Below are 56,253 nucleotides of genomic sequence, written 5' to 3' on the forward strand. Positions count from 1 at the left end.
GCGGCCTACGAGGCGGAGCGGCGGCCGGTGGTGGAGTCCACCCAGCGGGCCGCGCAGGCGAGCCTGGAGTGGTTCGAGACGATCGGCCGGCGCACCGGCCAGGGCCCGGACCAGTTCGCGTTCAACCTGCTCACCCGCAGCCGACGGGTCACCTACGGAAGTCTGCGCGAGCGCGATCCGGGGTTCGTCGCCGCGGTGGAGGAGGCGGTCGCGGGGACGCCGGACGCCCGCGGCACGCCGCCGATGTTCCGGCCGCTGAAGCTCGGCGCGCTGGAGCTGCGCAACCGGGTGGTGGTGCCGCCGCTGGCCACCTTCACGGCCGTCGACGCGCTGCCGAGCGCCTTCGACCGCGCCCAGCTGACCGCGCACGCCCTCGGCGGCGCCGGGCTGGTGATCGCCGGGATGACCGCCGTCACCCCGGAGGGCCGGGCCACCGACCGCTGCCCCGGCCTGTGGAACGACCACCAGGAGCAGGCCTGGCGCGAACTCCTCGACGCGGTACGGGCGGTGAGCGACACCCCGGTGGGAATCCAGCTGACCCACGCCGGGCGCCGGGCCGCCCGGGCGGTGCCCGGCCCGGACGGCTCCGGCCCCCCGCTCACCGAGGGCGGCTGGCCGGTGATCGCCGCCTCGCCGCTGCCGTGGGACGCCGGAGGTCCGCTTCCGCACGAGGCGAACGCCGTCCAGCTCGCCGCCGTCACCGCCGACTTCGCGGCCTCGGCGGAGCGCGCGGCACGGGCCGGGTTCGACGTGCTGGAGCTGCAGTTCGGCCACGGCCATCTGCTCTCCGGCTTCCTGTCACCGCTCACCAACCGCCGCACCGACCGCTACGGCGGCCCGCTCGCCCAGCGGCTGCGGCTGCCGCTGGAGGTGCTGGCGGCGGTCCGCGCCGTCTGGCCGGCCGGGCGGCCGCTGCTGGTGCGGATCTCGGCGAGCGACTGGGCGCCGGGCGGCACCGGGGAGGCGGAGGCCGTCGCGATCTGCCGCGCGCTGGCGGAGGGCGGCGCGGACGCGGTGGACGTCTCCACCGGCGAGGTGGTGGCGCACCAGCGGCCGCCGTACGGGCGCGGCTACCAGACGCCGTTCGCCGAACTGGTGCGCGCCGCCACCGGCCTGCCGACCGTCGCGGTGGGGGCGATCTCCCACCACGACGACGTCAACTCGGTGCTGCTGGCGGGCCGGGCGGACCTGGTGGCGGTCGGCCGGGCCCAGCTGTACGACCCGCTGTGGACCCTGCACGCCGCCGCCGAGCAGGGCTACGCGGGCCCCGGCGCGCGCTGGCCCGCGCCGTGGGCCGCGGGCAGCCGCCGGCCGCCCGGTCCCGGGTCCGACCGGGCGGCGCCGCGGCTGCGGCTGGTGCGCGAGCCGGCCGCACCCGTGCACCGCCGCTGGCGGCCCGCCCCCACCGAGCGCCCCGAGGAGGAACGATGACCGAGCCCGTGTCGGCCGCGCTGCGGCTGCCCCGCTTCACCGCCGCCGCCGTCCAGGCCGCGCCCGTCTACCTGGACGCCGCCGCCACCGTCGACAAGGCGGTCGCGCTGATCCACGAGGCGGCCGGGAACGGCGCCTCCCTCGTCGTCTTCCCCGAGGTGTTCGTCCCCGGCTACCCCTACTGGAACTGGACGATGAACCCGGTCCAGGGCTCGCCCTGGTACGAGCGCCTCTACCGCGCCTCGGTGGACGTCCCGGGACCGCACGTCGACACGCTGCGCGCCGCCGCCCGCCGGGCCGGGGTGGTGCTGGTGATCGGCGTCAACGAGCGCGGACCGCACAGCCTCGGCGTGCTGTACAACACCCTGCTGACCATCGACGCCGACGGCGAACTCACCGGCGTGCACCGCAAGCTGGTGCCGACCTGGGCCGAGAAGCTGACCTGGACGCCGGGCGACGGCAGCACCCTGCGGGTCCACCGCACGGCCGTCGGCCCGCTCGGCGCGCTCGCCTGCGGCGAGAACACCAACCCGCTCGCCCGGTTCACCCTGCTGGCGCAGGGCGAACTCGTGCACGCCGCCGCCTACATCGCCCTGCCGGTCGCCCCCGAGGACTACGACATGGCGGAGGCGATCGCGCTGCGCGCCGCCGCGCACTGCTTCGAGGGCAAGGTGTTCACGGTGGTCTCCTGCTCCACGATCTCTCCGGAGATCACCACCGCGATCGCCGGCGAGGACCACGAGCTGCGCAAGCAACTCGCCCGCCCGCGCAGCGCGCTGTCCGGGATCTTCGGCCCCGACGGGCGGGCGGTGACCGAGCCGCTGGTGGACGAGGAGGGCATCGTCTACGCCGGGATCGACCTCGGCCGCTGCGTGCAGCCCAAGCAGATGCACGACATCGTCGGCCACTACAACCGCTTCGACGTCTTCCGGCTGCACGTGGACGACCGTCCGCTGCGGCCGCTCACGCTCGCCCAGCAACCCCCGAAGGAGGAGGAATGACCGCCGGAAGCGACTACGACGACGACCGGATCGGCCGGGCACGGGTCGGTGACAACCCGGAACTGGCCGCCTATTACGAAGAGTTGGCCAAGGTCGACGCGGGCGCGCTGTGGACCGTGGCGAACGAGATCGAACCCTGGTACCCCCAGCCGAAGTCGGTGCCGGTGCTCTGGCGCTACGCGGACCTGCGCCCGCTGGTCCGCAAGGCCCTCCCGCTGGTCAGGGCCGACGACGCCGGACGCCGGGTGGTCATGCTGGTCAACCCCGGCCGCCGCGAACTCAGCGCCGCCGTCGGCCTGCTGTACACCGGCCTGCAGATCATGGGCCCCGGCGAGGCGATGACCGCGCACCGCCACCAGGCCTCCGCGCTGCGCTTCGTCCACGAGGGCACCGGCGCCTGGACGATCGTCGACGGCCAGAAGCTCAAGGTCGGCCCGCGCGACTTCGCCATCACGCCCAACAGCACCTGGCACGAGCACGGCAACGAGTCCGGCGACGGCCCGGTGATCTGGCAGGACGGCCTGGACATCCCGCTGGTCAACATGCTGGACGCGAACTTCTACGAGGTGCACCCGGAGCTGTACCAGCGGCCCGGTACGGTGGTCAACTCCTCGCTGCTGACGTACGGCGGCAACCTGCTGCCGTACGGCGTCGAGAAGTGGACCCGCCCCTACTCCCCGCTGCTCGGCTGGCCCTGGGAGCCCAGCTACCACGCGCTCACCCAACTCGCCCGCGCCACCGAGGGATCGCCCTACGACGGAGTGGTCATGGAGTACTCCAACCCGGTCACCGGCGGCCCGGTGATGCCCACCATGGGCGCCCACCTCCAGCTGCTGCGGCCCGGCCAGGCCACCCGCGCCCACCGGCACACCGGCTCGGTGGTCTACACGGCGGCCAAGGGGCGCGGCGTCTCGGTGATCGCCGGGCGGCGGTTCGCCTGGGAGCAGGGCGACATCTTCGTCGTGCCGTCCTGGGCCTGGCACGAGCACGCGAACCTCGACCCCGGCGAGGACGCCTGCCTGTTCTCCTTCAACGACTTCCCGGTGATGCACTCGCTCGGCCTGTACCGCGAGGAGGCCTACCCGGAGCACGACGGGCACCAGCCCACCACCACCCCGTGACCAGGAGCCCGCACCCATGAGGCTGTTGACCTACCGCGCCCCCCTCACCGACGCCCCGCGCCTCGGCGCCCTGCTCGACGGCGACCGCGTCGCCGACCTGACCGCGCTCGCCGCGGCCGCCGGCGCCGAGCTGCCCGGCGACCTGCTGGGACTGATCCGCGCCGGTGAACCCGCCCTGGCCACCGCCCGCGCCCTGGCCACCGACGCGGCGCGGAACCCGGCCGCGCTGCCCCGGCTCACCGACGTCGCCCTGGACGCGCCGCTGCGCCCCGGCAAGATCGTCGGGGTCGGCCTCAACTACGTCGAGCACGTCGCCGAGTCGCACCGCACCCTGGACACCGACCGCGAACTGCCCGACCGGCCCGTGCTGTTCAGCAAGCCCTCCACCGCCGTCACCGGCCCCGGCGGGGCGATCCGGCACAACGCCGACCTCACCAAGCAGCTCGACTGGGAGTGCGAACTCGCCGTGGTGATCGGCGCCCCCGCCGTCCGGGTGGCCGAGGCCGACGCCTGGCGGCACGTCTTCGGCTACAGCATCGTCAACGACATCAGCGCCCGCGACCAGCGCCGCTCCGGCCAGTGGTTCTTCTCCAAGGGCCAGGACAGCTTCGCGCCGTTCGGCCCGCTGGTGGTGACCGCCGACGAGATCCCCGACCCGCAGCGGCTCGACCTCTCGCTGCGCGTCAACGGCGAACTGCGGCAGAACTCCAACACCCGCCACATGCTGTTCGGCATCGCCCGGCTGATCGCCGACATCTCCTCCGGGGTCACCCTGGAGCCCGGGGACGTCATCGCCACCGGCTCGCCGTCCGGCGTCGGCGCCGGGATGGTGCCCCCGCAGTTCCTCCAGCCCGGCGACCTCGTCGAGGCGACCATCGAGCGCATCGGCACCCTCGCCAACCCGGTGGTCGACGCCCGCTGAGACGCCCGCCGAGGCGCCCGCCCAACGGCCGATGCCCGATGCCCGATGCCCGATGCCCGATGCCCGCTGACCCGACCACGGAAGGACCGTCCCCGCCATGGCCACCACCTACCGGATCGGCCAGATCGTCCCGAGCTCCAACGTCACCATGGAAACCGAGGTGCCGGCCCTGCTGCGGGCCCGCGAACGGGTCGCGCCCGAGCGGTTCACCTTCCACTCCAGCCGGATGCGGATGACCAGGGTCACCCCCGAGCAGCTGCGCCGCATGGACGCCGAATCCGACCGGTGCGCCGCCGAGCTCGCCGACGCCCGGGTCGACGTGCTCGGCTACGCCTGCCTGGTGGCCGTGATGAGCGCCGGCACCGGCTACCACCGGGAGGCCGAACAGCGGCTGCACCGGCGCACCGTGGAGGCCGGCGCGCCCGCGCCGGTCGTCACCAGCGCCGGCGCCCTGGTGGCCGGGCTGCACCTGCTCGGCGCGCGCCGGGTCGCCGTGGTCACCCCCTATCCGCGGCCGCTGGCCCGCACGGTGGTCGACTACCTGGGCCACGAGGGCATCGAGGTGGTCGACCACACGGCCCTGGAGATCGCCGACAACCTCGACGTCGCCGCCCACGACCCGGCGAAGCTCCCGGCGATCGCCGCCGGGCTCGCCCACCGGGAGGCCGACGCGGTGGTGCTGTCGGCGTGCGTCCAGCTGCCCTCGCTGTCGGCGATCGAGGAGGCCGAGCAGCGGCTCGGCAAGCCGGTCGTCTCCGCCGCCGTCTGCACCACCCACCAACTGCTGCGCGCCCTCGGCCTGCCGGCCCACGCCCCCGGCGCGGGGCACCTGCTCTCCGGCGCCTTCGCCGAGGCCTGACCCGACGGCGCGGACGCCGGGCGGCCCCGCCGCTATGATCACCAGCAGCTGCCGGGGAGGAGGCCCAGCATGACGGAGAGCACGCCCCGGCCCAGCTCACTGATCCACACCGTCTACGGCGAATTCGTCCGCCGCCTCGGCGGCTGGATATCGATCGCCGACCTGATCGCCCTGATGGCCGAGCTGGACGTCGACGCCCCCGCCGTCCGCTCGGCCATCTCGCGTCTCAAGAAGGCCGGCACCCTGCTCCAGGAGCGCCGCGAGGGCACCGGCTACCGGCTCTCCCCCGCGATGGAGCCGGTGTTCGAGGAGGGCGACCGCCGGATCTTCCACAGCCTGGAGCCCGCCGCGCTGGCCGACGGCTGGGTGGTGGCGGTCTTCTCGGTGCCCGAGTCCGAACGCGCCCACCGCCACACCCTGCGCTCCCGGCTCAGCTGGCTCGGCTTCGCCAACGCCGCCCCCGGCGTCTGGCTGGCCCCCGCCCGGCTGCTGCCGGACGCCCGGCGGCTGCTGGCCCGGCTCGGCCTGGACGCCTATGTACACTTCTTCCTGTCCGCCGAGTACGCGGGCTTCACCGACCTGCGCACGGCCGTCGCCGGCTGGTGGGACTTCCCCGCCATCGAGGCCCAGTACGCGGCCTTCACCGACACCTGGCGGCCGGCCGCCACCGACCTGCGCGAGCGCCCCGCCGGGCCGGAGCCGGCCGAGGCGTTCCGCGCCTACGTCCCGATGCTCACCCAGTGGCGCCGCCTGCCCTACCTCGACCCGGGCCTGCCCGAGGAGTTGCTGCCCGCCGACTGGAACGCCGTCGCGGCGCGGGCCGTCTTCACCGAACTGCACGCCCGGCTCGCCGGGCCCAGCCTGGGACACGTCGAGAAGGTCACCGGCCGGCCGGCCGCCGCCCACCCCCGCCAGGAGCCGTGATGACGCCGACCCGCCCGCCCGCCGACCTCCTGGTGCGGGCCGCCGCCGTGCACACCCTCGTCCCCGGCGAGCCGCCGCGGCGGGCGCTCGCCGTCACCGGCAGCCGGATCACCGCCCTCTCCCCCGACCCGCACGGCCTGGACGCGCTCCTCGGACCGGACACCGAGATCGTCGACGCACCGCACGCCACCGTGCTGCCGGCCTTCGACGACACCCACACCCATCTCGTCCTCGCCGGCCACAGCGTGCACGGCGTCCCCGTCCACCGGGCCGCCGACCTGTCCGGCTTCCTCGCCCTGATCCGCGAGCGCGCCGCCCGCACCCCCGCCGGCGCGTGGATCCGCACCACGGTCAACTGGCAGGAGATCAACCTGGCCGAGCAGCGGATGCCCACCACCGGGGAGCTGGACGGCGCCACCGCCGACCACCCGGTGCTGGTGCGCCGCGGCGCCTACAACATGGTGCTCAACTCGGCGGCGCTGCGGCTCGCCGGGATCACCGCCGCCACACCCGACCCGCCCGGCGGAGTGATCGAGCGCGACGCCGACGGCCGGCTCACCGGGCGGCTGATCAACAAGGCGACCGAACTCGTCGAACGCGTCCTGCCGCAACCCGGGCTCGCCGAGCGGATCGACGGCCTGCGCGCCGCCTCCGCCGACTACGCGGCCACCGGCATCGGCACCGTCCGCGACTGCCTGGTCCCGGTCGAGGACCTCGACGTGCTGCGCGCCGCCCGCGACCGGGGCGCGCTCGCCGTCCGGGTCCGGGCCCTGGTCTCCGGCTTCGCCGTGCGCACCCCGGAGGAGGTGGAGGCGCTGCTGGACCGCGTCGGCGCCTGGCGCGCGGCCGGCCACGAGGACGCCCGGCTGTCCGTCTGGGGCGTCAAGTTCGGCATCGACGGCGGCTTCGAGGCGGGCGCGCTGGAGGAGCCGTACCAGGGGCAGCCCTGCTACCACGGACGGCTGCTCTGGGAGCCGAAGGAGCTGGTCGAGGCCGTCGAGCGGGTGGTCGCCCACGGCCTGCGGGTCGGGGTGCACGCCTGGGGCGACCGCGGGCTGCGCACCCTGCTGGACGTCTACCAGGAGGTGCTCGCCCGCCGGCCCGGACTGCCCGCCGGCACGCTGGTGGTCGAGCACGGAGGCCTCGCCCGGCGCGAGCAGCGGGCCCGGGCCGTCGCCCTCGGCGTGCCGGTGACCGTCCAGCACCCGCTGCTGCACGACGGCGCGCTCACCCAGCAGCGGGCCTGGGGAGCGGAGCGCACCGGCGCGCTGTTCCCGCTGCGCGAATGGCTGGACGAGGGCGCGCTGCTCGCCGCCGGCTCGGACTTCCCGGTCGGCCCGTACGGCGCGATGCTCTCGGTGTGGGGCATGACCACCCGCCGGACGGTGGCCGGGGTGCTGGGCGCCGAGCACGCGATCGACCGGGCCGAGGCGATCGCCCTGCACACCGTGAACGCCGCCCGGCTGACGGACGAGAGCGCCGAGCGCGGCTCGCTGCGCCCGGGCGCGCTCGCCGATCTGACGCTGTGGCCCGCCGACCCGCTGGGCTGCCCGGTCGACGGGCTGCGCGACCTGCTGCCGGAGCGCACCGTCGTCGACGGGCGGACGGTGCACCTGCGCTAGTCCGCTTGGGCGGGGCGAACCTCCTGGAGCAGCCCCCAGGTGAAGTCCGCCGTGAGGGTGTGCGGGCGGCCCTCGGCGTCCGGGGCCGTGAAGTCCAGCCGGAACCTGGTCGGCGCGCTGCCCTCGCGCGGTACGGCGGGCGGGAAGGCGGCCCCGACGTCGGCCACCACGCAGCTCCACGGCGTCAGGTCGGCGAGCGTGCGCAGCACCGGCGGCGCGGTGTCCGCCGCCCGCACCAGCCACGCGTTCAGCTCCGCCCCGCCCGGGCCCGCCAGGACCTCGAAGCGCAGCCCGGGCCAGAGCGGCAGCGCCCACTGCCGCGCGGTGCAGGCGAGGTCGCCGATCCGCCGCGCCACCACCGCCTCCGGCGCGCCGAGCACGGCGGTGTACCGCCGTACGCCGGAGGGGAAGCCCGGCGCGCGCACCATCGCCTGCCAGCGCTTGTTGGCCTCCCGCAGCTCCGCCCGGCCGGCCCCCAGCCGGCGCACCGCGTCCTCGACCAGCTCCGGCCGGAAGTCCGCCATCCGGCGCAGCAGCACCAGCTGGAACTCCGTCACCCCGAATCCGTGGACCATCCGGGCAGGCTACCGGCCCGGGCCGCGCCGGGCGCCCGTTCCGCCTGACGGGCGCCGCCACCGGGCGGGCACGGCGTCACGGCCGCGCCCGCCCGGTGGCTCCGCTGCCGGGCGTCAGCCGGCGAGTTCCTCCCGCAGGCGGCGGGCGGCGGTGACCAGGCTGTCCAGGGAGGCGCGGGTCTCGGTCCAGCCGCGGGTCTTCAGACCGCAGTCGGGGTTGACCCACAGGCGCCCGGCCGGGATGGCGGCGAGGCCGGCCCGCAGCAGGGCGAGCACCTCCTCGGTGCCGGGCACCCGCGGGGAGTGGATGTCCCAGACGCCGGGGCCGACCTCGCGCGGATAGCCGGCGGCGGCCAGTTCGCCGGCGACCTCCATGTGGGAGCGGGTGGCCTCCAGGGAGATGACGTCGGCGTCGAGTTCCTCGATCGCGCTCATGATCGCGCCGAACTCGGCGTAGCACATGTGGGTGTGGATCTGGGTGTCGGCGCGCACCCCGGAGGTGGCGAGGCGGAAGGCAGCGGTCGCCCAGTCCAGGTAGGCGGGGCGGTCGGCGGCGCGCAGCGGCAGGGTCTCGCGCAGGGCGGGTTCGTCGACCTGGACGACGGCGGCGCCGGCGGCCTCCAGGTCGGCGACCTCGTCGCGCAGGGCGAGGGCGACCTGGCGGGCGGTGTCGGCGAGCGGCTGGTCGTCGCGGACGAAGGACCAGGCGAGCATGGTGACCGGGCCGGTGAGCATGCCCTTGACCGGGCGGTCCGTCAGGCTCCGGGCGTAGCGGAACCAGTCGACGGTCATCGCCCGCGGGCGGGAGATGTCGCCGGCGAGGACCGGGGGCCGCACGTAGCGGGTGCCGTAGGACTGCACCCAGCCGTGCCGGGTGGCCAGGTAGCCGGTGAGCCGTTCGGCGAAGTACTGGACCATGTCGTTGCGTTCGGGCTCGCCGTGGACGAGCACGTCGAGTCCGGCCTTCTCCTGGTAGGCGATCACCTCGCGCACCTCGGCCTCGATGCGCTCGCGGTAGGCGGCGGCGTCGATCCGCCCGGCGCCGAGGTCGGCGCGGGCGAGGCGCAGCTCGGCGGTCTGCGGGAAGGAGCCGATCGTGGTGGTGGGCAGCAGCGGCAGGCCGAGGCGGGCGCGCTGGGCCTCGGCCCGCTCGGGGTAGGCCTGGGCGCGGCGGGTGTCCCCGGCGGTGACGGCGGCGGCGCGGGCGCGTACGGCGGGGTCGCGGGTGATCGGGGAGCGGGCGCGGGAGGCCAGGTCGGCGCGGTTGGCGGCGAGTTCGGCGGTGATCGCGCCGGTGCCCTCGCGCAGGCCGCGGGCGAGCAGGACGGTCTCCTCGGCCTTCTGCCGGGCGAAGGCGAGCCAGCGGGCGAGCTGCGGGTCGAGGTCGCGTTCGGCGGTGGCGTCGAGCGGGACGTGCAGCAGGGAGCAGGACGGTGCCACGTCCACGTGTCCGGCCAGGCCGAGCAGGGTGGCCAGGGTGGCCAGCGACTTCTCCAGGTCGTTGATCCAGACGTTGCGGCCGTCGACGACGCCGGCGACCAGGCGCTTGCCGGGCAGTCCGCCGGCGGCGGCGAGGTCGGCCAGGTTGGCGGCGGCCGGTCCGGTGAAGTCCAGGGCCAGGCCCTCGACGGGGGCCTTGGCGAGGACGGGCAGGGCCTCGCCGAGGCGGTCGAAGTAGCTCGCCACCAGCAGCTTCGGCCGGTCGGTGAGGGCGCCGAGGTCGCGGTAGGCGCGGGCGGCGGCGTTCAGTTCGGCCGGGGTGCGGTCCTGGACGAGCGCGGGCTCGTCGAGCTGCACCCAGGCGGCCCCGGCGGCGCGCAGGTCGGCGAGGAGTTCGGCGTAGACCGGGAGCAGCCGGTCGAGCAGGGTGAGCGGGCGGAAGTCCTCGGCCACGCCGGGGGCGGGCTTGGCCAGCAGCAGGTAGGTGATCGGGCCGAGCAGCACCGGCCGGGCCCGGTGGCCGGCCGCGAGGGCCTCGGCCAGTTCGCCGACGGGCTTGGCGGAGTCGGCGGTGAAGGCGGTGCCGGGGCCGAGTTCGGGCACCAGGTAGTGGTAGTTGGTGTCGAACCACTTGGTCATCTCCAGGGGCGCGGCGTCCTGGGTGCCGCGCGCCATGGCGAAGTAGCCGTCGAGCGGGTCGGCCTCGACGGCGGCCCGGTGGCGGGCGGGGATCGCGCCGACGGCGACGGTGGTGTCGAGCACGTGGTCGTAGAGCGAGAAGTCGCCGGTGGGGACCTCGCCGATGCCGGCCCCGGTGAGCCGGCGCCAGGTCTCCCGGCGCAGTTCGGCGGCGGCGGTGTGGAGGGCGTCGGCGGTGACGGTGCCCTTCCAGTAGCCCTCGATCGCCTTCTTGAGTTCCCGGTTCCGGCCCTGGCGGGGGTAGCCGTGGACGGTGGCCAGGGTCGCCGCGGCTGCGGACGTCGCTGTCAAGGGACTCTCCTTCGCGAGTCTTGCTCCTCGGGTGCCCGGTGACGGGGAGGAGGGCGCGAAGGGGTGACGAACCGGGCGGACGCCGTCACGGCTCCGCCGGGTGTGCACGCCGACCCGCCCACGAGGTCACCGGAGAACCGCGCGCGATCGGTCGCGCGCGGGCAACGGGCAGGTCTTCGGACTCGCGGGCACGTCCGCCCGTGAAGGGCGGTCACCTACTGGCCGTCGCTTCCCAGACCCGGCCGGGCCCAGTGCGTATGACGGCGGTCGTTCCCGCTCACCGCTGCGGGGCAGTCCCGGACTGGCCTGTTCAAAGGCGTCACCGGGTTCCCTCTTGCGACGCGCCTGCCTGGCGGGCAGGGCGAACCAGCTGCACCGGCCAGCCTAGACCCACAACCGCTCCCCGTCACCATGGTTTCGCCGACGCCCCCTGTCCTACGACAAGGGTGTTGACGTAGCCTGCCCGGATGAGCGAACGCGTAGTGCCCGAGCCCCAGCGGCGGCGCCGGCGGCCCACCAAGCAGGGGGTCGTGCTCTCCCACGAGCTGATCGTCGACACGGCCCTGCGGCTGATCGGGCAGCACGGCGCGGAGGCCCTCACCGTCCGGAGGCTCGGCGCCGCGCTCGGCGCGGACCCCAGTGCCGTCTACCGCTACTTCCACAGCTCCGACGACCTGCTGCTCGCCATCGCCGACGAGCTGGTCGGCCGCGCCCAGCAGGGCTGGCGGGCCACCGGGGAATGGCGGGCCGACCTGCGGTCCATCGGCCTGCGCATCCACGCCAGCTACCAGGCCCATCCGCAGGCCGCGCTGCTCGCCGCCCACCGCACCACCGGGCGCACCCACGAGATCGCCGCCGTCGAGGCGATCCTCGGCGTGCTGCGCGGCGCGGGCTTCCCCGATCCCGAGGCGGTGCGGATCTACCACGCGTTCGTGGACCAGAGCCTCGGCTTCGCCGCGCTGGACGCCGCCGCGCTCGCCCTGCCCGCCTCCGCGCAGTCGGCGGACCTGCGGGTCTGGCACGCCTCGTACGCCCGGCTGGACGCCGCGACCAACCCGCACATCGCCGCCACCGCGCACCTGCTCACCGCCGACATGCGGCGCAGCGGCTACCCGTACGCGCTGGACCTGTTGCTGGACGCCGCCGAGGCCCGGCTGGCGAAGTCGCGCTGAGCACGGCGACCGCCGGGCGGAGGGTGATCCTGCGGCCCGGCGGCCACCGTGAGCGGCCACCGTGAGCGGGCGCGGTCAGCCGGCCTCGTGGACCAGCTCACCGCCCACGTACGTCCGCAGCACCCGGGCCTCGGCGATCTCCTCGGCCGGGCCGCTGAGGATGTCGCGGTCCAGGACGACCAGGTCGGCCCACCGGCCCGGGGCGAGCACGCCGGCGTCGTCGTGGCCGTTCACGTGCGCGGCGCCGGCCGTGTAGGCGGCGATCGCGGAGGCGAGGTCGAGCCGCTGCTCGGGCAGGAAGACCCGCTCGTCCTCGCTGTCCGGCTCCCTCCGGTTGACGGCCACGTGCAGGCCGGCCAGCGGGTCCGGGCTGCTCACCGGCCAGTCGCTGCCCGCCGCGAGGGTGGCGCCCGCCCGCTGGAGCGCGCCGAACGGGTACTGCCAGGCGGCGCGCTCCGGGCCGAGGAACGGGATGGTCAGCTCGTCCATCTGCGGTTCGTGGGCCGCCCACAGCGGCTGGATGTTGGCGACGGCGCCGAGCCGGGCGAAGCGCGGCAGGTCGTCCGGGTGGACCACCTGGAGGTGGGCGAGGTGGTGGCGGGTGTCGCGCCACCCGTTGGCGGCGCGGGCGGCCTCGACCGCGTCCAGGGCCTCGCGCACCGCCCGGTCGCCGAGCGCGTGGAAGTGCACCTGGAAGCCCAGCGCGTCGAGGTCGGTGACGTGCCCGCGCAGGGCGAGCGGATCGACGAAGCTGAGGCCGGAGTTGGCGGTGGCGCAGCCGCAGCCGTCCAGGTAGGGGCTGGTCATCGCGGCGGTGAAGTTCTCCGCGATGCCGTCCTGCATGATCTTCACCGAGCCGGCCCGGAACCGGCCGTGCGCCAGCGCGGCGCGCCGCTCGACGAGTTCGGGGATCTGCTCGGCGCCCCGGTCGCGCTCCCACCAGAGCGCGCCGGTCACCCGGGCGGTCAGCGCGCCGGAGCGCGCGGCGGCCAGGTAGGCGTCGGACGGGTCCGGCTGGCCGTTGAACTCGCCGAGCAGGGCGTCCTGCCAGCCGGTGATGCCGAGCGAGTGCAGCAGCCGCTGCGCGCGCAGCAGTCCGTCCAGCCGGTCGGCGGCGGTGGCTGGCGGCAGCAGTCGGGCGACCAGGGCGGTGGCGCCCTCCTGGAGCGTGCCGCCGGGGGTGCCGTCGGGCTCGCGCTCGATCCGCCCGTCGGCCGGGTCGGGGGTGTCGCGGTCGAGGCCGGCCAGCTCCAGGGCCCGGGTGTTGGCCCAGGCGCCGTGGTGGTCGCGGTTGGTGAGGTAGACCGGGCGGTCCGCGACGACCGAGTCGAGCAGCTGACGGGTCGGCAGGCCGCCGTCGAAGCTCTCCATCGACCAGCCGCTGCCGGTGATCCACTCCTGCTCGGGGTGGGCCTCGGCGTACGCGCGGATCCTCTCCAGGTAGTCGGCGACGCCGACCGTGCCGGTGAGGTCGCAGGCGGCCAGTTCGGTGCCGCCGTAGACCGCGTGGATGTGCGCGTCCTGGAAGCCCGGCAGCAGCAACTTGCCCGTGAGGTCGACGACTTCGGTGCCGGGACCGATCAGCTCGCGGACCTCGTCGTGGCCGACGGCGGTGATCCGCCCGCCGGTCACGGCCAGGCTGCTCGCCCGGGTGCGGGCGGCGTCGCCGGTGTGCACGGGGCCGCGGGTGAAGACCAGATCGGCCTTGGTCATGGGTGGTGCTCCGTTCTCGGGTCGTGCGGGGTGGTGCGGGTGGCCTTCGGGTGGGGTGCGGGTCAGCGGGCCTCACCGAGGAAGTAGGGCGAGCGCCGCCGCCACCGGGCCCAGGCCGCCGCGGGCAGTCCGGTGACGATCATCAGCACCACCACGGTGAGCTCGAACCAGCCGTTGTCGGCGGAGAGTTCGAAGTGGTCGGTGGAATCGTAGAAGGTCCAGGCCAGATAGCCGCCGACGAGCAGCAGTGTCGCCGCGCCGAGCAGCGGGCCGACCACCGCGCGCAGGCCCTCCAGCAGACTGGTGCGCAGCAGGTGGCGGAAGCGGACGGCGGCCGCGACGGCGGTCAGCGCGTAGTAGAGCGCGACGACGATGCCGATCGCGTTGACGGCGGCCGAGATCAGGTCGTTGACGGTCGGGACGACGACCGAGCAGAGCGCCAGCAGCACCGCGACCCCGGTGATCAGCAGGGTGCCGGCGGCGGGCGTCGAATGCCGGGGGTGCAGCCGGGTCCACACCGGGCCGAGCACGCCGTCGCGGCCCATCGCGTACAGGCCTCGGGCGGTGGGGATCACCGAGGACTGCAGGGAGGCGACCGCGGAGAGCATCAGCGCGATCAGCGGCAGCGCGGCCAGCGGCTGGTCGGCCAGCCGGGCGCCGAAGTAGGTCAGCCCGTGCGCGCCGTTGTCCGCCAACTCGTCGAGCGGGAGCACCCGTTGGAAGGCGGTGCCGGCGAGCAGGAACAGCAGCAGCATCACCACCAGGGCGAGCGTGCCGCCCCGGGAGGCGTCGCGCGGGTCGCGGACCTCCTCGCCGATGCTGAAGACCGACTCGAAGCCCCAGTAGCAGAACACCGCGAGCACCATGCCCTGGGCCAGCGCCTCGAAGGACGGGATCGCGAAGGGGTTGTACCACTGGAGCGAGAACGGCTGGTCGCCGGCGAACAGCCCGTAGCCGCAGAAGCCGAGCAGCACCGCGTACTCGAAGACCAGCAGTGCCTTCTGCAGCCGCGCGGCGAGGTCGAGCCCGCGCACCGCGACCAGCGCGGCACCGACCAGGACGACCAGGCCGATCAGGGTGCACTGCACGGTCGAGTCCGCGTCGAGCCGCAGGCCGGCGATGCTGCGCAGGTGGGCCTGGTCGAGCAGCTGGACGATCGACGAGCCGGTGACGGTGGTGGTGTAGGCCATGAACACCACGGTGCCGACGGTGTTCACCCAGCCGGTGAGGAAGCCGAGCCAGGGGTTGAGGGTGCGGCCCACCCAGCGGTAGCTGCTGCCGGCGTCCGGCTCGGCGGCGTTCAGCCGGCCGTAGCCGCCGGCGATGGCGATCACCGGGAGGAACGCCAGCAGCATGATCGCCGGCAGGTGCAGTCCGACCACGCCGGCCATCAGGCCGAGGCCGATGCCGATACTGCTGGTCGCGGCGGTACTGGAGGCGGCGATCGCCGCCCCGTCGAGCAGGCCGAGGGAGCGGCGCATGGAGACGTGGGAGCTGCCGGGGTCCGTTCGCGGACCGCTGCCCGTGGCCTTCGCCGTCGATGCCAAGGGATCACCGCCTAGAGGGTGTGGGGGTGGGGGGTGAGGGTGGGGGTGCGGAGAAGTGCGAGCCATGAAACCGGGGGTGCCGGGACACGTCAATGCTGTTGTCATAAGAAGTGCGGCCGCTCCGGGCGGGGCGCGCGCGAGGGGGCGCCGCCCCCCGGCGCGCGGCGCACCGGCGGACGCCCTTCCGCCACCGCCCGGCCGGCCGTACGGTCGCAACCGGCCGACCGTTTCCGACCGCCGCTCCCCCCTCCAGGAGGGCCCATGGAACCCCGCTGCCCCTTCACCCACGTCCTCGACACCCTCGGCACCGACCTGCACGCCGAGGCCGCCCATCTGCGCACCCACGGCCCGGCCGTCCGGGTCGAACTCCCCGGCCGCGTCCTGGCCTGGTCGGTGACCCGCGCCGACGTCGCCAAACAGCTGCTCACCGACCCCCGGCTGGCCAAGAACGCCCGCCACCACTGGCCCGACTGGATCGAGGGCCGGGTCGGGCCCGACTGGCCACTGGCCAGCTGGGTCGCGGTGGAGTCGATGTTCACCAGCGACGGCGCGGACCACCACCGCCTGCGCACCCTGACCGCGCCCTCGTTCGGCCCCCGCCGGGTGGAGGCGCTGCGGCCCCGGGTGCGGGCGATCACCGCCGCCCTGGTCGACGCGCTGCGCGCGGCCGCGCCCGGCGAGACCGTCGACCTGCACACCCGCCTGTCCTACCCGCTGCCCACCACGCTGATCTGCGACCTGTTCGGCGTCCCCGAGGAGCAGCGGCCGGAGGTGCGGCGGGTGGTGGACGGCGTCCTGGCGACCGACGCCACCCCCGAGCACGCCAAGGCGATGCTCGACGACCTGTTCGCCGCGATGGCCCGGCTGGCCGCCACCAAGCGGGCGGCGCCGGGCGACGACATGACCAGCGAGCTGATCGCCACCCGCGACGCCCAGGGCTCCCGGCTCGGCGAGCAGGAGCTGGTCTCCACCCTGATCCTGATGATCGGCGCCGGGTCGGAGACCGCCGTCAACCTCATCGACCACGCGGTGGCGCTGCTGCTGACCCACCCCGGGCAGCTGGCGCTGATCCGCTCCGGCGAGGCGACCTGGCGCGACGCCATCGAGGAGGCGCTGCGCCTGGAGGCACCGGTGATGCACCTGCCGATGTACTTCGCCGCCGAGGACATCGACCTCGGCGAGGGCGTGCTGATCCGGGCCGGCGAGCCGGTCCTCTTCGCCTTCGGCGCGGCCGGGCGCGACCCGGGGCTGCACCCCGACCGGCCGGAGGAGTTCGACCTCACCCGGCCCGACAAGTCCCACCTGGCCTTCGGGCACGGGCGCCACTACTGCCTGGGCGCGGTGCTCGGCACGATGGAGGCCGAGGAGGCGCTGACCGCCCTGTTCGACGCCTTCCCGGACGTCGAACTCGCCGTGACGCCGGAGGAGTTGCTCCCCCAGGAGTCGTTCATCGTGAACGCCCTGCGGTCCCTGCCGGTCCGGCTCGCCCCGGCCGGCGGACAGCCCTGATGTCGGTGGCACCGGCTACGGTGCGCCCATGGACGACCGCACCCCCGCCGTACGCCTGGAGCCCTGGTCCGAGCGGGACGCCGCGCTGCTGCGCGCCCTCAACGCGCCGGAGCTGATGGAGCACCTCGGCGGCCCGGAGACCGAGGAGCAGCTGGTCCGCCGCCACCGCCGCTACGTCGAGCTCAGCGCCCGGCCGGTGTCCGCGGGGCGGATGTACCGGATCGTGCTGCTGCCGGAGGGCGTGGCGGCGGGCAGCATCGGCTTCTGGGAGCGCGACCGGGAGAGCGAGGGCGAGGCCGTGTACGAGACGGGCTGGACGGTGCTGCCGGCCTTCCAGGGCCGGGGGGTGGCGACGGCCGCCACCCTCGCGGTGCTGGCCGAGGCCCGGGCCGCCGGGCTCCACCGCCACCTGCACGCCTTCCCCTCGGTGGACAACGCCGCGTCCAACGCGGTGTGCCGCCGTGCCGGTTTCGAGCTGCTGGGCGCCAGGGACTTCGAGTACCCGCCGGGCCGTGCGATGCGCTGCAACGACTGGCGGTTCGACCTCCGGCGGCCCTGACGCCGGACAGCCCGGGGCGCCCCGGGCCCGTGGGGTGGGCCCGGGGCGCGCCGGGTGGGGCGGGCGGGGCGGGGATCAGACGGTGCTGTTGCGGCGGCGCAGCAGGAAGACCCCGGCGGCGGTGGCCAGGGCCGCGGCTCCGCCGACGGCGGCGATCTGCGGGTCGATCATCGGAACGGCCTCGGCGGGCGCGGCGCCGCCGCACTCGGCGTGGCCGATGACCAGGTCCGCGGCGTTGAGGATCGGCAGCAGGCTGATCCGGACGGCGTTGACGCTGAGTATGCCGTTGGCGTCGGTGGTCTGCTCGTTGAGCAGGACGGTGCCGACACCGGGGATGTCGATCCCGGTGTTCGGCCCGGCTCCGGCCTGCAGGTTGATCGCGGGCAGGAGCGGGAGCTTGACGCTGCCCCCCGCGATGACGCCGGAGCCGGTGGCGCCGGTCGGGGTGGCGGTGCAGGTCGAGTTGACGCCGGTGAGCGAGACGGTGGCGACGCCCAGGTCGACGCCGAGCGAGTCGATCGTGGCGGAGGCGCCCGAGGTGCCGGCCTGCGGGTCGCCCGAGGTGGTGGCGGTGAGCAGCGCGTTGCTGGCGAAGGGCCCGACGGTGATGCCGGCCAGGGTGCTGGTGCCGCCCGAGGGGTAGGCGGAGGCGGGCGTCGGGGCGACGGCCACCATGCCGGCGACGGCGTCGGCGGAGACGACGTAGGCCTTGGCCTCGGGTGCGGCGAGGGCGGCCCAGGCCGGGCTCGCGGTGCCGACCAGCGCGGCGGTGACGGCGGTGACGGCGGCGCCGGCGAGGAGGCGGGTCCGGTTGCGACGAGAGGTCATGGTGGTGGTGCCTTTCGTGGGACGGGCAGGGTGGTGAGGGTGGGGACGGGGGAACTCGCGGGCCCGGCGGGCCCCGGACCGCCGGACGGGCGCTCATCCGGCCGGCTCGCCGACGACGGCGGCAGCGGGCGCGACCGGGGCGGGGGCGGGGACGACGGCCACCCGGGCGGTCTTGTGCCAGGAGTTGCGCCGGCACAGCAGCCGCCAGGCAGCCCGGACGGCGACCAGGTAGGTCGTGGCCGCGTACAGGGCGAGCGCGAGCCCGTACCCGAGCGCGGCGCGCCGCCCGACGCCCGGCTCGCAGCGCCGCCGGTACAGCGGCCCCCAGACGGCGAACTCGCCGACGCCCAGCAGCAGGTAGAGCAGCAGGAGCAGCGCGCCGCCCTGCCGCAGGAAGGCGAGCACGAACTCCGGGTAGAGCACCAGGTTGTAGCCGAAGGCCGCGATCGGCACGGTGTACACCACCAGGCCGACGAGCTGCAGCCACGGCTGGCTCATGAAGTACAGCACCTCCAGGAAGCCGGCCGTGCCGAACGCCCGCGAGCCCCAGATCTCCCGCAGGTAGCGGGTGCACTGCATCGAGCCCTGCGCCCAGCGCACCCGCTGGGTGATCAGCTGGCGCATGCTCCACAGCGCCTCCTGGTCGACCCAGGCGTCGGTGGTGTAGCCGTTGCGCCAGCCGGCCAGCATCAGGCGCAGGCCCAGCTCGTAGTCCTCCAGCAGCGCCTTGCCCCACGGCTGTCCGTCCCCGCGGTCCACCGCGCGCAGCGCGGAGAGCCGGGTGAACTGGCCGTTGCCGCCGACGTTGACGGTGCCGGTGCGGCGCCGGGTGATCTGCATGGCGGAGATCGGCCCGCGGAACTCGATGTCCTGGAGGCGGGCGAGCAGCCGGGCCCGCCGGTTGGCGAACGCGCCGCGTCCGGGCAGCGGGCGGGGCACGTCGCGGTTGGACATCCGCACCTCGACCTGGACGGCCCCGATCACCGGGTCCCCGAAGAGCGCCGGTCCGGCGCAGACGGCGAGCGCGCCGGGCGAGGGGCGGCCGTCGGCGTCGAGCACGCAGACCACCACCCGCTGCGGGTCGGTGCCGGCGGGCAGCGCGGCCTCCAGCGCCCGGTAGCCGGCGTTCAGCGCGTCGCCCTTGCCGGTCCGCGCCTCGGGCAGCCGCCGGGGCACCAGGTGGACGGTGAGGCGGTCGCTGGTGGCGGGCCAGGTGCGGACGAGTTCGGCCGTGCGGTCCGCGGAGGCGTCGTCGACGACCCAGACGGTGGCGCCGGCGAAGTGCTCGGCGAGGTAGTCCAGGGTGGTGGCGATCACGGCCTCCTCGTCCCGGCAGGGGATCAGGAAGTGCCAGCCGAAGCCGTCCGGATCGCCGGGCGGCGCGGGCCGCTCCCGCAGGTAGCCGCGGACGATGACCACGACGTAGGCGAGGAAGCCGACGCCGAGGACGAAGGAGAGCGAGACGGAGGTGTCCAGCAGGGTCACGGGCGTTCCTCCCCGCCCGGGCGGCCGGGCCCGGCCGTGACGGTCGCGGCGGTTCCGGTGGTCGCGGCGGTTCCGGTGGTCGCGGCGGTTCCGGTGGTCGCGGCGGTTCCGGTGGTGCCGGTGGTGCCGCCGCGGGGCAGCAGCCAGAGGTAGAGCAGGGCGGCGAGGAGCGCCGCGGCCATCATCAGCACCGAGCCGAACAGGACGTGCGTCCAGCCGAATCCCTCCGCCCCGTACCGGTGCTGCATCACCAGGACGAGGGTGAGCCGGGCGAGGTTGGTGGCCAGCACCAGCCCGGCGGCGACCGCGAAGGCCAGCAGCACCCGGCCGGGCCTGCGGTTGCCGAAGAGCAGCAGCAGGGCGGTCACCAGGGCGAGCGGGGCGATCAGCAGCGCGCTGCTGCAGCCCGTGCTCAGCGCGACACCCCGGTCCAGGCCGGTGTGGTCACCCGCGTACAGGACGGGGGCGCTCGGCCCTTCGAGCAGCAGGGTGCGCATCCCCAGGAGGTGTTCGACGAGCCACGCCGTGCCGCGGCTCTCCAGGGTGCGGTAGGCGCGTTCGCCGGCCACCAGCGAGCCGCACACCCCGAGCAGCACGGCGCCGCACAGCATCCCGACCGGGGAGCGCCCGGCCCGGGCCGCGGCGCGCGGGCGGGGCGCGAGCGGGTGCGACAGGGATTCCGTCATGGCGCGACTCAGTCCTCGTTCCGGCGCAGCCTGCTGCGGCGGAGCAGGCCGAGGCCCAGCAGCACGAGGGCCACCGCGGCCGTCGCCGTGACGCCTATGCCCACCGATCCGGTCGCGGCCAGGGCGCCGCCACCGGCTGCCGGCGGCAGTCCGCCGGCCACAGGTCCGTACATGGGGGAATTCCTCTCGTCGGAGAACGGGGGTTTCGAGGGGTCTCGGTACAAGGGGGGGTTGCCGCGCAGCGCGAAGGAATGGGCGGCTTCGGCACGACCCGGGAAAAGGGGGGGCAGCGCCGGGCACATCGGAACTGCCCGGGCGGGGACGAACGTTACGCGACTCCGCCACGGATCGAACTCCCGTGCTGCTGGCACATCATGGACTGAAAATCGGATCTTTGATGGTCCGTATCCACACGATGCCATTCCCGCTTGACCTGATCGGCGTGGCGTCGGCGTGGCGGTGGCGCGGCCCGCCGGCCATCCGTACCGCCATTCGGGGGACATTGATCACCACCGGTTGCCGCGGCTCACCGCCGACGGCCATGTTGTGACGCGTAGTTCGAACACTCCGACCGTTTCGATCGGACGCACCGTCAAGGGAGCCCGAATGCCCTCAGCCGACATAGCCGTGGTCCTCGGCACCCGACCGGAAATCGTCAAACTCGCCGGTGTGGTAAGGCTCCTGGAGGACGCCGCGCGCATCGTGTGGACCGGTCAGCACTGGGATCCCGGCCTCACCACCGCCTTCTTCCGCCAGTACGCGCTCCCCCGCCCGCACACCACCCTCAGCGGGGTGGCCGGCGAGGCCAGGGGCCGGCAGATCGGCCGCATGGTCAGCGCGCTCAGCGACCACTTCGCCGAGCACCCGCCCGCCGCCGTCGTCGTCCAGGGCGACACCAACTCCGCCGCCGCCGGAGCGCTCGCCGCCCACTGCGCGGGCGCGCCCGTCGTCCACGTCGAGGCCGGACTGCGCTCCTTCGACCCGGACATGCCCGAGGAGGCCAACCGCCGCCTCATCGCCCCGCTCGCCGACCTGCACTGCGCCCCGACCGCCACCGCCGCCGCCCACCTGCTGCGCGAGGGCATCGCGGCGGACCAGGTGGTGGTCACCGGTAACACCGTCGTCGAGGCGACCCTGGAGTCGCTGCCCGGACCGGCCGAGGCCCGCGCCGTGCTGGACGCGTACGGGCTGCGCCCCGACCGCTACCTGCTGGCCACCCTGCACCGGCCCGAGAACACCGACGACCCCGTCCGGCTCGGCCGGATCCTCGGCCAACTCGCCGCCCTGGACCTGCCGGTGGTGCTTCCGCTGCACCCGCGCACCCGGGCCGCGATCGAGCGGTTCGGGCTCTCCGGAGCGCTCGCCGGGCTGCGGCCGATACCCCCGGTCGACCACCGCACCTTCCTCGCCCTGGCCGCCGACTGCCGGCTGCTGGTCTCGGACTCCGGCGGGGTCCAGGAGGAGTGCACGGTGCTCAAGCGGCCGCTGATCGTGGTCCGCAACTCCACCGAACGGCCCGAGGCGGTCCGGGCCGGCTTCGCCCGGGTGGTCCGGCCCGGCGCCGAACTCGATATCGCGCTGCGGGAGTTGCTCGCCGACCCGGATGCCGTCCGGACGCTCGCCGGGCGCCCCTCGCCGTACGGCGACGGCACCGCGAGCGCCGAGATCGTGGCCGCCCTGCGCTCCCGCTACCTCGCCGAGGACCGGGCACGCCTGCTCTGCGCCGGCTGAGCCGGCCGGACCGGCGAGCGCACCGCCGGTCCGGCCGCCGGGGCGCGGGCGCACGGCGCCGCGGTCGGCCCTCCGCCGACGCGACCCCCGCCGAAGCGCGTCGGCGGCGGTCGCGTCGTGCCGCGGTCCGGGGGCGTCGGAGAACGGGGCATCGACGACCGGTCGGCGGCTCCGGCCGCTCCGGCGGCTCCGGCCACTCCGCCGCCGAGCAACTCGATCACGGCCCGCTCGACTTCCTCGCCCGTCCCCGGCAGGCCCTGTCCCTCCCCCGGCACGCGCCCGCACAGCGCGGCGGCGATCGTGACGCCCCGGTCGCAGAGCTGGAACAGCCGGGGTCCAGGTACGAGGCCCGGCGCACGGCGGGCGTGTCCCCGAACTGGTCGGCCCCCTCGCGCACGCCACGGGCCGCCACGCGCCGCCGGGCCGACGGCGGTCGGCACGGTGGCGCGCCAGGTGCGGAAGCCCTCGGCCGACGGGTCCGCGCCGCTGCGCTCGCGCAGGTACCCGGTGAGCCGTACCGCGTCCGCCTCCGCCCGGCCGCGGCCCTGCCGGAAGGCCGGCGGCCTCGGCCCCGGGGGGCGGCGCGGCGCAGCAGCGCCCGCACGGTCGGCGCGACCCGGTGGTCCTCCGGGGTGACGTCCCGCTCGCGGCCCGACTTGGCCCGGTGGGCGAACCGCGCCCGGTCGCCGTGCACCGTCACCGGCCCGTGCAGCAGCGTGGTGAGCCCGCACGAGCCGTTGGCCCGCTCGTAGGCGGGCGCCGATCCGGCGGAAGCCGAGGCCGGCAGACGCACCGCGCCGCGCGAGGTCCTCCTCGACCCGGCGCCGCGGCCCGGGCGGCGCGGAGGCGACGACGAGGACGTGATCGTGCTCGGCCCCGTCCTGTCGGGCGCGGAACTCCGGGTGGAAGAAGTCCTGTACGACGGCCGGCGGCGTCCGTGCCCATGGCCTGGAGGTGGCTGCGCGGGCGGGGACAGATCCCCACGCCGGTCCGGGCCGGCGGGACGGCCAGGGCAATCACCCGGGCGAGGCCCCGGCGTCACGCAGGGGCGAGCCGTCGACCTCCCCGCGGCCGGAGCCCCGGCCGCGGGGCACCCGGCGCACCCGGCGCACCCGGCGCAGGCCGCGGGCATGCGGATCGCTGGTGATCATCGAGGTCACGCCGGGGCTGGTTCCCGTGCACCGCTCCGTCACACCACCCGGTCGCCCGCCGGCCCGGCGCCGGCGGGTTTGGCGGCGGTGTCGCCGGACAGACGCCGGGCGACGGGACGTCCCCGACCGGAGGAGGGAACGGCCGATGCGCGGCGGAAGCGACCTGGCCGGGCGGACGGCGCTGGTGACCGGCTCCTCGCGCGGGCTCGGCCTGCTGATCGCGGGCGAGCTCGCCGACCGGGGCTGCCGGGTGATGCTCTGCGGCCGCGACGAACTCGCCCTGGAGCGCGCCGTCCGGCGGCTGCGCGACCGCCCCGGCGAGGTGGCCGCCACCGCGTGCGACCTGACCGCCGCCGACGCCCCGGCCCGGCTGCTCGGCGCGGTGCGGGAGCGCTTCGGCGCCGAGGTGGACCTGCTGGTCAACAACGCGGGCCTGATCCAGGTCGGCCCGCTCGCCACCATGCAGGAGCAGGACTTCCGGCGGGCCCACGAGCTGATGGTGATGGCGCCGCTGCGGCTGGTCCAGGCGGTGCTGCCCGTGATGCGGGCGCGCGGCGCGGGCTCGATCGTCACCATCGGCTCGATCGGCGGCAAGGTCCCGGCGCCGCACCTGCTGCCGTACGTGACGGCCAAGTTCGCGTTCACCGGCCTCTCCGAGGGGCTCGCGGCGGAGCTGGCGCCGTACGGGATCAGGGTCACCACCGTCGTGCCGGGGCTGATGCGCACCGGTTCGCAGACCGCCGCCGAGTTCGCCGGGCAGGCCGGACGCGAGTACGCCTGGTTCGCCACCGCCGCCTCGCTGCCGCTGCTGTCGACGGACGCGCGGAGAGCGGCCCGCCGGATCGTGCGGGCGGTCGAGACCGGACGCCGCGAGCTGGTGCTCACCCCGCTCGCCAAGGCCGCCGCACGCGCCCACGGGCTGGCGCCCGCCACCACCGGGCGGCTGCTCGAACTCACCGCGCGGCTGCTGCCGCCCGCCGGGTCCGCCCCCGAGCACAGGGTGTCCGGCGTCCGGGCGGCGGCCCGCCACCGGCGCGGCGGCCCGGTCGACCGGCTGACCGTCCTCGGCCGCCGGGCCGCCCGCTCCCACAACGAACCGACGGCGTCCTGAGCCGCCCCCGGACGGCCCCGGCCCCGGCCCCGGCGAGGACATCCCAGCGAGGAGCACACCATGAAAGCCGTGACCCGGCACGGACGCCGCGACATCCGCGCCGACTCCGTCCCCGACCCGGACGAGGTCACCGCCTTCGTCGAGGGAAAGTCCGCCACGCACCGCGGGCCACCGGCGGAGGCGCCGGCCGCGTACCAGCCCTGAGCGGCGCGCCATGGCCGCAGGACGCGGGCGCCCGCGGCGCCCCGGCAGGCCCGGTCCGGCCTCTCGCGCCAGGCCGGACCGGGCCGCCGGGCGGGCCGCCGGGCGGGCCGCCGGGCGGGCTGCCGGGCGGGCTGCTGGGCGGGCCGCCACCCGCGGGCCTGAGCGCGGCGGGGAGCAGGTGCCGGCCGGGCTGCGGACCGCCGCCGGGTACGCGTGGCGGCTGGTGGCGCTCGGAGTGGCCGTCTACCTGGCGGTCACCGTGCTCACCCGGCTCGAACTGCCGCTGATCGCCCTGTTCCTGGCCCTGGTCATCACCTCCGTGCTGCGCCCGGCGGTCGACCTGCTGTCCCGGGCGATGCCCCGCTCGCTCGCCGTCCTGCTCTGCCTGCTCGCTGCCGTCCTGTTGGCCGGCGGGGTGCTCGTCCTGGTCGGGACGACCGTCGCCGGCGAGTGGAGCCGGCTGAGCGACGAACTGCACGGCGGGCTCGGCCGGATCGACCGCTGGCTCACCGGCGCCCCCTTCCACCTCCCCCCGGGCTCGGTCACCGATCTGAAGTCCCGGATCGGCGAGTTCGTCGCCACCCACCGCTCGGCGCTGCTCAGCACCGCCCTCAGCGGCGCCGGGCGGGTCGTCGAACTGTTCACCGCGCTGGCGCTCGCGGTGTTCTGCTCGGTCTTCTTCCTGCACTCCGGCGACCGGATGTGGAGCTGGGCGCAGCGGCAACTCCCCTCCCGCACCCGTCCGGTGTGGCAGCGGGCGGGCCGCGCCGCGTGGCACACCTTCGCCGGCTACACCCGCGGCGTGCTGATCGTCGCGGCGACCAACGCCATCCTGGTGGGCATCGCCCTCGCCGTCCTGCGGGTGCCCCTGGTCCTGCCCCTGGTCGTCCTGGAGTTCGTCGCCACCCTCATCCCGCTGATCGGCTCCCCGATCGCCCTGGCCATCGCGGCCCTGGTCGCGCTGGCCGCCCGCGGCCCGGTGGTGGCCCTGCTGGTGCTCGGCCTGATCGTGGTGATCGGCCAGATCGAGGGCCATCTCCTGCACCCCCTGGTGCTCGGCTGGTCGGTCCGCATCCACCCCGTCGCCGTCGCCCTCTCCGTCGCCGGCGGCGCCGTGCTCGGCGGCGTCCTGGGCGCCATGGTCGCCGTCCCGGTGGTCTCCGTCGCCTGGGCGGTGATCGGTGCCCTGCGCCGCGAGGACGCCTCGGAGGAGTGAGCGGGGGAATCGTGCCCGACGCGCCCGCCCGGCGGCCTTCGGCAGCCGGGCGGGCGCGTCGAGGCCGTGCGGGCTGGTGGTCGGACCGGCCGGCCACCAGGGGGTCCGAGGGTGCGTGCTCGGTCAAGCGGCCGTGCGCCGCCGGGCACGGGCCGGTGCGCTCGCGCCGCTAGGTTCTCGCGGACGGGGTCGGCCGAGGAGCACCGAGGAGCGGCATGAGTGTGGGAGAACGGGCCGCTGCGCTCGTCAGGGTCAGGGGCATGGGCATGCCCGGCCGCGATCCCGGGGAGCCGCACCGGACCGCCACCTCGCTGGAGCTCCTCTTCGACCTCTGTTTCGTGATCGCGGTGGCCCAGGCTTCCGGCGGCCTGAACACGGCGGTGACCGAGGGGCACCCCGTCGCCGGGGCCCTGCGGTTCGCGGTCGTCTTCTTCGCCATCTGGTGGGCCTGGATGAACTTCACCTGGTTCGCCTCCGCCTACGACCCGGACGACGTCCCCTACCGCCTGTCGGTGCTGGTGCAGATCACCGGCTCGCTGATCCTCGCCGCCGGCATCCCGCTCGCCTCCGGGAAGGGCGACCTGCGTGTCGTCATCTGGGGATACGTCGTCCTGCGCACGGCGCTGGCCGTCCTGTGGCTGCGGGTCGCCCGGTCGGACGCGCCCCGGCGCCGGACGGCGCTGCGGTTCGCCGTCGGGGTGACGGTCTGCCAGGCGGGCTGGCTCTCGACGCTCCTCCTGCCGCAGGCGGCCCGGCTGCCGGCCGTCGCCGCGTTGATCGCCGCGGAGGTGTGCGTGCCGGTGTGGGCGCAGTCGGCGGGGATGACCCCGTGGCATCCCCGGCACATCGCCGAGCGGTACGAGCTGTTCCTCCTCATCGTGCTCGGCGAGTCCGTCGCCGCCGCCGCGGAGGCGGTGCGCGACGCCTTCGGCCGCGACCACCACGCGGTGGCGCTCTCCCTGTCGGCGGGAGGCGGTCTGCTCATCGTCTTCGCGATGTGGTGGCTGTACTTCGCCAAGCCCGCCCACACCCTGCTCGCCACGACGCACCACGGCCACCGCAAGCGGTTCACCTGGGCGTACGGGCACTACCTGGTCTTCGCGGCGGCGGCCGCCGAGGGAGCCGGCCTGGCCGCCTACGCCGAACTGATCGGCCGCCCCTCCGTCGACCCGTTCCTGCCGTCGGCGGCCGGTGCCGCGGTCACCGTGCCGCTGGCGGTCTTCCTCCTCGCCGCATGGACCGTCCACATCCGGCCGCACCCGCACCGGGCGGTCGAGCGCTTCGCCTTCCCCGCGGGAACGCTCGCCGTCCTGGCGGCCACGTACTCCCCCGCACCGGCCCTGACCGCCGGCCTGGTGGCGGCGGCCCTGGTCGCCGTCGTGACCGTGAGCGCCCGCCTACTCCCAGCGGACGCGCAGCTCCTTCAGCCCGTTCTGGAAGTTGGAGACCAGCCGCTTCGGCGGCGCGTCGGACGCCAGCCGGAGCCCGGGCAGCTCGGTGACGATCCGGCGGATCAGGGCTGACATCTGGATCCTGGCGAGCCGGGCGCCCACGCAGAAGTGCGGGCCGAAGCCGAAGCTGACGTGGTCGTTCGGCGTGCGGGCGAGGTCGAGGCGGTCCGGATCCGGGAACACCGATCCGTCCCGGTTGGCCGAGGCGTGGTAGACCACCACCTTGGCACCGGCACGGACCGGCCGCCCGGCCAGCACGGTGTCCCGGGTGGCGGTGCGCCGGAACTGCAGGACCGGCGGCCAGAACCGGAGCAGTTCCTCCGTCGCCGGGGCGATCAGGCGGGGCTGCCGGGACAGCCTCCGGTACTGGCCGGGGTGGGTCAGCAGGGAGTGCAGGCCACCGGGCAGGCCGTTGCGCAGGGTCTCGTTCCCGGCGACCGCGAACAGGAAGAACATCGTCTCGAACTCACTGGTCCTCAGGCCGGCTTCGCACATCCGGGCGACGATGCTGCCCGGCGGCGGCTGTTCGGCGAGCGCGTGGGCGTAGGCGAACATGTCGGCGAGGGCGGCGCGGGAGCGCGGGTTGAGCGGGCGGCCGTCGGGGGCGGTGCGGACGGTGGGACGCAGGGCGAGCGCGGCCCTCCCCGCTTCGGTGAGGGCCGACGGGTCCGCCGTGCGGGACTCGGCGTGGTCGGGGTCCTGGTAGCCGATCACGCGGTTGGACCAGTCGACCAGGAGCTGCCGGTCCTGCTCCGGTACGCCCAGGATCCGCGCCAGCGTCCACACCGGCAGATCGGCGGCGACCGGCACCACGTCCGCCTCACCGCGCGGGCGGAGCGCCGTGACGAGTGCGGCCGCGCGGTTCTCGATGGCGGCGGCCAGTTCGCGCAGCGTCCGCGGGGTGAAGGCGGCGGCGACGGCCCGGCGCAGCCGGGAGTGGCCGGGCGGGTCCTGGTTGAGCATCATGGTGCGGGCGAAGGCCAGGTCGGCCGGCGTGTCGGGGTCGCGGATCTGGGTCGCGCCCAGGTGCGAGGAGAAGTCCTCCGGGCTGCGCAGGACGTGTTTGACGTCGGCGTGGCGCAGCACCGCCCAGTAGCCGGGGCCGGCCGGCCACTCCCCCACCGGCGGCTCCTCCACCCACCAGAGCGGCGCTTCGGCCCGCAGCTCGCGGAACAGCTCGTACGGCACACCCTCGGCGTACGTCCCGGGCAGGAAGATCCGGTTCACCCGTGCCTGATCGACCGTCACGGGGGTGGACGGTACGGCAGGGGCGGGGTGTGCGCCAGGGTGCGCGCGGGCGGGGCCCCGCCCGGGGTGGGCGGCCCCGCCCGGGGTGGGCGGCCCCGCCCGGGGTGGGTCGGCTCAGGCGGCGAGGTCCGCGAGTTCGCGCAGGTCGATGCCGCGGCGCAGGGCGCGCAGGTCGGCCTGGAGGTCGGACGGCGGGACGGCGAGCACGGTGCAGCGGGCGTGGGTGAGGCAGTAGCGGCTCACCGAGCCGCCCCGGAAGAGGCGGCGCACGGTGGTGCGCAGCGCGCCGTGCCGGCCGGCGCCGACCACCAGCAGGTCGTCCGGCCGGTCGGCCAGCGAGGTCAGCACCGGGCCGACCTCGCCGCGCACCACCTGCGGCTCGACCCGGACCCCGGCGGGCAGGCCGCCGAACGCCTCGTCCAGGGCCCGCGCCAGCTGCGCGTCGGCCATCTCCTGCCAGGCGCGGAGCAGCGGCGGGCAGGGGCGCAGCCGGTAGTTGTACTCACCGCCGGCCGGCGTCCAGGCGAGCACCGGCACCAGCACGGCGCCCCGGTCGCGCGCCTCGTCCGCCGCCCGGTGCAGGGCGGTCAGGCTGTGCAACGATCCGCTGACTCCGACGATGACGCGCGCGCCGTCCGACATGATCCTTCACTTTCCGGTGTTCGATCCACTGAATGCTTAGCGATTATGGTTCCACAGGGCGCATAAGCCTGCAAATCGAAGGCTTTAACTGTATATGGCCTTGCATCGCCGGACCGCCGACGCCCCCGGGCGGAGATCGGACTGGCGGCGGCGGCCCGGGACGGGCGCTTCCCCGCGCAGTGGAAGCGCGACCGGATGACGTAATTCAAACCCTCCTTCCTCTGGATGATGTACCGCTGCGGGTGGGCGACGAAGGAGGGGCAGGAGACCGTGCTCGCCGTGGAGATCGACCGGGCGGGCTTCACGTGGGCGCTGGAGCACTCCTGCCTCGCGCGCTACGCACGCGGGCTGCACCCGGACCGGGCGACCTGGCAACGCGAACTCAGGCGGGCGCCCGCCCGGGTGCAGTGGGACCCCGAGCGCGATCTGCACCTGCGACCGCTGCCGTACCGGTCCCTGCAGCTCGGGCTGGCGGGCGAGGCGGCGCGGCGGTACGCGGACGAGTGGACGGTGTCCGTCACGGACGTCACGCCGCTGGTGCGGCGGATCCACGGCCTGCTGCGCGACGGCGAGACGGAGGCCGCGCGGCTGCTGCTGCCCGAGGAGCGGCCGTACCCGGTGGCCCCGGGCGCGCCGGCCCACGTCCGCGGGTGACCGGCGGGCGCGGGCGGCATACGATCAAGGGGTGTCCAAGCCTCGTGATCGCTCGTCAACGGCCGCCGCGTCGGCCTGCTCGTCCGCGTGGGCGGCCTGCTCCGGGGACTCCGTGCTGTCCATCGGGTCGGTGGGCTCGGTCCTGTCGATCGGATCGGCCGGGTCGGTGCTCTCCATCGGGTCGGCCGGCAGCGTCCTGTCGATCGGGTCAGCCGGGTCGGTGATGTCCGTGCTGTCCGCCGGGTCGTGGCTGAGCGTCGGCTCGCTGCTCTCCGCGAACTCCCGCTGGTCGGTGCTGTCCTGGCGCTCCCGGGGCGGGCTGCTGGCCGCCGGCGCGGTGGCGCTCGCCACCGGCGCGGTGCTCGCCGGCGGGGCGCGTCCGCGGCGCCGCGCCGACTAGGGGCCCGGGGGTGCCGCAACGGCAGCTGTCGCTCCTGCGCAATCCGGCGTTCTGGTACGTGACCGCACTGGCCGCGATGTGGCCGGTGCTGCGACTGCTGCCCGCCGAGCAGGTGCGGGCACTGCGGGAGTGGGCCTCGACCGACCTGGACAATCTGCGGCCCTGGCCGGACGGCCACCCCGTCGGCTCACTGGCGGTGTCGGCGTTCGTCCCGCAGGACACCGTGTGGATCTGGCCGGTGTTCGCGCTGTCCGTCTTCGCGGTGGTCGGCGCGCTCGGCGGCGGCCGGGCGGTGGCGGCGCTGGCCCTCGTGCACGTGACGGCGACCGCGCTGACCGAGGGGCTGGTCTGGTGGCGGATCGAGCACGGCGCGCTGCCGGCCGAGGCCGCGCACGCCCTGGACACCGGCCCCTCCTACGTGGTGGTCGCGGCGCTGGCGGTGGCGGCCTGCCGGGCCCGCCCGGTGTGGTCGCGGGCGGTGTGGCTGCTGATGCTCGCGGTCGCGGCGCCCACCCTGCTCGGCGGCGTCGCGGACGGCGAGGTCGCCGCCGTGGGCCACCTGGTCTCGCTGCTCGCCGGGCTCGCGGTCGCGGCCGCGCACCGGCTGGGCCTGCCCCCGGTGGTCCGCCGCGGCGCGGCACGGGCGCCGCGTCAGGCCGAGCGGGTGCCGTCGAGGTAGGCGAGCACGGCCAGCACCCGGCGGTTGTCGTCGTCGGAGGCGCCGAGGCCCAGCTTCGCGAAGATGCTGGAGGTGTGCTTGCTCACCGCGCCCTCGCTGAAGTGCAGCCGCTGGGCGATCGCGGCGTTCGAGCGGCCTTCGGCCATCATCGCCAGCACCTCCCGCTCGCGCGGGGTGAGCAGGGCCAGCGGCCGGTCGTCGGCGTTGCGGGCGAGCAGGCGGGTGATCACCTGCGGGTCCATCACGGTGCCGCCGGAGGCGACGGTGCGCAGCGCGTCCATGAACTGCCCGGCGTGGGACACCCGGTCCTTGAGCAGGTAGCCGACCGCCCCCGCGCCGTCGGCGATCAGCTCCCGCGCGTACAACTGCTCGACGTGCTGGGAGAGCACCAGGACGGGCAGGCCCGGCCGGGCCCGGCGGGCCGCGAGGGCGACCTGGAGGCCCTCGTCGGTGAAGGTGGGCGGCAGCCGGACGTCGACCACCGCGATGTCCGGCCGGTGCTCGGCCAGCGCGGCGGCGAGTTCCGGGCCGCTGCCCACCGCCGCGACGATCTCGTGCCCGTGGGCCGTGAGGAGGAGGGACAGGCCGTCCCTCAGGAGGTAGAGGTCCTCGGCGAGGACAACGCGCACGGTAGCTCCATGGTCAGCCGGGTCGGTCCGCCCGGGGGGCTGATCAGCGTGAGCGTACCGTCGAACGCGGCCAGCCTGCGCTGGATGCCCAGCAGGCCGGTCCCCCGGCCGGGGTCCGCGCCGCCCCGGCCGTCGTCGGTGACCTCGGCGCGCAGCAGCCCGTCCACGTGGACCAGGTCCACGGCGGCGTGCCTCGCGCCCGCGTGCTTGACCGCGTTGGTCAGGGCCTCGCTGACCGCGTAGTAGACCGCCGACTCGACCGGGGACTCGGCGCGGCCGGGCAGCTCGGCCCGCACCTCGACGCGCAGCGGCACGTCCAGGGCCAGGGCGCGCAGCCCCTCCGCCAGGCCGCGCTCGGCGAGCACCGGCGGGTGGATGCCGCGGACCAGGTCGCGCAGCTCCTGGAGCGCCTGGGCGACGTTCTCCTGCGCCTCCGTCACCACCGACCTGGCCCGGTCCGGGTCGCGGTCGATCAGCGCGGCGACCGCGCCCAGCCGCAGGCTCACCGCGACCAGCCGGGCCTGGGCGCCGTCGTGCAGGTCGCGCTCGATCCGGCGCAGCTCGGCGGCCTGGGCCTCGGTGACGTCCAGCCGGGTCTCGGTCAGCTGCTCGACCCGGCGGGCGAGGCGGGAGCGTTCGGTGGGACCGAGCAGGGCGCGTGTCCAGCGGCCGTGCAGGCGCAGCGCCGGGCCGGCCAGCGCCGGGCCCGCGGCGGTCAGGGCGAGACCGAGGGCAAGGGCCAGGAGGGCGGCGGGGACGGGGCCCGGCCCGGGCAGCGGGAGGGCGGTCCCGGCGAGGAGGTGGGCCAGGGCGTGGGTCGGGGTGGAGGCCAGGGTGTACAGGCCGCCGGCCAGCAGCAGCGGCGGGGTGGCGGCGATGGCGCCGCCGACCACCGGGTTCAGTACGACCCAGAGCACGTCGCGCCAGGTCGCCGGATCCTTCCAGAGCCAGCGGATGGTGCGCGAGACGCTCGCGAACCAGCGGTGCCTCTGGTAGTCGTGCCCGGTCCAGAACCAGCCGTGCAGGGTGCGTTCGAGCCCCGGGCGCGGCAGGTACGGCGGCGGCACCGGCACTCCCGACCAGCGGCCGGCACAGGCGCGGGCGAGGCCGGCGGCCGTGCGGGCGAGCCGGGTGGTGGCGGGGAAGAGGAAGAAGATCCCGAGGCCGAACCAGAGCACGAAGCTGCCCAGGACGACCACCAGCAGCAGCAGTTCGGCGGGGACGACGGCCGTCAGCACCAGCAGCCGCCGGAGGGCGGCGCCGCTGCCGCGCAGGGCGGCACGGGCGGCGGGCAGCGTACGGTTCACCGGGCCTCCGGTCGGTGGGCGGTCGTCGCGGGCGGACGCGGACCGCCGGGGTGACGGTCCGTCGCCCGGTCATGGTCCCAGCTCCCCCGACGGGGCCGGGCGGGCGGGGCGGGCGGGGCGGGCGGGGTCGTCGGGGCGGGCGGGGCGGTCCGGGTTGGCCAGCCGGTGCGCCGCCCGCACGCAGAACGCGCCGAGCATGACGAACACCACCGCCACCGCGATCCGCAGCAGTGCGGGCCCGGGCAGATGGAGCACCAGGAACCAGCTGCGCGCGGTCGGCGCGAACAGCGTCAGGGCGAGCGCCACCAGGCCCTGAGGCGCGATCAGCAGGATGCCGACGGTGGTCAGCAGCCCGGCCGCCGCCGACCGGCCGCGCGAGACCTCGGCCGCCGCCCCCGCGGCCCGCCGGCCTCCGGTGCGCGACGCACCCTCGCGCGGCAGGCCCTTGCGCAGCGTGTCCAGCAGCTCGGGGCCGCTCGCCTCCAGTCGGCGCGCCGCGGCCCGGCCCAGCCCCCACGCGGACAGCGCGCCGGTGAGCAGGCCCGCCGGCAGACCGGCCCAGCGCAGCGGCGCGCTGGACAGCACGGTCCCGGCCAGCACCACGCCGGCCGCCGGCAGCGCGGCGAGCAGTTGCAGCCAGAACGCCGCCAGCCCCTGGGCGCGGACGTGCTCGGCGCTGTCGTCGGCGAGGTCGTCGAGCGGGCTGCCGCCGGGACGGTCGGGGGACGGCGCGGCGCCGAGCACCGACATCAGCGGGATCAGCCCGGCCGCGGCGCCGAGGACGGCCGGCAGCACGGCGCACACCCACGGCAGGACGCCGCCCGGGGCGAACGGGAGCGCGGCGGCCGTCAGCAGCAGCGCCACCGGGGCGGTGACCAGCAGCCAGGCGGCCTGCCGGGCCCGGACGTCGACCCGTTCGGTCCCCGGCACCACCAGGTTCAGCCAGAACGCGCCCGCGTCCAGTCCGTACAGGTTGACGCAGAACGCGCCGGCGAACAGCGCGGCGACCACGCCCGCCCAGGGCAGCAGCACGTCGAAGCCGTCGAGCAGCGGGAGCAGGCCGGTGAACACGCCCGTCCAGAACGCGGTCCGCAGGAACCGGGCCCGGCGGGGGTCACGGCGCCAGAGCAGCAGTTCCTTGCCCAGGACCGCGCCCGCCGGGGAGTCGGGGAGCAGCCGGCGCCCGACACCGGAACGGGCGGCGGCCGACCGGGGGCGGTGCGCGCCGCCGCGCACCGGCTGCCGGGAGAGCAGCGCCGCCCAGGCGGCCAGGAGCAGGCCGCAGACGGCGCCCAGGCCGCCGAGCGCGGCGGCGGCCGTCGGCCAGTCCGCCCGGCGGGCCGCGTCCACCGCGACCACCGCCCAGCCCGAGGGAAGCGCCCGCACCGCGGTGGCCGTCCCGGCCGCCCACTCCCCGGTGCCGAGCCGGGCCAGGAAGCCGATCGCGAACCAGCCGGAGTTGAGGCAGGCCATCACCAGGCCGACCAGCAGCGCGGACAGCTCCCAGCCGAGGCGGTGGCGCAGCACGCCGCCCAGCACCTGCGGGGTGACCTTCGCCAGCAGCACCACGAGGAGCAGTTGCAGCAGCACGGCGGGCACCGCCACCAGGCCCGCCGCCGGCCCCTGGCGGGCGCCGTAGACGAACAGCCCGCCGAAGGCGACCAGCGCCAGCACCGGGGTGACGCCGACGAAGGCGGCGCCGAGCAGCCCGAGCGCCAGGCTGCGCGGGCGCAGCGGCACCATGGCGAACCAGGCCGGCCGCAGGGTGGCGTCACCACCGGTGACCAGCGGCCCGAGCGCCCACCCCAGGGTCCACAGCAGCTGGGCCAGCGCCAGCACGCCGAACCCGGCCCCGGGGGTGGCGTAGTCCGCCCGGCCGAGCAGCGCGGTGCCGACCGCGCCGGCCCCGCCGGCCACCGTGGCGACGACCAGTCCGGCGGCCCGGGGGCCGGACATCGACCGCCGCAACACGCTCGCCTTCATGCCGGTGAGCACGGCGACCGCGACGCGGCCGCCCGCCGCCCGCGGGACCGTCAGGACGCCAGCCACTCCAGCCCCTCCCCGCCCCCGGTCCGGGCGCCGACCAGCTCGACGAACACGTCCTCCAGGGCCCGCCCGCCCCGCACCTCGTCCACCGTCCCGGCCGCCGCCACCCGGCCCCCGGCGATCACCGCCACGTGGTCGCAGAGGCTCTCGACCAGGGCCATCACATGGCTGGAGAGCACCACCGAACCGCCCGCCGCGACGAACCGCCGCAGGATCGTCCGGACCGTCGCCGCCGACACCGGGTCGACCGCCTCGAACGGCTCGTCCAGCACCAGCAGCCAGGGCCCGTGCAGCAGCGCGGTGGCCAGGCCGATCTTCTTGCGCATCCCCGTGGAGTAGTCGATCACCGCCGTCCCCGCCGCGTCCGTCAGCTCCAGCACGGCCAGCAGCTCCTCCGCCCGGGAGTCCACCGTCCGCCCGTCCAGGCCGCGCAGCCGTCCCAGGTAGCGCAGCAGCTCCGCGCCGGTCAGCCGCTCCGGCAGCGCCAGGCCGTCCGGCAGCACGCCCACCAGGGCCTTGGCGCGCAGCGGATCGGCCCACACGTCCACGCCGAACACCTCCGCCCGGCCGGCGTCCGGCCGCAGCAGCCCGACCGCCATCGACAGCGACGTCGTCTTGCCCGCCCCGTTCGGCCCGACCAGCCCGTAGAGCGAGCCGCTCGGCACGGTCAGATCCACCCCGTCCACCGCCCGGTGATCCCCGAACCGCTTGCTCAGCCCCGTCAGCCTCAGCGCCGGAACGTCCCCGCCGTCCACCTGCACCGCACCCTCCCGCCCGCACCCGGTCCGCCCCCTCCGGGCGGCCGATGGAAACGCTAGGACGGACACGATCGAGGCGGAATCCACCCTGCTTCACACTTCGAGGTGGGTCCAGCCCCACCCCCGCCCTGCAGCTCTCCTCCGCCCCTCGCCTCTCCGCTGCTCCGGCCCACCCGCGGAGTCGCACCGCGCGGCCTTCCGGGCCCGGGACGACAGCTGGGAGCGCTTCAACGGGCGGACGAGCGCCGGAGCGATCCGTCTCAGCCACGAGGGACGCGGGTTCTCCACGTGGCCGGCCGTCACCGGTCCGGAGCGCGGCCCCCTGTGGGTCGACCGCCGCGCGACCGGCGGCTCCCTGGAACCGCTCACCGACCGGAGCGGCCGCCTCGGCTTCCGCGAGTGGTACCTGGACCGGCCGCCCGGCCACCCGGGAAGCACACGGCCGCGGAGCGGTCCACCGCCGGTCAGGGGCCGAGGATCCCGGCCAGGCGGGCCGCCTCCGTGCGGACGCGGCGGGGCGCCCCGGGGGCGGTGAGGGTGGCGAGGGCGGGGACGGGGGTGCGGACGGCCTCGGCGGCCGCGCAGTCGGCGGCCAGGGTGAGGACGGCGGCCAGACCGCGGCGGGCCGGGTCGGCGGCGAGGTCGGTGAGCATCGCGGTGAGCACGGCGAACACCGGCCGGCCGGCGCCGCCGCGGGCGGCGTCGGCGAGCACGGGCAGGAACCGGTTCGGCTTGGCGACGGACAGCCGCCACAGCGCCGCGAGCCACTCGCCGAGCTCCTCCGGCCGCAGCCGGCCGCGTGCGGTCAGCGCCAGCAGGGCGTCCAGGGCCGCGGTGCGGTGCTCGGCGCGGAGGGCGGTCATGCCGTAGGCGAGCAGGAGGTGGCTCACCGGCCCGGGCTCGCCCGGGAGTTCCGCGAGCCGGGGCAGCAGCGGGCCGGGCTGCCGGGGGCCGGCGTCGGCCGCCTGCGCCGCCACGGTGGAGAGGCCGTGCGCGGCGACCGTCTCCGGGTGCCACGGCGCCACCCAGGGCAGCTGGGCGAGCTGGGTGGCCGACGTCCGGAACCCGGCCGCGAACCAGTCGCTCCCGGTCGGGTCGGGCAGCGTGTGGAGCAGCCCGGTGACGCCCCCGGACGCGGACACGGTCGGCGCCAGCGGGGCGATGCGCGGGTACTCGGACGCCGACCACCCGTCCGGGCGGCCCGGGGCCTGGACGTGGAACCCCCGGGGTGCGGGCAGCGGCGTGTCGGGCGGCAGGTCGCAGCCGAGTCCGGCGGCCGCGGCGCGGACGCCCGGCCGTGCGTCCGGCGCCACCCGGAGCAGCGCCTGGGCCAGGTCGACGGGCCAGGGCCGGGCACCGGCCGCGCGGTGCGCCGCGAGCCGTTCGGTGAGCACGGCCGGATCGAGGGTGCCGTCCGCGCCGGTGGGGGTGGCGAGCAGCACCGGTACCGGCGCGTCGGCGACGCCGCACGCCGCTTCGAGGACGCGCAACGCGGGGACCAGGGCGGGGCCGCGCCTGGGGTCCGGGAGGGCGAGCAGTTCGGCCGTGAGCGCGGCGGACCGGTGCTCACGACCGGTCAGGGCGTCGAGCAGGCACCCCAGCGTGCCCCCGACGGTGCCGATGCCCCGGTGGACGGCCTGGTCCTCCCCGTGCCGCGGGGCGAGCGGGGCGAGCGCGGTCCCGAGCGCGGCGGCGTCGCGCTGCCGCTCGGCGACCAGGGCCGCCAGCACGACCTCGAACTCCCCGGGGTCGGGCATCGCGTCGGCCAGCACGGCGGCCAGCCGCTCGGCGAGCTCGAACGGCCCGGCCGGTGCGGCCGGCAGCTCGGCCGGCCGCACCGGCCGGAGCACCGGCGCGGGCGGTTCCCGGTGCTCCCCGGCCACCGCGGGCCGGGCGGCCGGGGCGGCCAGCAGCCGCTGCGCGTCCGCCCGCAGGGCGGGGCCGAGCGCGGCGGCGGCGCCGCGCACGGACTCGGCGGTGGCCGGGTCGGCGGTGTCGGCCAGGCGGCCGGCGACCAGCCGCAGGGCGCGTTCCTGGACCTCGGGCGCCGGGTGGGCGAAGGCCACCGCGAGGGCGGGCAGCAGGTCGTCGGCCCGGACCGGATCGCGGCGCAGCACCGCGTCGGCCCAGCCCAGCTGGACGGTGGCGAGCGCCTTCTCCGGCCGGGCCAGGACCTCGGCCGTCAGCTCGGTGAACAGCTCGGCGGACAGCCGGAGGTCCACGGACCGCAGGGCCTCCTGGGCGGCCTTCGCGGCGGTCGGCGCGCCGTCGGCGGCCAGCCGGACGTGGTCGCGGGCCCGGGCGGTGACCTCCTCGGCGTCGGGGGCCAGTTCCGCGTACAGCCGCAGGAAGCCGCGCAGGTTGCCGGGCCGCTCGCCGCGCAGGAGGAGGCCCAGGCAGAGGTCGATCAGTTCGGCGCGGTCCAGCAGGCCCTCGCCGGCCAGGGCGGTGAGCGCCTTGGGCCACTCGTTGTCGGGCCCGAAGCCGGCCGTGTGCGGGTCGGCGAGCTCGGTTCCGGCGTCCGGGACCTCGAACAGCCGGCGGACGAACTCGGCGAGCCGGGGCTGGGCGCGCAGCCAGCCGAGCAGTGTGTCGTGGTGCGGCACCGCGGCGCGCAGGCCCTGCTCGGCGAACCACTCGCCGATCTCCTGGTGGGACGCGTAACGCACCAGCCCGCCCTCGCGCAGCCAGCCGGTCAGGTAGCCGTCGGTGGCGGGGACCTCGGCGCCGGACCAGACGGCGAGGCCGTGGGCGATCAGCCAGCGGAAGGCGTCGCCGCGCGCGGGCAGCCACTCGGCGAGCCGGACCGCGAGTTCCCGCTGGAACGCCGCGTCGCGGTGCGGCAGCAACAGGACCCGCAGGACGGCGTGGGCGTCGGGGTTGGTGGAACCGCCGTCGGGCAGCGGCCAGTTGACGGCGAGGAGGCGGCGCGCGGTGAGCCAGTCCAGGGCCTCCGCCGGGGTGGCGGCGGAGAGGATCCCGGCGAACTGCAGGGCGGCGAGCTGGTCGTACGCCGCGGCGTAGCGCCGCCGGTCGTTCGCGGAGAGCTCCCGCGTCAGCTCGGTGCGCAGCTTGCGCAGCGGGGCGCGCAGGTGGCGCAGTTCGGCGGCGGGCACGGGCGAGAGCCGGCCGATCACGCCCTGCGGCACCCGGGCGGCGATCAGCGCGCGCACCTCGTCCCAGCCGATCGTCCCGCTCGTGGGACCGGTCATGACGTTCCTCCACCTGCTCCGACGCGATGGGCGCGAACCTAGCGGGCCGCACCGACAGCGGGACCGCCGGGCGGACCGCCGGGACGGGCGAGCCGCCCCCGACCCGCCTCCCCGGCGCCCCCGGCCGCCCCGGACCGGTCCGCGGTCACACCGGCCGGAGCACCGCGGCGAACTGGGGCAGCGCCAGCAGCAGCAGAACCGTCCCGGCCTCGATCCAGCGGTACTTGGCGCGGATGATCGCACTGGTCACGACGAGCGAGGCGAGCAACGGTCCGGCCGGGTCCCGCCCGGCCCGTTCGAAGGCCCGGCCCAGGCGTCCTCGGCCGGTCCGCGCGCCGATGTGGCCGAAGTAGCCGGGGCCGCTCGCACCGTCCCCGCGCCCCTTGCGGTGGCGCGGGGCGATGGCCCAGACGAAGCAGCCGACGGCGCACAGGGCGCTGAGCACGGCCGTCCACCACAGGAGGCGGGTGTCCCAGCCGTGGGCGGCCGCGGCACCGTCCCTGCGGGTGAGCGGCACGAACGCGCCGAGGGCCGCCCCGGTGAAGGCCAGCAGGACGGCGGCCTTGGTGTCGGCCCTGGCCAGTTCGGTGCCGTTGGCGGCCAGCAGGCGTTCCATGGCCGCCACCGCCCCCGGGGTCGGAGCGCCCGGAGCCGACGTCCCCCGGGCGCTCGGTGCGGCTGTCGGGCTCACAGCGGCCGCCCGTTCAGCGTTCCGTTCACCGCTCCGTTCACCGACCCGTTCACCGACCCGTCGAAAGCTCCGTTGACCGATCCGTCGGCCCAGCCGTCGGCCGGCACCCGGACCCTGCCGAACTCCGCCCCGGGAGGCGGCGGCGGTCCGGGGACCGAGCGGCCGAGCGCGACCAGCCGGTCGCGCAGCAGCCGGGAGAGTTCGTGCTGCTCCTGGGGCGTCAGCTTGCCGAGCAGCCCGGCCACCGCGTCCTGCCAGTCCGTCGCGCCGCGCAGCAGGTCCGCGTGGTCGACCGTCCAGTCCAGCACCTGGCGGACCTCCTCCGGCCGGCGGGCCAGCCACAGCGCCGCGAGGTAGACCGGGCCCTGCTGGACGGCGTACCGGCAGAACTCGTACTCCTTGCTGCTCTCCTCGCTCCAGCCCCTCGGCGGGGCGGCGCCGCCGCCGTCGCCGAGACGGAGCTCGCTGCCGTGCTCCCGCGCGCCGACGTCCGTCACCCGGTAGCCGAGGCCGCAGTCGGCCATCAGGTGCGGCGCCGCCAGGTACTGCATCACCTCGGCCGCGCCGAAGTCCTGCCCGGCGGCGGCGAACTGCTGGTGGAGGTGGTGCAGCCGCCGTTCGAGGTCCTTGCGCACCGGGTACCAGCCCCGCACGGTGCCGGTGCGCACCACCTGCACGGGGTCGTGGGCCCACCAGAGCACGTGCACGTCGAAGGACTCCGTGCCGTACGCGGTCGGGACGCCGACCGCCCGCACACCCGGCCGCTCGTCGAGCTGGACCAGGTACGCGCCGTCGTACCCCCACAGGCCGCTGCGCACCGCCGCCGGGCCGTCCTCGTCCGGGAGTAGCCGGCGGCGCAACGGCCCCGCCAGGTGGTACAGCCCGTCGCGGTCGCGCAGCACCAGGGCCCGGTCGCGCCGGCCGGACCAGCGGTGGCCGAGGATCTCGCGCCAGGGGGCGCGGGCGGCGCGGGTGTAGACGGGCGGATCGAGGTCGGCGGTCATCGGGGGGTTCCTCCGTTCGGGTGGGCGGCCGCGGGGCGGGGCTGCTGCTCGCCGTGCCGCCAGGCCGCCAGGGCGTACCGGGCGACGGACCGCCCGGGGAGTTCCTGGTCCTCGTCGTTGTCGATCTCGACGAACAGGCGCATGACACCCAGGTGCAGGTCCTGGGCGAGCGCGGTGAACAGCGTCTCGACGGCGGTGCGCCGTTCGGCGTCCCAGGCGGCGGTGCGGCACCAGCCGACGAGCGCACGGCAGGTCGCGTCGAAGCGGGCATCGTCGTCCAGGGCGCGGCGGACGAGTCCGAGGAGGGGCTCGGTGTGTTCGCCGACGCTCAGCACCTGGGCCCCGAACCATCCCGGGTCGTCCCACAGCAGCCCGGGCAGGACGTCCAGCACGAGCGGCGCGGCGTCCGGGCGGTCCGCCCAGCCGGTGAGCTTGCGGAAGACGGTCGCCTGGTTCCCCGCCGCGAACAGGGCCCGCAGGGCCAGCGTCACGGCCCTCGCGACCTGCCGTTCGTCCCCCTCGGTGCCCCGGTAGGCGCTGCGCAGCAGGGTCAGCGCGACCTCGGGGCGGGCGGTCCCGAAGTCGGAGCCGCAGGCGAAGGCCACCGTGGACCGCAGCCGCCAGCCGCCTTCGACGCTCCACCGGCCCAGGTGGTACTTGACCTCGCCGGCGAGGACGAGGTCGCGGGCCGCGATGCCGAGCGCGTAGGCGGCCGTGGTGCGGCTGTGCGCGCGCTCGGAACCGGCCAGCTCGCGGATGTGCCGCAGCGCCCGGCGCCCGCCGCCCCAGCTCGCGGCCATCCCCATGACGTGTCCGACCGGCACGGCGAGGTCGGACTCCCGCGCGGGGACGGTGTCCAGCCACTCCGTCAGCAGCGTGGACAGCTCGCTGTACTGCCGCCAGACGTGCCGCAGGACGGCCTCCGCCTGCCGGTGCCGGGTGAAGACCACCGGTTCCACCGTGTAGGTGAAGCGGCTGTGGGCGCGGATCTCGGCGGGCCCGCGCCGGGCGCGGACGGAGAGCAGGAGCTCCTCCAGCGACCGGCGGAACACGAAGCGCGGGTTCGGCCGGGGCTGCTCCCGGCTCGGGCGCGGGCCCGGGCCGTCCGGGTCGCCGCCCTCCGGGAGGACGGAGTCGAGCCGGCCGGCGGCCAGTGCGAGGAGCCGGTCGGCCTCCTCCCGGACGATCCGGTGGTCGAGCCCCTCGAAGACGCTGGTCGCCAGCAGGAAGGCCAGGCCGTCGGGGTCGTCGCGGAGCCCGTCGAGGAGCTCGGGCACCTCCCCCTCCGCGAGGAAGCTGAGCCGGGCGCGCAGGTCGTCGGGGTCGGGGCCGTCGTCTCCGGCGGTGCTGACGGTGGCGACGAGTTCGGCGACCTGGGCGGGGACGAGTTCGGGGGTGAGCAGGGTGTCGAGCAGCTCGGGCCCCAGCGCGTCCAGCAGTCGCCGCCGCCGGGCCGCGTCGGGCACTGCGGCCGTCAGCCGGGCGTCGAAGACGGCCCGGGGCGCCGGGGGTTCGCACCGCACCGGGGTGACGTGCAGGTCCCGGGCCAGGGCGCGGATGCGCTCCGGCTCGTACGGGAGGAGGACCACCATCCGGGCGTCCGCGTCGTGGAGCAGGCGGCGCAGGTTCGCGACGACGGCCGGTCCCAGCGGGTGCTGCGGCAGGAGGCCGTGGACGAGGTAGCCGCGGGCCCCGGCGCCGGTGGGGCGCCAGGTGGCGAGGTTCTCGTCGCCGTCGAGCGCGCGGAGGTCCGGGCTGCCGCCGCTGTGCCGGTGGAGCAGGTTCAGGGCGGCCGTCCGGCGCCCGGTGCCGGGCTCGCCGTGGAGGAAGAGGACGCGTTCGTCGAGTTCGGCGAGCGCGGTGGCGAACCAGTCGGGTTCGGCGAACCCCGTGCGGGCGTCGAGGATCTCCGACACCGAGATCGGCCCTTCGTGCGCCTCCACCGGCCGGTCGCCCCGTCCGCCCGGCACGCCGTTGTTCTCGACCCGCTGGCCGCCGTGCACGGAGCCGGTGTTGATGTTCCCGTTCGGGGCGTAGATGAAGGGCCGGCCGGCCCGGAAGGCGGCGAGCTCGTCGTCGAGGTCCGTCAGTTCCTCGGCCGGACCGGCGGCGGCCGCGGGATCCCCGGCGGCGTCGGCGGCGCTCACCGGTGGTGCTCGTGCTTGTCGCCGTGGACGGTGTCGCCCTTGGTGCCCTCGACGTAGTCGCCGCCGACCGAGCCGATGGAGCGGACCGACTCGCCCCGCACGACGTTGCCGCCGACGGCGCCGCGCATGGTGTTGGTGACGGCCTGCCCGCCGTACACGGTGCCGCTGTTCACGTTGCCCCCGTCCGCCCGCTGGACCGTCGGGGGCGCCGCCGGCGCCGGGCGCCGCTCCTCGCCGACCGGCGGGTGGCCCTCGGCGTCCGCCCGGCCGGTCTGCTGGTCGCCGGTGGCGGCCGGGTCGTCCAGGAGGCGGCGGTCGTAGAGGTTCCCGGAGGGCGCGGGCACGTAGAGCCAGGCCCGCTGGTCGAAGCGCTTGCCCTCGACGGTGGCCGGTACCTCGATGAAGTGGTCCGGGTGCCGGCCGGTGTAGCCGCTCTCCACCGCGTCCTGGTAGCAGCGGTCGGAGAGGATCGCGGCGACGTGGGTCACGCTCGCCTTGGCGTCGGCCAGGACGGCCTTGACGGGGCGCGAGTCGAGCAGTCGGTGGGTGTCGTTGCGCGGCGTGCCGTTGCCGTCGAACTCGCCGCCGCCGTCCGGCAGCGGCCCGAGGTGGAGGCTCACCCTCAGCCGGATGGCCACCGTGCCGACGGTGTGCACCTTGAACTCGCCGAGCAGTTCCTGGAGGGTGTGCAGCCAGGGGTGGATCACGAACGGCATCCACCCGGGGTCGAAGCCGAAGACGTAGCCGTCGCCGGTGGAGGCGGGGAACCTGCGGTCCAGCCAGACCTCGGACAGGCCGGCCTGCTCGAAGGACTGCCGGAGCAGCTCCGGGATCGCCCGGCTGATCGCGCCGTGCTCGACGGCGGGGTGGCCGGTGAAGTCCTTGGCGTCGACGGCGACGATCCCCCGGTACGGGGGCAGCCGCCGGCTGCGGCTGTAGGGCAGCGCGCTGGCCTCGGGGAAGCGGCTGGCGTCGGTCGGGGGTCGGCCGGACTCGGACATCGGACTCCTCGGTGGGCTCGGTGCGGAGGTTGCGCTCCAAGCTTCCCGAGGACGCCGCCCGCCGTGTGCTCGCGCGGTGCGGAACACCGGTGACGGACGTCACACGAACTGATGACCGGTCAACCCCGGTGCGGGGCGGACGCCGCGCCCCGCAGGGCGGCCGGGTCGCCGACGACGATGCGCCGGCGCCCGCTCTCCACCCCCAGCGGCGCCAGTTCGGCAAGGCCCGCGGTGACGGTGTTGCGGGAGACGCCGAGGTACTGCGCCAGGTCGTCGCGGGTCAGGGCGAGTTCGACGCCCGCTCCGGGTCCGCCCGGGCCCGCGGAGAGTTCGGCCAGGGCCGCCAGGGCGGCCGCCAGCCGGGCCACGGCGTCCCCGCCGCCACGGGCGCGGTCCGACTCCCGCAGCCGGCCGAACGCGTAGCGGACCATGACCGGGTACAGGTCGTGCTCCGCGACGAACCGCAGGAACGCCTCCCGGCCCACCACGGCCACCGTGCACGGCGCTATGGCCTCGACGCTCGCCGAGCGCACGCTGTCGTCCAGCACCGCCACCTCGCCGAGCACCTCCCCGGGGCCCCGGAAGGCCAGCAGGGTGAGGTCCCCGTCCGGCTCCCGGCGGACCACCTTGGCCACGCCGGTGAGCAGCGCGAGCACATGGGTGCCCGGCTCCTCCTGCCGGAGCAGGACGCCGCCGGCGGGGTGCCGTCGCTCGTGCGCGCCGGCCAGCAGGGCGCTCCAGGTCCGCTCCCCCATGAGGTGACGCAGCGTCCGGTCCGTTCGGTCCGGCATCGCGCCGGCGCGGGCATCCATGCGAAGACGATAGGAGACCGCCGGGGGCCGTGCGCGGGCCTCGCCGGGAAAGCCGGCGAGGCCCGGCGGGCGCGGGGCCGGGTCAGGCCCGGCGGCGGGCGGCGAGGACGGTGTGGACGAGGACGCCGACGAGCAGGAACAGGACGCCCTGGTAGACGGCGGCGTAGCCGGCGCCGGCGACCAGCCAGGCGGAGAAGCCGAAGGCGCCGAGGGCGAGGGTGAGGTCGCGGGCGAGGCGGGCGGGGGCGACGCGGTCGCGGGCGCCGCGCAGCAGCCAGTACAGCTGGGCCGCGCTGGAGAGGAGGTAGGGGACGGTCGCGGTGAAGGTGGTGACCAGCACCAGGGTGTCGAAGGCGGCCTTCGCGCCGGAGGCGAAGTCGAGCACGGTGAGCAGCGAGGCGAGCGTGACGCCGGCCAGGACGCCGACGACCGGCACACCGCGGCGCTCGGTCGCGAAGACGGCCGGGAACAGGCCGTCCTTGGCGGCCGCGTAGGGGGCCTGGGCGGAGAGCAGGGTCCAGCCGTTGAGCGCGCCGGCCATCGAGACGAGGGCGGCGACGGCGACGGCGGTGCCGCCCCAGGAGCCGCCGAAGACGGCGTTCACGGAGTCGGAGAACGGCGCGGTGGAGTGGACCAGCCGCTCGTGGGCGACGGTGCCGAACACGGCGAGCGTGCCGAGCAGGTAGACGACGGCGGCGCCCACCGTGCCGAGCACGCTGGCCCTGCCGACGTTGCGCTCCGGGTCGCGGACCTGGCCCGCGCTCATCGCGGCCGACTCCACGCCGAGGTAGCTGAAGAGCAGGATCGCGGCGGCGGCCGTCATCCCGCCGAGCCAGCCGTCGCCGGTCGCGTCGAAGGGGCCGAGGTTGGCCGGGTCGAAGGAGCCGAGGCCGGCCACCGCGACGACCAGCAGGGGGACGAACTTGAGGACGGTGGAGACGAGTTGGACGGTGCCGACGTAGCGGGTGCCGGCCAGGTTGGCGAGCGCGGGCAGCCACTGGACGGCCAGCGCGCAGCCCACCGCGAGCGGGGTGGAGCGGCCGACGGCGGGCCACAGCACGCCGAGGTAGCCGACGGCGGCCACGGCGAGGGCGGCGTTGCTGACCCAGGTGGTGATCCAGTACGACCAGGCGGCGATGAAGCCGGCGAAGTCGCCGAAGGCCTCGCGGGCGTAGACGTAGGGGCCGCCGGTGCGCGGGTCGCGGCGCGCGAGCCGTCCGAAGACCAGGGCCAGGGCGATCGCACCGGCGGTGAGCACGGCGAAGGCGAGCAGGCTGACCGTCCCGTACGGGGCCACCGCGGCGGGGATCATGAAGATGCCGCCGCCGATGATGTTGCCCATCACCAGGGCGGTCGCGGTCGGCAGGCCGAAGCGGCGGACGGCGGACCGGGGCGGCGGCGCCGGGGCCGGGGAGGGCGCCGCCGGGTTCGGCGGCGCCGGGGGTGCCGGGGACGCCTGCCGGGTCACGGCCGGGCTGGTCTGCATGAGGGTGTGGTGCCTTTCCTGGTCCTGCGCGCTCGGTGGAGCGGAGGCCCATGCTCATGCAGGCGGCACCTTGTACCAAATCGGCGGGATTTGTCCTTTGGACCGGCCCGCCGGCCGGAAAACCTCCGGTCGGGCGATGGCCGGACGGGCACTCGTCCCGCACCCGTCACCGGGGGTGCCGGGGACGCCGGGAGTGCCGGGGACGCCGGGATCCGCGCGTCCGGCCCCGGCACCCCCGGCCGGCGTCACTCGGCGACGAAGGTGCTGCCGCTCCACTCGAAGACGTCCAGCGGGACGCCCTCGTGCTCGGCGGTCCGCCCGGCGCGCCGGAAGTGCTCGTACCGGTTGCCGACGAGGACCTTGACGACGCTCTCACCGGCGCCGACCTCACGCACGCGCGCGAAGTCGATTCCGGCCGTGCCGCCTTCGAGCAGGATGTTCGCCTTCGGCTCCGTCATCGTGATACCTCCGGGGGGAATGGCCGGCGAGAGCCGGCCCGGGGCCCCGAACCTACGCAGCCGCCCGCCGCCGGATAACCCCTAGCGGCGGCATTCCCGGGTCGGTTAGGGGGGTCGGAATCCGGCCGCGGCGCGCCGCGGCCCTCGCCCCGTCAGCCCGCCGAGTGCCGCAGGATCTCCAGGACCTCACCGGCGATCGCGGCCTCGTTCTGCTCGAACACCGGCCCGGTGAGCTGGTCGGTGCGCTCCGGCAGCCCGGTGAGCACGGGGGTGTGCAGGTGACCGCCGGGCAGCTGAGGGGCGAGCTCCAGGCGCAGCCGGTTGCTGCGGTAGGCGACCTCGTTGGAGAGGTAGCCCCCGCCGCCGCCCGCGACCGCGCGCGAGCCGGGGGTGGGACCGTCCGCCCGGTCGACCGGCGCGCTCGCACCGGCCGGGATCTCGGTCACGGTGGTGTTCAGCTTGACCGGGAACGGTTGCTGCACGGCCGTCATCGGCCCGGTGGGCAGGCTGGTGGCGATGAACTCCGCACCGGGGCCGAGCCCGGGGGCGGTGACGGGGTGCTCGCGGGTGCCGCCGGAGAGCACGCCGGCGTTGTCGGGGTAGGGGTCGGCGGAGCGGGAGCGGCCGGCCCAGGCCTCCAGGGTGAACAGGCCGGGGTAGCCCTGGCTGACGGTGATGACGAGGTCGGCGGAGCGGTGGCCGGGGGCGAGCCGCGGGCCGAAGGCGCGCTCGACGATGCCCCGGTCGAAGTCGCCGTAGCGGACCGGGAACACCACCGCCTGGATCTCGGCGGGGGTGCCGTCGGCGAGGGTGATCCGCCGGCCGTCCAGTTGCAGCACCGCCGAGCCCGAGGGATTGGCGCGGCGCAGCTCGGCGTCCAGGCCGAAGGGGTCGAAGCCGCTCACCAGGATCCGGCGCACCCCGGGCCGGGCGCCGAAGCCGCTGTCGGTCAGCCCGCGCGAGGCGTCCTCGAAGCGCTGCCGCAGGGCCGCCGTATCGACCGTGAAGTCCGGCTGCCAGCGCGCCAGTTGGATGGTCATGGCGACCCTGGTCCAGTACAGCGGGCGGTCGTCCCCGGCCGGCAGGTCGCCACCGGGGCGGCTGCCCCGGGCCCGGTCGACGCCGGCCCGCCAGAGCGCCTCGCCCCAGGCGTCGACGATCCGGCCGGCCCCGGCGGCGGCGCGCGCGGCGCAGAGCGCGGCGGGGAAGCGGCGGACGAAGTCGCCGAGGCCGCCGCGGTCGGTCAGGGCGGCGGTCCGCGGGTCCGCGGTGCGCGCCTGCTCCCGGTCGAGCGGCACGGAGTCGACGCTCCGGCAGGAGGGGCGGGCCGGCTGCGCGGTGGCGGCGGTGGCGGGGAGCGCGGTGGCGGCGAGAGCGCCGATGAGGGTCGCGGCGAGCGCGACCCGGCGCCTGGCGATCGTCATGACGTGGACACTACAGATGCCTCCCGGCGTTCACCAGAGCGCCTCGCCGCCACCACGGACCGTGATCGCGGAGGGCGCCCACACCCGGAGATCCCCGACAGAACGGGCTCCGGCCCCCCTGGCGAGTCACGCCCCGTAGCGGTTTACTGGGAGTGAGCAGGGCAGGAGACGGAGGCCCGGCGATGGAATGTCCCCACCCACCCGGATTCCACGCGGAGGTCCGCGCCCAGTACGCGGCCGCCGGCGCCGAAACGGCGCGGCTGCTGCGCGCGGTGTCCGAGGACCGCTGGACAGCGCCCACCCCGTGCCGCGACTGGGACGTGCGCGCGCTGGTGAACCACCTGGCGGCCCAGCACCTGTGGGTGTGCCAGGCGGTCGCCGGCTACACCCCGGAGCAGATCGGCCACCGGTTCGAGGGCGACGTGCTCGGCCGCAACCCGCTGGGCGTGTGGACGATGGCGGTGCGCAGCGCGCAGCGCGCGCTCAACCGCCCCGGCGCCCCCGACCAGCTGGTCCACCTGCCGTACGGCCTGCGGGACGCCGGCGGGTACGCCCGGGAGCTGACGGCCGAGACGGTCGTGCACGGCTGGGACCTCTCCCGGGCGCTCGGCGAGCGCGGCCGGATGCCGCCGGGCGCCGCCCGGTACGCGCTCGCCGAGTTCCGCGGCTACCGCGATCTGGTGGGCACCGGCCGCTTCGACCCGCCGCGTGCCGCACCGCCGGGCGCGGACGCCGAGGACCTGCTGCTGGCCCTCACCGGGCGCGACCCGGCGTGGTCCGCCGACCGCATCTGACCCGGCCGGAAGCCGAACCGACCGCCGCTGTTCCGCGGCCCGCCCGTCGGTCGGGCCCCCTGCGGCTCCTCCAGCGCGGCGAACGTGCCGGGCCGGTACGGGCCGCCCGCCCGGTGGACGACGGTGTTCATCCGGGCCGCCGCGTTGATCGGCGCGATCAGGCGGACCAGCGCGCCCAGCCGGTCGTCGTCGAAGTACCCGCACGCCTCGGCCCAGGTCCCGCCGGTCACGCCGTGCCGGTCCGGCACTCCCGCCCGACCCGCGAGACCCCGCTCACCCGGTGAGGCGCGACGCCCCCGGGGCGGCCCGGTCCGGGCGAACGGATCGCCGAGAAGCCGCCGGAGCGGCCGATCGCGCCGGTCGCCCTCCTAGGCTCGCGGCGGCACGGGCGGACCGTCGTGGTCACGCTTTCCGGACCCGTGCCGCCTCGGGTCATGTGTCGTCGACGAAGGAAGAGCGAGGAAGAGATGGGTACACCCAGCGAGCCTTTCGGGACGGTTGTCAGCGAGATCGGAGTCAACATCCGGGAGTTCCCCAGCACCGACTCCTCCGTCGTCGGCACCTTCCCGTTCGGTGCCAAGATCGGGCTGCGGTCGAAGGTCAGGGCGCAGAACATCGACGGCAACGACATCTGGTACCTGCTGCGCGACCGCAACGCGTGGGTCGCCGCCCGGCATGTCGCCAACACCGGCGTCGTGCCGTTCGCCAAGGACGCGGCGGGGAGTTCGGGGGTGACGGCGGCCGAGGGACCACAGGGGTAGGCCGGTCCGGGCGGTGGTGGGCGGTGGTGGGCGGTCCACCCCTGCCGGCCCGGCGGCCCGCCCCGCCCCGGCTCACCCGCGCGCACGGCTCCGGCCGTGCGCGCGGGCGTGTCCGGGGCGGTCGCGGGATCGTTGACGTCCGATTCTCGCCAGCCCAACGCCCCTCCGGCTTGGTGGACTTCGGGCATCGATCACTCACCGTGCCCGGACAGGAACACCGTCATGCCCGACACCGCCATGCCCGACACCGCCCGCCCCGCCCCGCACTCCCCGCCACGGAGCCGGACCCGTTCCCGGACCGGCGGTTGGCCCGCCGTCCTCGCCGTCACCGCGGGCGTCTTCGCCATCGTCACCACCGAGATCCTGCCGGTCGGCCTGCTCACCCCGATCGGCGACACCTTCCGGATCTCCGACGGCACCGCCGGGCTGATGATGACCCTGCCCGGCCTGGTCGCCGCCGTGGCCGCGCCCGCCGTCACCGTCGCGACCCGCCGGGCCGACCGCCGCACCATGCTCTGCGCCCTCCTGCTGCTCCTGGCGGCCGCCGACCTGCTGAACGCCTTCGCCCCCGGGTACGGGGCGGTGCTGGCGGCCCGGGTCGCCCTCGGCCTGGTCATCGGCGCCTTCTGGTCGATCGGCTCCGGGCTCGCCCCGCGGCTCGTCCCGCCGGACCGGCAGGCCCGCGCCCACACCGTGATCTTCACCGCCGTCCCGCTCGGCTCCGTGCTCGGCGTCCCGGCCGGCGTGCTGCTCGGTTCGCTCGCCGGCTGGCGCGCGGCCTTCGCCGCGATGGGCGTCCTCACCCTGCTGGTCCTGGCCGCCCTGCTGTGGAGCCTGCCCCCGCTGCCGCCGCCGGCCACCACCACCGGCCTCGGCGTGCTGCGCGGGCTACTCGCCGGCCGGGACACCCGCACCGGCCTGGCGGTGACCTTCCTGATCGTCCTCGCCCACTTCGGCGGCTACACCTACGTCACGCCGTTCCTGGCCGAGGTCACCCACGCCGGCCCGGGCCTGATCAGCGGGCTGCTGCTCGCCTACGGCGCCGCCGGACTGCTCGGCAACCTGCTCGCCGGGCAGCGCGCCGCCCGCGCCCTGCGCCCGGTGTTCACGGCGGCCGCCGCCCTGCTCGCCGCCGCCACCCTCCTGCTGCCCGTGCTCGGCACCACCGGTCCCGGCGCCACCGCGCTGCTGCTGCTCTGGGGCGTCGCCTACGGCGCCGTGCCGGTCTGCTCGCTCAGCTGGTTCCTCGCCGCCGCACCGCACGCCCCCGAGGCCGCCGGTGTCCTGTTCACCTCGTCCTTCCAGGCCACCATCGGGATCGCCGCGCTGCTCGGCGGCGCCGTCGTCGACCGCACCACCCCCACCACCGTCCTGCTGCTGGCCGGCGTCACCGCGCTGCTCGCCGCCGCCACCGCCGTGCGGACCGCCCCGGTCACATCGCGATGAGCACACCGGTGGGCACCAGGGTCAGCCCGGCGCTCACCGGCCAGTAGAACCAGCCCCCGCCGGTCCGCCCGGAGCGCCCGGAGCGCCGCCGCAGCGCGTCGTTCGCCAGCCACCACAGTGCCGCGCACGCCACCACCACCGGCCCGCAGAGCACCAGCCACGGCAGCGGCCCGTCGTTCTCGGTCGGCTCCCCCTCCGTCCACCCCAGCGCCGCCAGCGGCCAGTTGGCGGCGAAGTACCACAGCAGGAAGAGCGGCACCACGGCCGGCAGACCCATCACCAGGTTCACGGCCGCGGCGGCCGGCGGGTACGTACGCATCCGGTCAGTATCCCTTGTCGGTGGCTCCTGGCACGATGCCGTCATGCTCGCCACCCGTCCTGACCGGCGCCCCGACGGCGCCCCGGCGCTCCCCGACCTCCGGGGGGACTTCGAGGTGCACCTCACCGTGCGGCCGGACGCCGCCGAGGCGCTGGCCGCCTGGGCCGCCGACCACGGCCTGAAGTGCACTCACATCCTGCTGGCCCGCGGCGCGGCGCCCTCGCAGCCGATGCTCACCCTGCGCGCCGCCGGCCCGCTGGCGGAGGTCGCCGCGGCGGCCGCCCGGACCGCGGAGAGGCTGGCCGCGGCCGGGTTCGCCGTCCTGCGCACCAAGATCGAGGCCACACCGTGGGCCCGCGGTGTCCCGGCCTCGGACGGGGACGCCGCCGCCCACGGCCCGGCCCGCTACTTCGAACACCACGTCAAACTGCTGCTGCCCGGGCCCGCCCCGGAGCCCGGGCTCGCCGAACTCGCCGTCCGGCACGGCGCCCACCTGTCGCACAACCCGCGCCGGGTGCGCGCGGACGGCCGGCGCGAGTGGTTCGTCACCCAGCGGTGCCGCCGGGTCGGTCTGGCCACCGCCGGCCGCCGCCTGGAGGCGCTGCTCGCGGACCTCACCACCAACGGCCACCACGTCGTCTCGGTGGAACGCGAGTTCGTCGCCGTGGACAGCGCCGAGGCGCTGGACGCGGGGTGGCTGACCGAGCACGACCGCACCGCGGAAGGAGAGACCCGATGACCGACAAGCGTCCGCTCGCCTGGGAGGTCCTCACGTACGGGCCGTGGGAGGACCTGCTCGTACCCAAGCAGCCCCCGCCGGAGGACGTCCGGGAGGAGCGGGACCTGCCCCGGTCGATCCGGCCGATCGACGACGAGGCGGTGCGCCAGCAGCCGGTCTTCGACCCCGCGCTCACCGGGTACAGCCGGGCCCTGCGGCCGAGCGAACCCGTCTTCGCCGACCCCGGCCTCGCCGAGCGCTGGCACGCCGCCCGGCGCGAGGCCCTGAACACCGTGCTGTCCGCCGTCGCCGCCTCCCCGTGGGCCGGACACCTCGTGCTGCGCGGCAGCGTCCTGCTGCGCGCCTGGTACGGCGAACAGGCCCGGGAGCCGGGCGACCTGGACTTCGTGGTGGTCCCGGCGGACTGGACGCTGGAGGACCCGCGCACTACCCGGATGCTCACCGAACTCGCCGCCGGTGCCGAGGCGCTCTCCGGAGCGGTCCGGCTGCACGCCGACCGGGCGGTCGACGACGAGATCTGGACGTACGGCCGGGTCCCCGGACGCCGGCTGGTGCTGCCCTGGACGGCGCCGGGCGTGCCCGGCGGCACCGTCCAGCTGGACTTCGTCTTCACCGAGCCCCTGCCCGCCGCCCCGCGGCCCTGCGAACTGCCCGGCGTCGGCGCCCCGCTGCTCGCCGCCACCCCGGAGCTCTCGCTGGCCTGGAAGATCCTCTGGCTGGTCTCGGACGCCCACCCGCAGGGCAAGGACCTCTACGACGCGGTGCTGCTCTCGCGCACCGCCACGGTCTCCTACGCCCTGCTGCGCGAGGTGTTCACGCTCTCCGAGGAGAACTACGCCCGGTGGCCGGTGCTCCCCGGGGACCTCGCCGAACTCGAAGCCGACTGGGACGAGTTCGCCAAGGACTACCCCGGCTTCGCCGAACCGGTCGAGGAGTACCCGGCCGAGTTGGTGGCCGGACTCGCCGCCACGTTCGGCGGCCGCGGCGAGTACGCCCTGCGGGCCGAGTGGCTCGCCCCGCTGATCGGGGAGCTGCGCGAGGTCCTGGCCCGCGAGGGCATGGCCGCGGTCCAGCAGTGGATCACCCGGCACCACCTGCCCCCGGCCAACTCCCTGGTCGTCGTCCGCGAGCTGCTGGACGGCGACCTCGCCGCCGCCCGCCGGCTCCTGGGCGACCACGGCCACCCGAACCGGCACCTCGGCAACCTGGCGGAGGTCGCCGACCGCTACGCCGCCGAACTGTCGGCCGGCTGACCGGTTGGCAGCCCGGCACGGGCAGCACCTCTACGGCGGCCCCGGCCGGGCCCCGCCCGTCGGACGCTCAGCACGGGCGGGCGGGGGCCGTCACTCCGTGAGGAGGAGGTCGCCCTTGCGGAGGTTGCACAGCCAGTGGCTCAGCTGCACGTTGTCGGCGGTGTGACCGCCGCCCGCGGTCACCGGCACCCGGTGGTCCAGGGTGGCGCACCACAGGTCCGGCCAGGACAGGTCCGGGTCGACGGCGGCCCCGCAGATCCGGCAGAACCAGCCGTCACGCTCGTAGATCTCCCGCGGGTCCAGGCGCTCGATCTCGCCCTCCTGCCCGAGCGCGCGCATGCGGGCGGCGTAGTTGCCGGCCGCCCGGCTGACGCGCTTGAGCCGCTCCGAGCGGGCCGCGTACGCGGGGGTCCACAGCGTGGGAATCTCCTGGAGGCCGCAGACGTGGGCCGTCCAGGTGTACGGCTCGCCGTCCTGGTCGACGTCGCGGACCACCTCCTGATACCAGCACCAGGTCCGCCCGCCGGCCTCGAACGGCTCGTACGTGTCGAGCTGGTGGGGGCCGAGGAACTGGCCAAGCAGCAGCGAGGTCCGGGTGCCGCTCTCGTCGACCTCGTAGAAGCAGGTCGAGCCCGTCTCCTCGTGCACCGCGAACACCACGCGGTCCAGGTCCCAGTGCTCCGGCGCCCCGACGGTGACCTCCCAGGGGACGGTCTCCGGCGGCAGGACCGCCAGCGGCAGGTAGACGGTGCGCGAGCCGTGGCGCTCCACGATGTCGCCCGGCCTCGGCGAGCGGCCCAGGAACTCGTACGGGAACGGCGCGTCCTGGGCCAGGGTCCGGAACACCAGGGGTTCGCGCGGCGGCTCGGGCTCCGGCGTGGGCGGGGGCGGCGGGACGACCTCGCCCCGTTCGATCCGCCGGTTCAGCCGGCGCTTGAGCGTGGCGTTGCAGCGGGGCGAGCACACATGGCGGTCCCGCTGCTTCCACTGGGCGTTCGGCGCTATCGCCTCGCCGCACACCCGGCAGGGCTCGCCGCCCTTGGCCCGGCTCTCGGCCTTGAGTATCTCGTCGTACCACTTCGCGTAGTCGCCCACGCCTGCCACGTCCTTCCGTTCACCTGACCGCCCGACTGTAGACGAACCGGCGACCGGCGCGAGCGGCGGGCGCCGTCGTCGTCGCAGGTGAGCCGAGTGCTCCGGGGTCCGGACGGCCGGCGCCGGGAGCACCGGCCCCGCTCCGGCCGGTGCGGGCCGCCGCGCCGGGCGGGCGGCGAGCAGCACCCGCAGCGCGCCCACCCAGACCATGGCGGCGCCGAGCAGGTGCGGGATCACCGCAGCCTCGGGCAGTCCGGTCAGCGACCGCACCACGCCGAGCAGGCCCTGGCCACCACCGAGGAGACGGCCGCCGCCCGCACGCTGCGCGGCCCGAGCATGCAGCGTCCGGCCGGCCAGGACAAGGGAGTTCGCGCCATCGGGGCCGTCCGCGATCGGGTCGTCGTACGGTGCGCCCACCCTACGACGGCCCTGCCTCCCGGTGACCGAGGCCCTCCGGAGCGTCACGGCTGGCGCGGTCCGACGGGTCGCAGCCGCCGTTCCCCCGGCCGTCGGGCCGGTCCGGGAGCAGTTCGGCGACGCGGTCGGCGACCTCCTGGTGCAGGGCGTCGCGCACCGCCCGAACGGCCGGCTGGGTCACCGCCTCCCGCCGGACCGCCAGCGTGATCGGCAGCCGGATGTCCACCTCCTCGGCCAGCAGCCGCGTCAGCCCGGCCCGTTCGGCGAGGAAGGCGGGCAGCACCCCCACCCCGGCCCCCAAGCGGGTGGCCTCGACCTGGGCGAAGACGTTGGTGGAGGCGAACGCCGGTGTGACGCCGGGCAGATGGCGCTCGATGTCGAGGTCTCCGACCTGGAGCATCGACTCGATGTAGAAGACCAGCGGATGCTCCCGCAGCTCGGCGACCGTCCCGGGGGCCCCGCACCGCGCGAGGTACTCGTCAGCGGCGTACAGGCCCAGGGCGTAGTCGGTGAGGTGCTCGGTGACCAGCCGGCCGCGCGGCGGCCCGCCGATCGTCAGGGCCAGATCGAAGCCCGCCGGCCGAAGGGGCAACTCCCTTGTCGCCGTGATGAGTTCGGCCTGCAGCCGGGGGTGCCGGCGGCGCACCCGGGCCAGCGCCGGGGTGGCGAAGACGGTCCCGAAGCCGTCCGGCGCGCTCACCCGGACGGTGCCGTGCAGCGACGGCGCGTCCTGAGCGGACACCGCGTCGACGGCGCGCACCAGGGCGTCCTCGACCGCGCGGGCGCTCTCGCAGACGGCCTTCCCGGCGTCCGTCAGGGCCCAGCCCTCCGTGCCGCGCTCGATCAGCCGCACACCGAGGCTCCTCTCCAGCGCGGCGATGCGGCGGGACACCGTGGTGTGGTCCACCCCGAGCGCGTCGGCGGCGGTCACCAGCCGCCCGGTCCGGGCGACCGCGAGCAGGTGGCGGAGGTCGTCCGCGCGGAGCCGGTCGCCGACCGGGCGGGAGCGGGAGCGCACCGGGCCAGCCTATCTGCAGTTGTGCACACCCCGTCTGCGCGATTGGCGATTGAACGCACACCCGCGCGGGCCGCACAGTCGAGACCTCACCGTCCCGGCCGGCGCAACCGGCCACCGCTCTCCCACCGTCGAGAGGTGCCCCATGGTCGCCGGCCTGTCCCTGCCGCGGATCCTGCGCGTCGGCCGCGGCGCCGCCGCCGAACTCGGCGAGGTCGTCAGGGAACTGGGGCTGAGCCGCCCGCTCGTCGTCACGGACGCGTTCCTGGTCGGCAACGGCGCGGCCCGGCGGCTGACCGCGACCCTGCTCGACGCCGGGCTGCAGCCGCGGCTGTTCGCCGACACCGTGCCCGACCCGACCACCGACTCGCTGCTCCCCGGCCTGGCGGCGCTGCGCGAGCACGGGGCGGACTCGGTCATCGGGTTCGGCGGCGGCAGCCCGATGGACAGCGCCAAGGCCCTCGCCCTGCTGGGCGTGCAGGGCGGCGAGATGCGCGACTACAAGGCACCGCGCGTCAACCACGGGCCGGCGCTGCCGGTGATCGCCGTCCCCACCACCGCCGGCAGC

50 protein-coding genes, 2 pseudogenes and 1 riboswitch (2 of these 53 cut by a window edge) are annotated in these 56,253 nt (G+C 76.1%); of the genes and pseudogenes, 24 read left to right on the top strand and 28 right to left on the bottom strand.

The genetic code is table 11. The features are described from left to right. The 7 genes from ABT238_RS21825 to ABT238_RS21855 form a co-directional block, all read left to right on the top strand. Window positions 1-1,431 carry the 3' portion of an oxidoreductase gene (locus ABT238_RS21825; RefSeq protein WP_350776418.1) on the top strand. It extends 954 nt beyond the left edge of the window, so 1,431 of the gene's 2,385 nt are visible here — the last part of the coding sequence; its start codon lies beyond the left edge, outside the window; it ends in the stop codon at window positions 1,429-1,431. Continuing rightward, a complete protein-coding gene (locus ABT238_RS21830; RefSeq protein ID WP_350776431.1) occupies window positions 1,428-2,432 on the top strand; it encodes a carbon-nitrogen hydrolase family protein in 1,005 nt (334 codons plus the stop codon). The genes ABT238_RS21825 and ABT238_RS21830 overlap by 4 nt, the downstream gene beginning before the upstream one ends. Further along, entirely contained in the window at window positions 2,429-3,553 is a 1,125-nt protein-coding gene (locus ABT238_RS21835) for a cupin domain-containing protein (protein WP_350569378.1), read from the top strand. The genes ABT238_RS21830 and ABT238_RS21835 overlap by 4 nt, the downstream gene beginning before the upstream one ends. A 16-nt stretch (window positions 3,554-3,569) precedes the next feature. Next, the gene (locus ABT238_RS21840) at window positions 3,570-4,475 is read left to right on the top strand and encodes a fumarylacetoacetate hydrolase family protein (RefSeq protein WP_350569380.1); all 906 of its coding nucleotides are present in this window, start codon (window positions 3,570-3,572) and stop codon (window positions 4,473-4,475) included. Between the two features lie 97 nt (window positions 4,476-4,572). Next, a complete protein-coding gene (locus ABT238_RS21845) occupies window positions 4,573-5,334 on the top strand; it encodes a maleate cis-trans isomerase family protein (RefSeq protein ID WP_350569381.1) in 762 nt (253 codons plus the stop codon). Window positions 5,335-5,403: 69 nt separating this feature from the next. Continuing rightward, window positions 5,404-6,258: a PaaX family transcriptional regulator gene (locus tag ABT238_RS21850; RefSeq protein ID WP_350569383.1), complete on the top strand. Its 855-nt coding sequence runs from the start codon at window positions 5,404-5,406 to the stop codon at window positions 6,256-6,258. Then, a complete protein-coding gene (locus ABT238_RS21855) occupies window positions 6,258-7,880 on the top strand; it encodes an amidohydrolase (RefSeq protein WP_350776490.1) in 1,623 nt (540 codons plus the stop codon). Before ABT238_RS21850 ends, ABT238_RS21855 begins: the two co-directional genes overlap by 1 nt. Here ABT238_RS21855 and ABT238_RS21860 read toward each other — a convergent pair. Next, entirely contained in the window at window positions 7,877-8,455 is a 579-nt protein-coding gene (locus ABT238_RS21860) for a hypothetical protein (RefSeq protein ID WP_350776503.1), read from the bottom strand. The genes ABT238_RS21855 and ABT238_RS21860 overlap by 4 nt on opposite strands. Window positions 8,456-8,569: 114 nt before the next feature. Next, window positions 8,570-10,885, bottom strand: coding sequence for a 5-methyltetrahydropteroyltriglutamate--homocysteine S-methyltransferase (metE, locus tag ABT238_RS21865; protein ID WP_350776518.1), 2,316 nt, complete (start codon window positions 10,883-10,885; stop codon window positions 8,570-8,572). A 162-nt stretch (window positions 10,886-11,047) separates the two neighbouring features. After that, a riboswitch (cobalamin riboswitch) is annotated at window positions 11,048-11,258 on the bottom strand. Between the two features lie 94 nt (window positions 11,259-11,352). On the opposite strand from metE, the gene ABT238_RS21870 reads away from it, so the two are divergent. Further along, window positions 11,353-12,057 carry a TetR/AcrR family transcriptional regulator gene (locus tag ABT238_RS21870; RefSeq protein WP_350569389.1) on the top strand — a complete coding sequence of 235 codons (705 nt, stop codon included), beginning with the start codon at window positions 11,353-11,355 and terminating at the stop codon, window positions 12,055-12,057. Between the two features lie 75 nt (window positions 12,058-12,132). On the opposite strand, the gene ABT238_RS21875 is transcribed toward ABT238_RS21870, so the two are convergent. Further along, a complete protein-coding gene (locus ABT238_RS21875; RefSeq protein ID WP_350569390.1) occupies window positions 12,133-13,770 on the bottom strand; it encodes an amidohydrolase in 1,638 nt (545 codons plus the stop codon). Window positions 13,771-13,832: 62 nt separating this feature from the next. Then, window positions 13,833-15,251: an APC family permease gene (locus ABT238_RS21880; protein WP_350569391.1), complete on the bottom strand. Its 1,419-nt coding sequence runs from the start codon at window positions 15,249-15,251 to the stop codon at window positions 13,833-13,835. Between the two features lie 327 nt (window positions 15,252-15,578). Here ABT238_RS21880 and ABT238_RS21885 point away from each other — a divergent pair, with 327 nt between their 5' ends. Beyond that, on the top strand, window positions 15,579-16,826 hold the full coding sequence (locus ABT238_RS21885) for a cytochrome P450 family protein (RefSeq protein WP_350776555.1): 1,248 nt from the start codon (window positions 15,579-15,581) through the stop codon (window positions 16,824-16,826). Window positions 16,827-16,854: 28 nt separating this feature from the next. Next, window positions 16,855-17,385 (top strand): GNAT family N-acetyltransferase, encoded by a 531-nt coding sequence (locus ABT238_RS21890; protein ID WP_350776568.1) that lies wholly within the window; start codon window positions 16,855-16,857, stop codon window positions 17,383-17,385. 75 nt (window positions 17,386-17,460) lie between these two features. On the opposite strand, the gene ABT238_RS21895 is transcribed toward ABT238_RS21890, so the two are convergent. The 4 genes from ABT238_RS21895 to ABT238_RS21910 form a co-directional block, all read right to left on the bottom strand. After that, window positions 17,461-18,213, bottom strand: coding sequence for a choice-of-anchor P family protein (locus tag ABT238_RS21895; RefSeq protein WP_350569395.1), 753 nt, complete (start codon window positions 18,211-18,213; stop codon window positions 17,461-17,463). A gap of 93 nt (window positions 18,214-18,306) precedes the next feature. After that, window positions 18,307-19,698: an XrtP-associated glycosyltransferase gene (locus ABT238_RS21900; protein WP_350776588.1), complete on the bottom strand. Its 1,392-nt coding sequence runs from the start codon at window positions 19,696-19,698 to the stop codon at window positions 18,307-18,309. Then, window positions 19,695-20,384: an archaeosortase/exosortase family protein gene (locus ABT238_RS21905; RefSeq protein WP_350776664.1), complete on the bottom strand. Its 690-nt coding sequence runs from the start codon at window positions 20,382-20,384 to the stop codon at window positions 19,695-19,697. The genes ABT238_RS21900 and ABT238_RS21905 overlap by 4 nt, the downstream gene beginning before the upstream one ends. An 8-nt stretch (window positions 20,385-20,392) precedes the next feature. Continuing rightward, window positions 20,393-20,557, bottom strand: a complete 165-nt coding sequence (locus tag ABT238_RS21910) for a hypothetical protein (RefSeq protein ID WP_350569400.1) — start codon at window positions 20,555-20,557, stop codon at window positions 20,393-20,395. Window positions 20,558-20,990: 433 nt separating this feature from the next. Between ABT238_RS21910 and wecB the strand changes: the two genes are divergently transcribed. Continuing rightward, complete coding sequence (gene wecB, locus ABT238_RS21915) at window positions 20,991-22,115, top strand: non-hydrolyzing UDP-N-acetylglucosamine 2-epimerase (RefSeq protein ID WP_350569401.1); 1,125 nt, start codon at window positions 20,991-20,993, stop codon at window positions 22,113-22,115. Window positions 22,116-22,811: 696 nt separating this feature from the next. Here the strand turns inward: wecB and ABT238_RS21920 are convergent. Together ABT238_RS21920 and ABT238_RS21925 are read right to left on the bottom strand one after the other, a co-directional pair. Next, window positions 22,812-23,135 (bottom strand): DNA topoisomerase IB-related protein, encoded by a 324-nt coding sequence (locus tag ABT238_RS21920; RefSeq protein WP_350776792.1) that lies wholly within the window; start codon window positions 23,133-23,135, stop codon window positions 22,812-22,814. Then, the gene (locus tag ABT238_RS21925; protein ID WP_350776812.1) at window positions 23,132-23,275 is read right to left on the bottom strand and encodes a hypothetical protein; all 144 of its coding nucleotides are present in this window, start codon (window positions 23,273-23,275) and stop codon (window positions 23,132-23,134) included. The genes ABT238_RS21920 and ABT238_RS21925 overlap by 4 nt, the downstream gene beginning before the upstream one ends. A gap of 136 nt (window positions 23,276-23,411) precedes the next feature. Here ABT238_RS21925 and ABT238_RS21930 point away from each other — a divergent pair, with 136 nt between their 5' ends. From ABT238_RS21930 to ABT238_RS21945, 4 genes and pseudogenes are all read left to right on the top strand, one after another. Further along, complete coding sequence (locus ABT238_RS21930) at window positions 23,412-24,377, top strand: SDR family NAD(P)-dependent oxidoreductase (protein ID WP_350776885.1); 966 nt, start codon at window positions 23,412-23,414, stop codon at window positions 24,375-24,377. Window positions 24,378-24,437: 60 nt separating this feature from the next. Next, entirely contained in the window at window positions 24,438-24,581 is a 144-nt protein-coding gene (locus ABT238_RS21935; protein WP_350569405.1) for a hypothetical protein, read from the top strand. A 178-nt stretch (window positions 24,582-24,759) separates the two neighbouring features. Next, window positions 24,760-25,797, top strand: coding sequence for an AI-2E family transporter (locus ABT238_RS21940; protein ID WP_350777027.1), 1,038 nt, complete (start codon window positions 24,760-24,762; stop codon window positions 25,795-25,797). A 266-nt stretch (window positions 25,798-26,063) separates the two neighbouring features. After that, a pseudogene (locus ABT238_RS21945) lies at window positions 26,064-27,167 on the top strand (low temperature requirement protein A); the annotation flags it as partial. 27 nt (window positions 27,168-27,194) lie between these two features. Here the strand turns inward: ABT238_RS21945 and ABT238_RS21950 are convergent. Together ABT238_RS21950 and ABT238_RS21955 are read right to left on the bottom strand one after the other, a co-directional pair. Continuing rightward, a complete protein-coding gene (locus ABT238_RS21950; protein ID WP_350777099.1) occupies window positions 27,195-28,496 on the bottom strand; it encodes a cytochrome P450 in 1,302 nt (433 codons plus the stop codon). Between the two features lie 114 nt (window positions 28,497-28,610). After that, a complete protein-coding gene (locus ABT238_RS21955) occupies window positions 28,611-29,138 on the bottom strand; it encodes a universal stress protein (protein ID WP_350569409.1) in 528 nt (175 codons plus the stop codon). 135 nt (window positions 29,139-29,273) lie between these two features. Between ABT238_RS21955 and ABT238_RS21960 the strand changes: the two are divergent. The 3 genes and pseudogenes from ABT238_RS21960 to ABT238_RS21970 all read left to right on the top strand — a co-directional run bounded on the left by ABT238_RS21960 (window position 29,274) and on the right by ABT238_RS21970 (window position 30,871). Next, window positions 29,274-29,792 (top strand): annotated as a pseudogene (locus tag ABT238_RS21960) (DUF4291 domain-containing protein). A 31-nt stretch (window positions 29,793-29,823) separates the two neighbouring features. Further along, window positions 29,824-30,192 carry a hypothetical protein gene (locus ABT238_RS21965; protein ID WP_502884340.1) on the top strand — a complete coding sequence of 123 codons (369 nt, stop codon included), beginning with the start codon at window positions 29,824-29,826 and terminating at the stop codon, window positions 30,190-30,192. Window positions 30,193-30,202: 10 nt separating this feature from the next. After that, entirely contained in the window at window positions 30,203-30,871 is a 669-nt protein-coding gene (locus tag ABT238_RS21970; protein WP_350569411.1) for a rhomboid-like protein, read from the top strand. On the opposite strand, the gene ABT238_RS21975 is transcribed toward ABT238_RS21970, so the two are convergent. The 13 genes from ABT238_RS21975 to ABT238_RS22035 form a co-directional block, all read right to left on the bottom strand. Continuing rightward, on the bottom strand, window positions 30,844-31,500 hold the full coding sequence (locus ABT238_RS21975) for a LuxR C-terminal-related transcriptional regulator (RefSeq protein WP_350777181.1): 657 nt from the start codon (window positions 31,498-31,500) through the stop codon (window positions 30,844-30,846). The two genes, ABT238_RS21970 and ABT238_RS21975, sit on opposite strands and share 28 nt — an antisense overlap. Then, a complete protein-coding gene (locus ABT238_RS21980; protein ID WP_350569414.1) occupies window positions 31,464-32,807 on the bottom strand; it encodes a sensor histidine kinase in 1,344 nt (447 codons plus the stop codon). Before ABT238_RS21980 ends, ABT238_RS21975 begins: the two co-directional genes overlap by 37 nt. Before the next feature lie 69 nt (window positions 32,808-32,876). Further along, window positions 32,877-34,856 (bottom strand): hypothetical protein, encoded by a 1,980-nt coding sequence (locus ABT238_RS21985; protein WP_350777250.1) that lies wholly within the window; start codon window positions 34,854-34,856, stop codon window positions 32,877-32,879. After that, entirely contained in the window at window positions 34,841-35,608 is a 768-nt protein-coding gene (locus ABT238_RS21990; protein ID WP_350777283.1) for an ABC transporter ATP-binding protein, read from the bottom strand. The genes ABT238_RS21985 and ABT238_RS21990 overlap by 16 nt, the downstream gene beginning before the upstream one ends. 467 nt (window positions 35,609-36,075) lie before the next feature. Continuing rightward, window positions 36,076-38,823, bottom strand: coding sequence for a DUF7825 domain-containing protein (locus ABT238_RS21995; protein WP_350777311.1), 2,748 nt, complete (start codon window positions 38,821-38,823; stop codon window positions 36,076-36,078). Window positions 38,824-38,968: 145 nt separating this feature from the next. Next, entirely contained in the window at window positions 38,969-39,439 is a 471-nt protein-coding gene (locus ABT238_RS22000; protein ID WP_350569420.1) for a Pycsar system effector family protein, read from the bottom strand. Between the two features lie 71 nt (window positions 39,440-39,510). Then, window positions 39,511-40,518, bottom strand: a complete 1,008-nt coding sequence (locus ABT238_RS22005) for a hypothetical protein (protein WP_350777359.1) — start codon at window positions 40,516-40,518, stop codon at window positions 39,511-39,513. Further along, complete coding sequence (locus tag ABT238_RS22010) at window positions 40,515-42,665, bottom strand: hypothetical protein (protein ID WP_350777383.1); 2,151 nt, start codon at window positions 42,663-42,665, stop codon at window positions 40,515-40,517. The genes ABT238_RS22005 and ABT238_RS22010 overlap by 4 nt, the downstream gene beginning before the upstream one ends. Continuing rightward, window positions 42,662-43,666 carry a hypothetical protein gene (locus ABT238_RS22015; protein WP_350569426.1) on the bottom strand — a complete coding sequence of 335 codons (1,005 nt, stop codon included), beginning with the start codon at window positions 43,664-43,666 and terminating at the stop codon, window positions 42,662-42,664. The genes ABT238_RS22010 and ABT238_RS22015 overlap by 4 nt, the downstream gene beginning before the upstream one ends. 119 nt (window positions 43,667-43,785) lie before the next feature. Further along, complete coding sequence (locus ABT238_RS22020) at window positions 43,786-44,478, bottom strand: Crp/Fnr family transcriptional regulator (protein WP_350569428.1); 693 nt, start codon at window positions 44,476-44,478, stop codon at window positions 43,786-43,788. Window positions 44,479-44,560: 82 nt separating this feature from the next. Beyond that, window positions 44,561-45,964 carry an amino acid permease gene (locus ABT238_RS22025; RefSeq protein ID WP_350777530.1) on the bottom strand — a complete coding sequence of 468 codons (1,404 nt, stop codon included), beginning with the start codon at window positions 45,962-45,964 and terminating at the stop codon, window positions 44,561-44,563. Window positions 45,965-46,209: 245 nt separating this feature from the next. Next, entirely contained in the window at window positions 46,210-46,422 is a 213-nt protein-coding gene (locus ABT238_RS22030; RefSeq protein ID WP_350569431.1) for a DUF5988 family protein, read from the bottom strand. A 152-nt stretch (window positions 46,423-46,574) separates the two neighbouring features. Continuing rightward, the gene (locus tag ABT238_RS22035) at window positions 46,575-47,846 is read right to left on the bottom strand and encodes a PA0049 C-terminal domain-containing protein (RefSeq protein ID WP_350777608.1); all 1,272 of its coding nucleotides are present in this window, start codon (window positions 47,844-47,846) and stop codon (window positions 46,575-46,577) included. A 182-nt stretch (window positions 47,847-48,028) separates the two neighbouring features. Between ABT238_RS22035 and ABT238_RS22040 the strand changes: the two genes are divergently transcribed. The 3 genes from ABT238_RS22040 to ABT238_RS22050 all read left to right on the top strand — a co-directional run bounded on the left by ABT238_RS22040 (window position 48,029) and on the right by ABT238_RS22050 (window position 50,847). Beyond that, window positions 48,029-48,640 (top strand): TIGR03086 family metal-binding protein, encoded by a 612-nt coding sequence (locus ABT238_RS22040; protein ID WP_350777646.1) that lies wholly within the window; start codon window positions 48,029-48,031, stop codon window positions 48,638-48,640. A 467-nt stretch (window positions 48,641-49,107) separates the two neighbouring features. Beyond that, on the top strand, window positions 49,108-49,401 hold the full coding sequence (locus ABT238_RS22045) for an SH3 domain-containing protein (RefSeq protein WP_350569437.1): 294 nt from the start codon (window positions 49,108-49,110) through the stop codon (window positions 49,399-49,401). A 222-nt stretch (window positions 49,402-49,623) separates the two neighbouring features. After that, entirely contained in the window at window positions 49,624-50,847 is a 1,224-nt protein-coding gene (locus tag ABT238_RS22050; protein WP_350569438.1) for an MFS transporter, read from the top strand. Here the strand turns inward: ABT238_RS22050 and ABT238_RS22055 are convergent. Beyond that, window positions 50,834-51,166 (bottom strand): hypothetical protein, encoded by a 333-nt coding sequence (locus ABT238_RS22055; protein ID WP_350569440.1) that lies wholly within the window; start codon window positions 51,164-51,166, stop codon window positions 50,834-50,836. The genes ABT238_RS22050 and ABT238_RS22055 overlap by 14 nt on opposite strands. A 43-nt stretch (window positions 51,167-51,209) precedes the next feature. Here ABT238_RS22055 and ABT238_RS22060 point away from each other — a divergent pair, with 43 nt between their 5' ends. Both ABT238_RS22060 and ABT238_RS22065 read left to right on the top strand, forming a co-directional pair. Further along, a complete protein-coding gene (locus tag ABT238_RS22060) occupies window positions 51,210-51,905 on the top strand; it encodes a hypothetical protein (RefSeq protein ID WP_350777775.1) in 696 nt (231 codons plus the stop codon). Beyond that, on the top strand, window positions 51,902-53,158 hold the full coding sequence (locus ABT238_RS22065; RefSeq protein ID WP_350777805.1) for a nucleotidyl transferase AbiEii/AbiGii toxin family protein: 1,257 nt from the start codon (window positions 51,902-51,904) through the stop codon (window positions 53,156-53,158). Before ABT238_RS22060 ends, ABT238_RS22065 begins: the two co-directional genes overlap by 4 nt. A 90-nt stretch (window positions 53,159-53,248) precedes the next feature. Here ABT238_RS22065 and ABT238_RS22070 read toward each other — a convergent pair whose 3' ends face one another. Further along, window positions 53,249-54,670 carry an HNH endonuclease gene (locus tag ABT238_RS22070; protein ID WP_350777833.1) on the bottom strand — a complete coding sequence of 474 codons (1,422 nt, stop codon included), beginning with the start codon at window positions 54,668-54,670 and terminating at the stop codon, window positions 53,249-53,251. A 1-nt stretch (window position 54,671) separates the two neighbouring features. Then, the gene (locus ABT238_RS22075; protein WP_350777863.1) at window positions 54,672-55,688 is read right to left on the bottom strand and encodes a LysR family transcriptional regulator; all 1,017 of its coding nucleotides are present in this window, start codon (window positions 55,686-55,688) and stop codon (window positions 54,672-54,674) included. Between the two features lie 142 nt (window positions 55,689-55,830). Between ABT238_RS22075 and ABT238_RS22080 the strand changes: the two genes are divergently transcribed. Next, window positions 55,831-56,253 carry the 5' end (the start) of an iron-containing alcohol dehydrogenase gene (locus ABT238_RS22080; RefSeq protein ID WP_350777893.1) on the top strand. Its footprint extends 738 nt past the window's final position, so 423 of the gene's 1,161 nt are visible here — the first part of the coding sequence; the start codon lies at window positions 55,831-55,833; its stop codon lies off the right edge, out of view.

The sequence above is a fragment of the Kitasatospora sp. NPDC001527 genome, from assembly GCF_040298605.1.
Lineage (GTDB): Bacteria > Actinomycetota > Actinomycetes > Streptomycetales > Streptomycetaceae > Kitasatospora.

Excerpts from the sequence above, each read along its gene's own strand:
- ABT238_RS21830 (WP_350776431.1), top strand. The coding sequence starts at position 1,428 with ATGACCGAGCCCGTGTCGGCCGCGCTGCGGCTGCCCCGCTTCACCGCC.
- ABT238_RS22040 (WP_350777646.1), top strand. The coding sequence starts at position 48,029 with ATGGAATGTCCCCACCCACCCGGATTCCACGCGGAGGTCCGCGCCCAG.
- ABT238_RS21855 (WP_350776490.1), top strand. The coding sequence starts at position 6,258 with ATGACGCCGACCCGCCCGCCCGCCGACCTCCTGGTGCGGGCCGCCGCC.
- ABT238_RS21935 (WP_350569405.1), top strand. The coding sequence starts at position 24,438 with ATGAAAGCCGTGACCCGGCACGGACGCCGCGACATCCGCGCCGACTCC.
- ABT238_RS21840 (WP_350569380.1), top strand. The coding sequence starts at position 3,570 with ATGAGGCTGTTGACCTACCGCGCCCCCCTCACCGACGCCCCGCGCCTC.
- ABT238_RS22015 (WP_350569426.1), bottom strand. The coding sequence starts at position 43,666 with ATGTCCGAGTCCGGCCGACCCCCGACCGACGCCAGCCGCTTCCCCGAG.
- ABT238_RS22065 (WP_350777805.1), top strand. The coding sequence starts at position 51,902 with ATGACCGACAAGCGTCCGCTCGCCTGGGAGGTCCTCACGTACGGGCCG.
- ABT238_RS21885 (WP_350776555.1), top strand. The coding sequence starts at position 15,579 with ATGGAACCCCGCTGCCCCTTCACCCACGTCCTCGACACCCTCGGCACC.
- ABT238_RS21905 (WP_350776664.1), bottom strand. The coding sequence starts at position 20,384 with ATGACGGAATCCCTGTCGCACCCGCTCGCGCCCCGCCCGCGCGCCGCG.
- ABT238_RS22005 (WP_350777359.1), bottom strand. The coding sequence starts at position 40,518 with ATGACCGCCGACCTCGATCCGCCCGTCTACACCCGCGCCGCCCGCGCC.
- ABT238_RS21910 (WP_350569400.1), bottom strand. The coding sequence starts at position 20,557 with ATGTACGGACCTGTGGCCGGCGGACTGCCGCCGGCAGCCGGTGGCGGC.
- ABT238_RS21845 (WP_350569381.1), top strand. The coding sequence starts at position 4,573 with ATGGCCACCACCTACCGGATCGGCCAGATCGTCCCGAGCTCCAACGTC.
- ABT238_RS22030 (WP_350569431.1), bottom strand. The coding sequence starts at position 46,422 with ATGACGGAGCCGAAGGCGAACATCCTGCTCGAAGGCGGCACGGCCGGA.
- ABT238_RS21850 (WP_350569383.1), top strand. The coding sequence starts at position 5,404 with ATGACGGAGAGCACGCCCCGGCCCAGCTCACTGATCCACACCGTCTAC.
- ABT238_RS22060 (WP_350777775.1), top strand. The coding sequence starts at position 51,210 with ATGCTCGCCACCCGTCCTGACCGGCGCCCCGACGGCGCCCCGGCGCTC.
- ABT238_RS22000 (WP_350569420.1), bottom strand. The coding sequence starts at position 39,439 with ATGGAACGCCTGCTGGCCGCCAACGGCACCGAACTGGCCAGGGCCGAC.
- ABT238_RS21860 (WP_350776503.1), bottom strand. The coding sequence starts at position 8,455 with ATGGTCCACGGATTCGGGGTGACGGAGTTCCAGCTGGTGCTGCTGCGC.
- ABT238_RS22035 (WP_350777608.1), bottom strand. The coding sequence starts at position 47,846 with ATGACGATCGCCAGGCGCCGGGTCGCGCTCGCCGCGACCCTCATCGGC.
- ABT238_RS21955 (WP_350569409.1), bottom strand. The coding sequence starts at position 29,138 with ATGTCGGACGGCGCGCGCGTCATCGTCGGAGTCAGCGGATCGTTGCAC.
- ABT238_RS22025 (WP_350777530.1), bottom strand. The coding sequence starts at position 45,964 with ATGCAGACCAGCCCGGCCGTGACCCGGCAGGCGTCCCCGGCACCCCCG.
- ABT238_RS21880 (WP_350569391.1), bottom strand. The coding sequence starts at position 15,251 with ATGCGCCGCTCCCTCGGCCTGCTCGACGGGGCGGCGATCGCCGCCTCC.
- ABT238_RS22050 (WP_350569438.1), top strand. The coding sequence starts at position 49,624 with ATGCCCGACACCGCCATGCCCGACACCGCCCGCCCCGCCCCGCACTCC.
- ABT238_RS21870 (WP_350569389.1), top strand. The coding sequence starts at position 11,353 with ATGAGCGAACGCGTAGTGCCCGAGCCCCAGCGGCGGCGCCGGCGGCCC.
- ABT238_RS21895 (WP_350569395.1), bottom strand. The coding sequence starts at position 18,213 with ATGACCTCTCGTCGCAACCGGACCCGCCTCCTCGCCGGCGCCGCCGTC.
- wecB (WP_350569401.1), top strand. The coding sequence starts at position 20,991 with ATGCCCTCAGCCGACATAGCCGTGGTCCTCGGCACCCGACCGGAAATC.
- ABT238_RS21930 (WP_350776885.1), top strand. The coding sequence starts at position 23,412 with ATGCGCGGCGGAAGCGACCTGGCCGGGCGGACGGCGCTGGTGACCGGC.
- ABT238_RS22045 (WP_350569437.1), top strand. The coding sequence starts at position 49,108 with ATGGGTACACCCAGCGAGCCTTTCGGGACGGTTGTCAGCGAGATCGGA.
- ABT238_RS22020 (WP_350569428.1), bottom strand. The coding sequence starts at position 44,478 with ATGGATGCCCGCGCCGGCGCGATGCCGGACCGAACGGACCGGACGCTG.
- ABT238_RS21995 (WP_350777311.1), bottom strand. The coding sequence starts at position 38,823 with ATGACCGGTCCCACGAGCGGGACGATCGGCTGGGACGAGGTGCGCGCG.
- ABT238_RS21875 (WP_350569390.1), bottom strand. The coding sequence starts at position 13,770 with ATGACCAAGGCCGATCTGGTCTTCACCCGCGGCCCCGTGCACACCGGC.
- ABT238_RS21835 (WP_350569378.1), top strand. The coding sequence starts at position 2,429 with ATGACCGCCGGAAGCGACTACGACGACGACCGGATCGGCCGGGCACGG.
- ABT238_RS21890 (WP_350776568.1), top strand. The coding sequence starts at position 16,855 with ATGGACGACCGCACCCCCGCCGTACGCCTGGAGCCCTGGTCCGAGCGG.
- ABT238_RS22055 (WP_350569440.1), bottom strand. The coding sequence starts at position 51,166 with ATGCGTACGTACCCGCCGGCCGCCGCGGCCGTGAACCTGGTGATGGGT.